54 protein-coding genes and 1 pseudogene (1 of these 55 only partly in view) are annotated in these 55,638 nt (G+C 66.4%); 21 read left to right on the top strand and 34 right to left on the bottom strand.

Annotated elements, in window-relative coordinates; translation table 11 throughout:
• Both AC5P5W_RS18290 and AC5P5W_RS18285 read left to right on the top strand, forming a co-directional pair.
• Positions 1–71, top strand: the 3' end of a protein-coding gene (locus tag AC5P5W_RS18290; protein ID WP_005411085.1) for a hypothetical protein. Its footprint begins 265 nt before the window's first position; only the last 71 of its 336 coding nucleotides appear in the window; the start codon falls outside the window, past its left edge; it ends in the stop codon at positions 69–71.
• A 67-nt stretch (positions 72–138) separates the two neighbouring features.
• A complete protein-coding gene (locus AC5P5W_RS18285; RefSeq protein WP_032961193.1) occupies positions 139–561 on the top strand; it encodes a low affinity iron permease family protein in 423 nt (140 codons plus the stop codon).
• 83 nt (positions 562–644) lie between these two features.
• Here the strand turns inward: AC5P5W_RS18285 and smeF are convergent, their stop codons facing one another.
• From smeF to smeD, 3 genes are all read right to left on the bottom strand, one after another.
• A complete protein-coding gene (gene smeF, locus AC5P5W_RS18280) occupies positions 645–2,045 on the bottom strand; it encodes a multidrug efflux RND transporter outer membrane subunit SmeF (RefSeq protein ID WP_197575382.1) in 1,401 nt (466 codons plus the stop codon).
• A 92-nt stretch (positions 2,046–2,137) separates the two neighbouring features.
• A complete protein-coding gene (smeE, locus tag AC5P5W_RS18275; protein ID WP_014648457.1) occupies positions 2,138–5,260 on the bottom strand; it encodes a multidrug efflux RND transporter permease subunit SmeE in 3,123 nt (1,040 codons plus the stop codon).
• Between the two features lie 12 nt (positions 5,261–5,272).
• A complete protein-coding gene (gene smeD, locus AC5P5W_RS18270) occupies positions 5,273–6,457 on the bottom strand; it encodes a multidrug efflux RND transporter periplasmic adaptor subunit SmeD (RefSeq protein ID WP_014648458.1) in 1,185 nt (394 codons plus the stop codon).
• A gap of 224 nt (positions 6,458–6,681) precedes the next feature.
• Here smeD and smeT point away from each other — a divergent pair, with 224 nt between their 5' ends.
• Entirely contained in the window at positions 6,682–7,341 is a 660-nt protein-coding gene (gene smeT, locus AC5P5W_RS18265) for an efflux transporter SmeDEF transcriptional repressor SmeT (RefSeq protein ID WP_032961200.1), read from the top strand.
• Between the two features lie 46 nt (positions 7,342–7,387).
• Positions 7,388–8,380: a Gfo/Idh/MocA family protein gene (locus AC5P5W_RS18260; RefSeq protein ID WP_014648460.1), complete on the top strand. Its 993-nt coding sequence runs from the start codon at positions 7,388–7,390 to the stop codon at positions 8,378–8,380.
• A gap of 96 nt (positions 8,381–8,476) precedes the next feature.
• On the opposite strand, the gene hslU is transcribed toward AC5P5W_RS18260, so the two are convergent.
• The 8 genes from hslU to AC5P5W_RS18220 form a co-directional block, all read right to left on the bottom strand.
• Positions 8,477–9,850, bottom strand: coding sequence for an ATP-dependent protease ATPase subunit HslU (gene hslU / locus AC5P5W_RS18255; protein ID WP_164077329.1), 1,374 nt, complete (start codon positions 9,848–9,850; stop codon positions 8,477–8,479).
• 103 nt (positions 9,851–9,953) lie between these two features.
• Positions 9,954–10,505, bottom strand: a complete 552-nt coding sequence (gene hslV / locus AC5P5W_RS18250) for an ATP-dependent protease subunit HslV (RefSeq protein ID WP_005411093.1) — start codon at positions 10,503–10,505, stop codon at positions 9,954–9,956.
• A gap of 85 nt (positions 10,506–10,590) precedes the next feature.
• On the bottom strand, positions 10,591–11,487 hold the full coding sequence (xerC, locus tag AC5P5W_RS18245; RefSeq protein WP_197575517.1) for a tyrosine recombinase XerC: 897 nt from the start codon (positions 11,485–11,487) through the stop codon (positions 10,591–10,593).
• 16 nt (positions 11,488–11,503) lie between these two features.
• Complete coding sequence (locus tag AC5P5W_RS18240; protein WP_014648463.1) at positions 11,504–12,178, bottom strand: DUF484 family protein; 675 nt, start codon at positions 12,176–12,178, stop codon at positions 11,504–11,506.
• Positions 12,175–13,026, bottom strand: a complete 852-nt coding sequence (gene dapF, locus AC5P5W_RS18235; protein ID WP_032961204.1) for a diaminopimelate epimerase — start codon at positions 13,024–13,026, stop codon at positions 12,175–12,177. Before dapF ends, AC5P5W_RS18240 begins: the two co-directional genes overlap by 4 nt.
• Entirely contained in the window at positions 13,019–13,291 is a 273-nt protein-coding gene (gene lptM / locus AC5P5W_RS18230; RefSeq protein ID WP_014648465.1) for an LPS translocon maturation chaperone LptM, read from the bottom strand. The genes dapF and lptM overlap by 8 nt, the downstream gene beginning before the upstream one ends.
• Before the next feature lie 82 nt (positions 13,292–13,373).
• Positions 13,374–13,802 carry a YbaN family protein gene (locus AC5P5W_RS18225; protein WP_014648466.1) on the bottom strand — a complete coding sequence of 143 codons (429 nt, stop codon included), beginning with the start codon at positions 13,800–13,802 and terminating at the stop codon, positions 13,374–13,376.
• Between the two features lie 54 nt (positions 13,803–13,856).
• A complete protein-coding gene (locus AC5P5W_RS18220; RefSeq protein WP_197575515.1) occupies positions 13,857–15,968 on the bottom strand; it encodes a S9 family peptidase in 2,112 nt (703 codons plus the stop codon).
• 143 nt (positions 15,969–16,111) lie between these two features.
• Between AC5P5W_RS18220 and AC5P5W_RS18215 the strand changes: the two genes are divergently transcribed.
• Positions 16,112–17,305 carry a pyridoxal phosphate-dependent aminotransferase gene (locus AC5P5W_RS18215; protein ID WP_197575513.1) on the top strand — a complete coding sequence of 398 codons (1,194 nt, stop codon included), beginning with the start codon at positions 16,112–16,114 and terminating at the stop codon, positions 17,303–17,305.
• 118 nt (positions 17,306–17,423) lie between these two features.
• Here AC5P5W_RS18215 and AC5P5W_RS18210 read toward each other — a convergent pair whose 3' ends face one another.
• Both AC5P5W_RS18210 and AC5P5W_RS18205 read right to left on the bottom strand, forming a co-directional pair.
• The gene (locus AC5P5W_RS18210) at positions 17,424–19,520 is read right to left on the bottom strand and encodes a prolyl oligopeptidase family serine peptidase (protein ID WP_197575535.1); all 2,097 of its coding nucleotides are present in this window, start codon (positions 19,518–19,520) and stop codon (positions 17,424–17,426) included.
• 69 nt (positions 19,521–19,589) lie between these two features.
• Positions 19,590–19,913 (bottom strand): hypothetical protein, encoded by a 324-nt coding sequence (locus AC5P5W_RS18205; protein WP_032961212.1) that lies wholly within the window; start codon positions 19,911–19,913, stop codon positions 19,590–19,592.
• A 128-nt stretch (positions 19,914–20,041) separates the two neighbouring features.
• On the opposite strand from AC5P5W_RS18205, the gene AC5P5W_RS18200 reads away from it, so the two are divergent.
• Positions 20,042–20,644 (top strand): lipocalin family protein, encoded by a 603-nt coding sequence (locus AC5P5W_RS18200; RefSeq protein WP_014648471.1) that lies wholly within the window; start codon positions 20,042–20,044, stop codon positions 20,642–20,644.
• A gap of 40 nt (positions 20,645–20,684) precedes the next feature.
• Here the strand turns inward: AC5P5W_RS18200 and AC5P5W_RS18195 are convergent, their stop codons facing one another.
• The 5 genes and pseudogenes from AC5P5W_RS18195 to AC5P5W_RS18175 form a co-directional block, all read right to left on the bottom strand.
• Positions 20,685–20,984: a HigA family addiction module antitoxin gene (locus AC5P5W_RS18195; RefSeq protein WP_197575533.1), complete on the bottom strand. Its 300-nt coding sequence runs from the start codon at positions 20,982–20,984 to the stop codon at positions 20,685–20,687.
• A gap of 10 nt (positions 20,985–20,994) precedes the next feature.
• Positions 20,995–21,272, bottom strand: a pseudogene (locus AC5P5W_RS18190) (type II toxin-antitoxin system RelE/ParE family toxin).
• Between the two features lie 199 nt (positions 21,273–21,471).
• Positions 21,472–22,161: a methionine ABC transporter permease gene (locus AC5P5W_RS18185; RefSeq protein ID WP_197575531.1), complete on the bottom strand. Its 690-nt coding sequence runs from the start codon at positions 22,159–22,161 to the stop codon at positions 21,472–21,474.
• The gene (locus AC5P5W_RS18180; RefSeq protein WP_197575530.1) at positions 22,158–23,165 is read right to left on the bottom strand and encodes an ATP-binding cassette domain-containing protein; all 1,008 of its coding nucleotides are present in this window, start codon (positions 23,163–23,165) and stop codon (positions 22,158–22,160) included. Before AC5P5W_RS18180 ends, AC5P5W_RS18185 begins: the two co-directional genes overlap by 4 nt.
• A gap of 162 nt (positions 23,166–23,327) precedes the next feature.
• A complete protein-coding gene (locus AC5P5W_RS18175) occupies positions 23,328–24,224 on the bottom strand; it encodes a DMT family transporter (protein ID WP_014648474.1) in 897 nt (298 codons plus the stop codon).
• 155 nt (positions 24,225–24,379) lie between these two features.
• Here AC5P5W_RS18175 and AC5P5W_RS18170 point away from each other — a divergent pair, with 155 nt between their 5' ends.
• From AC5P5W_RS18170 to AC5P5W_RS18160, 3 genes are all read left to right on the top strand, one after another.
• Positions 24,380–24,862 carry a YajQ family cyclic di-GMP-binding protein gene (locus tag AC5P5W_RS18170; RefSeq protein ID WP_006471121.1) on the top strand — a complete coding sequence of 161 codons (483 nt, stop codon included), beginning with the start codon at positions 24,380–24,382 and terminating at the stop codon, positions 24,860–24,862.
• 101 nt (positions 24,863–24,963) lie between these two features.
• Positions 24,964–25,530: a DUF1415 domain-containing protein gene (locus AC5P5W_RS18165; RefSeq protein ID WP_049406028.1), complete on the top strand. Its 567-nt coding sequence runs from the start codon at positions 24,964–24,966 to the stop codon at positions 25,528–25,530.
• The gene (locus AC5P5W_RS18160; protein WP_032961223.1) at positions 25,527–26,330 is read left to right on the top strand and encodes an SDR family oxidoreductase; all 804 of its coding nucleotides are present in this window, start codon (positions 25,527–25,529) and stop codon (positions 26,328–26,330) included. The genes AC5P5W_RS18165 and AC5P5W_RS18160 overlap by 4 nt, the downstream gene beginning before the upstream one ends.
• 71 nt (positions 26,331–26,401) lie before the next feature.
• Here the strand turns inward: AC5P5W_RS18160 and AC5P5W_RS18155 are convergent, their stop codons facing one another.
• Positions 26,402–28,432, bottom strand: a complete 2,031-nt coding sequence (locus AC5P5W_RS18155) for a M3 family metallopeptidase (RefSeq protein ID WP_126411377.1) — start codon at positions 28,430–28,432, stop codon at positions 26,402–26,404.
• A 170-nt stretch (positions 28,433–28,602) separates the two neighbouring features.
• Here AC5P5W_RS18155 and AC5P5W_RS18150 point away from each other — a divergent pair, with 170 nt between their 5' ends.
• Entirely contained in the window at positions 28,603–29,007 is a 405-nt protein-coding gene (locus AC5P5W_RS18150) for a hypothetical protein (RefSeq protein WP_014648478.1), read from the top strand.
• Between the two features lie 138 nt (positions 29,008–29,145).
• Here the strand turns inward: AC5P5W_RS18150 and AC5P5W_RS18145 are convergent, their stop codons facing one another.
• Positions 29,146–30,258 (bottom strand): PLP-dependent cysteine synthase family protein, encoded by a 1,113-nt coding sequence (locus AC5P5W_RS18145; protein WP_014038552.1) that lies wholly within the window; start codon positions 30,256–30,258, stop codon positions 29,146–29,148.
• Between the two features lie 125 nt (positions 30,259–30,383).
• Between AC5P5W_RS18145 and gloA the strand changes: the two genes are divergently transcribed.
• Together gloA and AC5P5W_RS18135 are read left to right on the top strand one after the other, a co-directional pair.
• Positions 30,384–30,899, top strand: coding sequence for a lactoylglutathione lyase (gloA, locus tag AC5P5W_RS18140; protein ID WP_014648479.1), 516 nt, complete (start codon positions 30,384–30,386; stop codon positions 30,897–30,899).
• A 90-nt stretch (positions 30,900–30,989) separates the two neighbouring features.
• Complete coding sequence (locus tag AC5P5W_RS18135) at positions 30,990–31,418, top strand: VOC family protein (RefSeq protein WP_032961230.1); 429 nt, start codon at positions 30,990–30,992, stop codon at positions 31,416–31,418.
• 67 nt (positions 31,419–31,485) lie between these two features.
• On the opposite strand, the gene AC5P5W_RS18130 is transcribed toward AC5P5W_RS18135, so the two are convergent.
• Both AC5P5W_RS18130 and glmS read right to left on the bottom strand, forming a co-directional pair.
• Entirely contained in the window at positions 31,486–31,917 is a 432-nt protein-coding gene (locus tag AC5P5W_RS18130) for a CBS domain-containing protein (protein WP_197575033.1), read from the bottom strand.
• Between the two features lie 446 nt (positions 31,918–32,363).
• Positions 32,364–34,202 (bottom strand): glutamine--fructose-6-phosphate transaminase (isomerizing), encoded by a 1,839-nt coding sequence (glmS, locus tag AC5P5W_RS18125; RefSeq protein ID WP_197575031.1) that lies wholly within the window; start codon positions 34,200–34,202, stop codon positions 32,364–32,366.
• Between the two features lie 203 nt (positions 34,203–34,405).
• On the opposite strand from glmS, the gene AC5P5W_RS18120 reads away from it, so the two are divergent.
• From AC5P5W_RS18120 to AC5P5W_RS18090, 7 genes are all read left to right on the top strand, one after another.
• Entirely contained in the window at positions 34,406–35,683 is a 1,278-nt protein-coding gene (locus AC5P5W_RS18120) for an efflux RND transporter periplasmic adaptor subunit (protein ID WP_014648483.1), read from the top strand.
• Positions 35,684–35,718: 35 nt separating this feature from the next.
• The gene (locus tag AC5P5W_RS18115; RefSeq protein WP_014648484.1) at positions 35,719–36,444 is read left to right on the top strand and encodes an ABC transporter ATP-binding protein; all 726 of its coding nucleotides are present in this window, start codon (positions 35,719–35,721) and stop codon (positions 36,442–36,444) included.
• 10 nt (positions 36,445–36,454) lie between these two features.
• On the top strand, positions 36,455–37,756 hold the full coding sequence (locus AC5P5W_RS18110) for an ABC transporter permease (protein ID WP_014648485.1): 1,302 nt from the start codon (positions 36,455–36,457) through the stop codon (positions 37,754–37,756).
• A 21-nt stretch (positions 37,757–37,777) separates the two neighbouring features.
• Positions 37,778–38,992, top strand: coding sequence for an ABC transporter permease (locus AC5P5W_RS18105; RefSeq protein ID WP_014648486.1), 1,215 nt, complete (start codon positions 37,778–37,780; stop codon positions 38,990–38,992).
• Between the two features lie 16 nt (positions 38,993–39,008).
• Positions 39,009–39,380 carry a PDZ domain-containing protein gene (locus tag AC5P5W_RS18100; RefSeq protein WP_014648487.1) on the top strand — a complete coding sequence of 124 codons (372 nt, stop codon included), beginning with the start codon at positions 39,009–39,011 and terminating at the stop codon, positions 39,378–39,380.
• A 121-nt stretch (positions 39,381–39,501) separates the two neighbouring features.
• Positions 39,502–40,848: a sigma 54-interacting transcriptional regulator gene (locus AC5P5W_RS18095; RefSeq protein WP_197575029.1), complete on the top strand. Its 1,347-nt coding sequence runs from the start codon at positions 39,502–39,504 to the stop codon at positions 40,846–40,848.
• Positions 40,845–42,197 carry a sensor histidine kinase gene (locus tag AC5P5W_RS18090; RefSeq protein WP_014648489.1) on the top strand — a complete coding sequence of 451 codons (1,353 nt, stop codon included), beginning with the start codon at positions 40,845–40,847 and terminating at the stop codon, positions 42,195–42,197. Before AC5P5W_RS18095 ends, AC5P5W_RS18090 begins: the two co-directional genes overlap by 4 nt.
• A 56-nt stretch (positions 42,198–42,253) precedes the next feature.
• Here the strand turns inward: AC5P5W_RS18090 and AC5P5W_RS18085 are convergent, their stop codons facing one another.
• Together AC5P5W_RS18085 and glmU are read right to left on the bottom strand one after the other, a co-directional pair.
• On the bottom strand, positions 42,254–42,787 hold the full coding sequence (locus AC5P5W_RS18085; RefSeq protein WP_197575027.1) for a GNAT family N-acetyltransferase: 534 nt from the start codon (positions 42,785–42,787) through the stop codon (positions 42,254–42,256).
• Positions 42,756–44,123 carry a bifunctional UDP-N-acetylglucosamine diphosphorylase/glucosamine-1-phosphate N-acetyltransferase GlmU gene (gene glmU / locus AC5P5W_RS18080; RefSeq protein ID WP_197575025.1) on the bottom strand — a complete coding sequence of 456 codons (1,368 nt, stop codon included), beginning with the start codon at positions 44,121–44,123 and terminating at the stop codon, positions 42,756–42,758. The genes AC5P5W_RS18085 and glmU overlap by 32 nt, the downstream gene beginning before the upstream one ends.
• Before the next feature lie 83 nt (positions 44,124–44,206).
• On the opposite strand from glmU, the gene AC5P5W_RS18075 reads away from it, so the two are divergent.
• Positions 44,207–44,590, top strand: coding sequence for a GtrA family protein (locus AC5P5W_RS18075; protein WP_197575023.1), 384 nt, complete (start codon positions 44,207–44,209; stop codon positions 44,588–44,590).
• Positions 44,591–44,617: 27 nt separating this feature from the next.
• Here the strand turns inward: AC5P5W_RS18075 and AC5P5W_RS18070 are convergent, their stop codons facing one another.
• The 10 genes from AC5P5W_RS18070 to AC5P5W_RS18025 form a co-directional block, all read right to left on the bottom strand.
• Positions 44,618–46,831: a hypothetical protein gene (locus AC5P5W_RS18070; RefSeq protein WP_197575021.1), complete on the bottom strand. Its 2,214-nt coding sequence runs from the start codon at positions 46,829–46,831 to the stop codon at positions 44,618–44,620.
• 72 nt (positions 46,832–46,903) lie between these two features.
• Positions 46,904–47,326 (bottom strand): F0F1 ATP synthase subunit epsilon, encoded by a 423-nt coding sequence (locus AC5P5W_RS18065; RefSeq protein WP_005419509.1) that lies wholly within the window; start codon positions 47,324–47,326, stop codon positions 46,904–46,906.
• A gap of 113 nt (positions 47,327–47,439) precedes the next feature.
• Complete coding sequence (gene atpD / locus AC5P5W_RS18060; protein ID WP_005419510.1) at positions 47,440–48,846, bottom strand: F0F1 ATP synthase subunit beta; 1,407 nt, start codon at positions 48,844–48,846, stop codon at positions 47,440–47,442.
• 37 nt (positions 48,847–48,883) lie between these two features.
• Positions 48,884–49,747 (bottom strand): F0F1 ATP synthase subunit gamma, encoded by an 864-nt coding sequence (gene atpG / locus AC5P5W_RS18055; protein ID WP_014648494.1) that lies wholly within the window; start codon positions 49,745–49,747, stop codon positions 48,884–48,886.
• Between the two features lie 97 nt (positions 49,748–49,844).
• Positions 49,845–51,392 (bottom strand): F0F1 ATP synthase subunit alpha, encoded by a 1,548-nt coding sequence (atpA, locus tag AC5P5W_RS18050; RefSeq protein WP_005419511.1) that lies wholly within the window; start codon positions 51,390–51,392, stop codon positions 49,845–49,847.
• A 44-nt stretch (positions 51,393–51,436) separates the two neighbouring features.
• On the bottom strand, positions 51,437–51,964 hold the full coding sequence (locus AC5P5W_RS18045) for a F0F1 ATP synthase subunit delta (protein WP_014648495.1): 528 nt from the start codon (positions 51,962–51,964) through the stop codon (positions 51,437–51,439).
• A gap of 2 nt (positions 51,965–51,966) precedes the next feature.
• Positions 51,967–52,437, bottom strand: coding sequence for a F0F1 ATP synthase subunit B (locus AC5P5W_RS18040; protein ID WP_005419512.1), 471 nt, complete (start codon positions 52,435–52,437; stop codon positions 51,967–51,969).
• 106 nt (positions 52,438–52,543) lie between these two features.
• Complete coding sequence (gene atpE / locus AC5P5W_RS18035) at positions 52,544–52,849, bottom strand: F0F1 ATP synthase subunit C (protein ID WP_005411133.1); 306 nt, start codon at positions 52,847–52,849, stop codon at positions 52,544–52,546.
• 73 nt (positions 52,850–52,922) lie between these two features.
• Positions 52,923–53,723 (bottom strand): F0F1 ATP synthase subunit A, encoded by an 801-nt coding sequence (atpB, locus tag AC5P5W_RS18030; protein WP_014038569.1) that lies wholly within the window; start codon positions 53,721–53,723, stop codon positions 52,923–52,925.
• 31 nt (positions 53,724–53,754) lie between these two features.
• Entirely contained in the window at positions 53,755–54,120 is a 366-nt protein-coding gene (locus AC5P5W_RS18025) for a hypothetical protein (protein ID WP_014648497.1), read from the bottom strand.
• 463 nt (positions 54,121–54,583) lie between these two features.
• On the opposite strand from AC5P5W_RS18025, the gene AC5P5W_RS18020 reads away from it, so the two are divergent.
• Entirely contained in the window at positions 54,584–55,402 is an 819-nt protein-coding gene (locus AC5P5W_RS18020) for a hypothetical protein (protein ID WP_046432636.1), read from the top strand.
• The last annotated feature ends 236 nt before the right edge of the window (positions 55,403–55,638 follow it).

Raw genomic sequence — 55,638 nt, 5'->3', positions numbered from 1 at the left:
GGCAGCACGTCTACCAGAGCAGCCCGGTGCGCAGCCTGCAGGCGCCACGACTGCAGCGCATGCGCGCCTGACCGCCGCTGCACAACCCCTGCACGGGCCACTGCCGATCATCCTCGTCACCTGAGTGGGACGACGACGATGAAAGCACGCAACCTGTTCAATACGATCGCCAAGAAGGCCGCGGCCGCCACCGGCTCGCCGTGGACCTTCCTGGCTGCAGTAGCGATCGTGGTGATCTGGGGCATCAGTGGCCCGGTGTTCGGTTTCAACGACACCTGGCAGCTGGTGATCAACACCGGCACCACCATCATCACCTTCCTGATGGTGTTCCTGATCCAGCACACGCAGAACGCGGATACTGCCGCGATGCAGATCAAGCTGGACGAGCTGATCCGGGCGACGGCCGAAGCCAACAACGAACTGTTGGATCTGGAAGAACTGGATGAAGCGCGCCTGGAAGAGATCCGCGCCGAGTACGAGCAGATGGCGCGCGAAGCCGGCGATGCGCTGGCGCGCGTTCGCGCCTGCCATGCGGCGCGGCGCGACGATGAAGCGGTATAGCAGGCCTCCGAATGACAATGCCGGCCAACGGCCGGCACTACCCTCGATCATCAAGGTAGAGCCGGCCGCTGGCCGGCTGTCCTTCAGCTGCGCTCGTGCCAGCCGCCGCCCAGCACCTTGTACAGGGTGATGCGGTTGGCCTGCTGCGCCAGCTGCGCCTGCAGCTGGGTCTGCTGCGCGTTGTAGGCGGTACGCCGCGCGTCAAGCAGGGTGACAAAGCTGTCCAGCCCCGCGTCGTAGCGTGCCTGCGACAGGCGATTAGCCTGTTCGGCCGCTTCCACCAGGCGCTGCTGTGAACTCACCTGCTCATCCAGGCTGACATTCAACGCCAGCGCATCGGCCGTTTCGCGGAATCCCACCTGGATCGACTTCTCGTACTGCGCCAGTGCGATATCACGATCCGCGTTGGCGATGGCCAGGTTGGCGCGCAGCTTGCCGCCCTGGAAGATCGGCAGGGTGATCTTCGGCAGGAAGCTCCACACACGGGTGCCGCTGTCGAACAGGTTGGACAGTTCGCTGGAGCCGCTGCCGATGCTGCCGGTCAGCGAGATGCTCGGGAAGAACGCTGCGCGTGCCGCACCGATGTTGGCATTGGCGGCCAGCAGCTGGTGTTCGGCGGCCATGATGTCCGGGCGCTGCAGCAGCACGTCGCTGGGCAGGCCGGCCGGCGGCGGGGCCAGCGCCAGCAGCTGCGGTTCGATGCTGTCCGGCAGCAGTGCCGGATCGAGCTGGCCACCGGCCAGCAGCGCCAGTGCGTTGCGGTCCTGGGCCAGCTGGCCGCGCAGGCGCGCGGCATCGGTGCGTGCGGTCTCGACCAGGGTACGGGTCTGGGTCAGCTCCAGCGCCGAACTGCCGCCGCGTTCGTGGCGGGCCTCGGCCAGGCGCAGCGAATCCTCGTAGGTCTTCAGCGTGGCATCGGCGATCTTCAGCCGCTGCGCATCAGCCCCATAGGTCAGCCACGCGGTGGCGGTCTCGGCCACCAGGCTCAGCTGCGCGTTGCGGCGGTTGGCAGCCACGGCGAAGTACTGCTGCAGCGCCGCCTCGCTGAGGTTGCGCACGCGACCGAACAGGTCCAGCTCGAACTCGGCCACACCCACGCCCGCGCTGAACTGCTCGGTGACACCGGCATCGGTACCACGGCGGTCCATCTGGCCGGTCACGGCCACGCCGGGCACGCGATCGGCGCGCTGCACGCGGTACTGGCCACGCGCGCGCTCGACATTGAGCACGGCCACGCGCAGGTCGCGGTTGTTCTGCAGCGACTGCTCGATCACCTGCTGCAGGCGCGCATCGGTGAAGAAATCGCGCCAGCCGACGGCGGCGACATCGGCCACCTCGCCCTGCGCGGCCTCGGCCGGCCACTGCGCAGGAATCGCCGGAGCGACGGCGGTGTTCTTCGGCGCCAGGGTGGAGCAGCCGGCCAGCGCGAGCGTGGCGGCAATGGAGAGGAACAGGGATGCACTTTTCATGGGGATCACTTCCATCGGTACTGCCGGATGGCAGGAGGCAGTGCCGGCCAGCGGCCGGCACTACCGTTTCGATAACGCCAGCCTGAGGCCGGCATGACCGTTTCAGGTCACGTCGTGGATCTGCGCTTGAACACGCGCTGCACCACCACGAAGAACAGCGGCACGAAGAACACGCCGAGCACGGTGCCGACGATCATGCCGCCGAGCACGCCGGTGCCGATCGCCTGCTTGGCGCCGGAGCCGGCACCGGTGGAGATCGCCAGCGGTACCACGCCCATGCCGAAGGCCAGCGAGGTCATCACGATCGGGCGCAGGCGGTCGCGGACGGCGTGCATGATCGACTCGATCAGGCTGGCGCCCTTTTCCAGGTTTTCCTTGGCGAACTCGACGATCAGGATCGCGTTCTTGCTGGTCAGGCCCACCGTGGTCAGCATCGCCACCTGGAAGTAGATGTCGCGCTCCAGGCCCTTGAAGGTGTTGGCCAGCACCGCGCCGAGGATACCCAGCGGGGCCGCCAGCAGCACCGCGGTCGGTACGCTCCAGCTTTCATACATCGCGGCCAGGCACAGGAACACGATCATCAGCGACAGCGTGTACAGCAGCGGCGTCTGCGAGCCGGCCTGGCGTTCCTGGTAGGACATCGCCGTCCATTCGATGCCGAAGCCCGCCGGCAGCTGCTTGGCCAGCTGTTCGATCTCGGCCATGGCATCACCGGAGGCGACACCCGGGGCCGGTTCGCCCTGGATTTCCATTGCCGACACACCGTTGTAGCGTTCCAGGCGCGGCGAACCGTAATCCCAGTGCTTGGTAGCGAAGGCGCTGAACGGCACCATCTCACCCTTGTCGTTCTTCACGGACCAGAGATCGAAGTCCTCCGGCACCATGCGGAACGCCTGGTCGGCCTGCACGAACACGCGCTTGACGCGGCCACGATCGACGAAGTCATCGATGTACGAGCTGCCCCACGCGGCTGCCAGCGTGCCGTTGATCTGATCGATCGACAGTCCCAGCGAGGTCGCCTTGGCCGCGTCGATGTCGATGCGGAACTGCGGCGTGTCTTCCTGGCCGTTCGGGCGTACGTTGGCCAGCTTCTTGCTGCCTGCGGCCAGGCCGAGCAGCTGGTTGCGCGCGGCCACCAGTGCCTCGTGGCCCTGGCCGCTGTTGTCCTTCAGGAAGAAGGTGTAGCCCGAGGCGGTCCCCAGCTCCGGAATGGCCGGCGGCGGGAAGGCGAAGATGAAGGCATCCTTGATCTGGCCCAGGGCCGCCATCGCACGTCCGGTGATCGGCATCACGCCATTGTCGGCGTCACGCTCGCTCCAATCCTTCAGCTTGACGAACGCCATGCCCGCGTTCTGGCCCATGCCGGCGAAGCTGAAGCCCTGCACGGAGAACACCGAGTCCACCGCATCCTTCTCGTTCTGCAGGAAGTGGTTTTCCAGTGCCGCGATCGATTCCAGCGTGCGTTCCTGGGTGGCACCGACCGGCGCCTGCACCAGCGCCATCAGCACACCCTGGTCTTCGTTGGGCAGGAACGAGCTGGGCAGGCGCACGAACAGCACGCCCATCAGCACGAACAAGGCCGCCACGATGCCCATGAAGCGCCACGGACGGTGGATGATGCCGCGCACGCCGCGCTGGTAGCTTTCGCTGGTGCGATCGAAGCCACGGTTGAAGCCATTGAAGAAGCGACCGGCCAGGCCACGGTGGGCAACGTGGTGCTCACCCTTCTTCAGCGGCTTGAGCATGGTCGCGCACAGTGCCGGGGTCAGCACGATCGCCACCAGCACCGACAACGCCATCGCAGAGACAATCGTGGCCGAGAACTGGCGATAGATCACGCCGGTGGAGCCGCTCATGAAGGCCATCGGCACGAACACCGCCGACAGCACCAGGCCGATACCCACCAGCGCACCGGTGATCTGGCCCATCGACTTGCGGGTCGCTTCGAGCGGCGACAGCCCTTCCTCGGACATGATGCGCTCGACGTTCTCCACCACCACGATGGCATCGTCCACCAGCAGGCCGATCGCCAGCACCATCGCGAACATGGTCAGCATGTTCACCGAGAAGCCCAGCATCGCCAGCACGCCGAAGGTACCCAGCAGCACCACCGGCACGGCGATGGTCGGGATCAGGGTGGCGCGGAAGTTCTGCAGGAACAGGTACATCACCACGAACACCAGCACGATCGCTTCGATCAGGGTCTGCACCACGCCCTTGATCGACACGCGCACGAACGGGGTGGTGTCGTACGGGATCTCGGCCTTCAGGCCGGCCGGGAAGAAGCCCTTCATGTCTTCCAGCGCGGCATCCACACCGGCCGCGGTATCCAGCGCGTTGGCGCCGGTGGCCAGGGTGACCGCCAGGCCACTGGCCGGCTGGCCGTTGTAGCGGGTGACGAAGTCGTAGGACTCGGCACCCAGCTCGACGCGGGCGACATCACCCAGGCGCAGCTCGGCACCGTCCTGCGCACCGCGCACGATGATGTTTCGGAACTGTTCCGGGGTCTGCAGGCGCGACTGCGCGTTGATGGTGGCGTTGAGCTGCTGGCCCTTCACCGACGGCGCACCGCCGAGCTGGCCGATCGCCACCTGGGCGTTCTGCGCCTTGATCGCGGCGGTCACTTCCGGCACCGACAGGCCATAGGTATGCAGCTTGTTCGGGTCCAGCCAGATGCGCATGGCGTACTTGCCACCGAACACCTGGATGTTGCCCACGCCCGGCACGCGGCTCAGGCGGTCGACGACATTGGAACCGACGTAGTCGGCGATGTCGTTGGCGTCCATGCTGCCGTTCTCGGACACGAACGCGATGACGTTCAGGAAGCCCGAGCTGGACTTGGCCACGTTGATGCCCTGCCGCTGCACTTCCTGCGGCAGCAGCGGCATGGCCAGCTGCAGCTTGTTCTGCACCTGCACCTGGGCGATATCCGGGTTGGTGCCGCTCTCGAAGGTCAGGGTGATGGTGGCCTGGCCGTTGGACGAGCTGTTGGAGGAGAAGTAGATCAGGCCATCAAGGCCCTTCATGTTCTGCTCGATGATCTGCGTCACCGAGTCCTCGACCACCTTGGCCGATGCACCCGGGTAGGTGGCACTGATTTCCACCGCCGGCGGTGCGACGTTGGGGTACATCGAGACCGGCAGCTTGAACAGCGCCAGGCCGCCGGCGAGCATGATGATGATGGCGATCACCCACGCAAAGATGGGTCGATCGATGAAAAAGCGTGCCATGGGGTTCTCCGCTTACTTCGCGTCGCCGGCCGGGGCGGCAGGCTGGGCGGCTGCCGCCGGCTTGGCCGGTGCGTCGCCCTTCTCGGTGGCCTTGACCGGCATGCCGGGGCCGATCTTCTGCAGGCCTTCGACGATGACCTTGTCACCGGCCTTCAGGCCGTCCTCGACCAGCCACTTGTCGCCGACCGTGCGGCTGACCTTGACCGGGCGCACTTCGACCTTGTTGTCCTTGCCGACCACCATCGCGGTGGTGTCGCCCTTCGGATCGCGCGCGATGCCCTGCATCGGCACCAGCACCGCGTCGCTGCGCACGCCGCCGCCGATCACCGCACGCACGTACATGCCCGGCATCAGCAGGCCGTCCGGGTTGTCCACCTTCACGCGCAGGCCGAAGCTGCCGGTGGTCGGATCGACGCTGACTTCGGAGAACTCCAGCGTGCCCTTGTGCTCGAAGGTGCTGCCGTCTTCCATCAGGATGCTGACCGGCAGGGTCTGGTTGTCCTGCAGGCGGCCGGCGGCCAGTTCGCGGCGCAGCTGCAGCAGCTCGGCCGAGGACTGGGTCAGGTCGACATAGATCGGGTCCAGCTGCTGCACGGTGGCCAGTGCGTTGGCCTGGCCGGCGCTGACCAGCGCACCCTGGGTGACGCTGGACTTGCCGATGCGGCCGCTGATCGGCGCGGTGATGCGGGCGTAGCCCAGGGTGACGTTGGCCGCATCCAGCGAGGCCTTGGCGGCACCGACGTCGGCCTCGGCCTGCTTCTGCGCGGCGACGGCGTTCTCCAGGTCCTGCTGGCTGACCGCATCGACCTTGGCCAGCTCGGTGATGCGCTTGGCACTCAGGCGCGCGGCATTGGCGGTGGCTTCGGCGCGGGCCAGCTGGGCGCGGGCGTTGTTGGCCTGGGCCCGGTAGCTGGCATCGTCGAGCTGGTACAGCGGCTCGCCGGCCTTGACCATGCCGCCCTCGGTAAACAGGCGCTTGGCCACGATGCCATTGACCTGCGGGCGCACTTCGGCGACCAGGAAGGCATTGGTACGGCCCGGCAGTTCGCGGGTCAGGCCCACGGTCTCGGACTTCAGCGTGACCACGGTGACGTCACCCGGGCCCTGCTCGGGGGCCTGGGGTTGGCCGCCGCAGGCAGCCACGGTCGCGGCGATTGCCAGCGACAGTGCAAAGGGTCGGATTCGGCTCAGCAACATGACGGAAAGGCTCTTGGAGGAAGGAATCTCAGAGGGAGCTGATATCGATGGACGTTCCCCTTCCGGTGAAAGCCCGCAGATCGCGCCCACCCGGGTGGAGTGGGCGCCGGACCGGCCTGCCACGCACACGACGGGAATGATGGGTGCGAAATATACATACATGCTTGTTTGTTTGTAAACCGGTACAATTCAGCCACGTTTCACCCGCACTCGTACCCACACCCATGGCCCGCAAGACCAAAGAGGACACCCAGGCAACCCGGGAAGGCATCCTTGACGCCGCCGAAGCCTGCTTCCATGAACACGGCGTGGCCCGTACCACGCTGGAGATGATCGGTGCCCGCGCCGGCTACACCCGTGGCGCGGTCTACTGGCACTTCAAGAACAAGAGCGAGGTGCTGGCCGCCATCGTCGAGCGCGTGCACCTGCCCTTCATGCAGGAACTGGAGCGCACCTCCACCGACCAGCGCGACACCCCGGTGCACGACCTGCGCGCGGTGATGATCCACTCGTTCATCGAGCTGTCCGAGGACGAGCGCCTGCGCAAGACCATGGAGATCATGCTGCGCAGCGATGCGTCGGCGGACACCAGGGTGCTGACCGAAATGCAGCAGGCCGGATTCCGCGATGCGCTGGACCGGATGGAGCGTGCCCTGCGCCGCGCCCGCGATCTGGGCCAGCTGCGCGAAGGCGCCGACCCGAAAATCGCCGCGCGCATGCTGCACGCCACCGTGCTGGGCGTGCTGCACGGCGCGATGGTCGAACCGGAACTGATGGACCTCAAGCGCGACGGCATGCTCGCGCTGGACATGACCCTGGCCGCCTACGTGAAGGATGGTGTGTTCGTTCCCGGCACCGTCCCCGAGCCGCTGCCCGAGGCGTGAACGAGGCTGCTCCCATCACTGCGGCACCCCCTGCAAGGGCAGATCGATGATCCTGGACAACGTGGTGTGGGGCTTCATCGGGTGTGGCAGCGTCACCGAGAAGAAGAGCGGGCCAGCCCTGGCCAACACGCCGGGCTCACGGGTAGTGGCGGTCATGCGCCGCAATGCCGCATTGGCCGAAGACTATGCACGCCGCCACGCGATTCCGCGCTGGTACGCGGACGCCGATGCACTCATCGCCGATCCGGAGGTGAACGCGGTCTACGTTGCAACACCGCCCTCCACGCACATGCACTACGCATTGCAGGCGATTGCTGCGGGCAAGCCGGTCTACATCGAAAAGCCGATGGCCATGGACCACGACGAGTGCCAGCGCATCATCGCGGCCAGCGCCCGCAGCGGCGTGCCCGTGTTCGTGGCCTACTACCGCCGTGCCCTGCCCCGCTTCGCACAGGTGAAGCAGCTGCTGGACGACGGCGCGATCGGCACAGTGCGCGCCGTGCGCGCCACCCTGCACCGGCCGCATTCAGTGGATGCCGCATCGCCTGACTTCTGGCGGACCAACCCCGCGATCGCCGGCGGCGGGCTGTTCGTCGACCTGGGCTCGCATACCCTGGACCTGCTCGACCATCTGCTGGGGCCGCTGAGCGATGTGCGTGGCCTGGCCAGCTCGTTGACCGGCGCCTACGCCGCCGAGGACAGCGTCTCGATGTGCTTCCGCACCGGGACGGGGACACACGGCATCGCGCAATGGAGCTTCTGCGCGTTCCGCCGCCAGGATCAGATCGAGATCACCGGCGACCGTGGCCAGCTGCGCTTTGCCACCTTCGAGGACGTTCCGGTGGAGCTGGAAACCGAAGCGGGCGTGCAGGCCTTCGACATCCCGAACCCGTCGTCGATCCAGCAGCCGTTGATCGCCTCCCTCGTGGACGAACTGCGCGGCAACGGGCACTCGCCCTCGAACGGCATCAGCGCCGCCCGCACCAGTGCAGTGATCGACCAGGTGCTGCGGGACTACCGCACCCGGCAATCGCACTGACCGCACAGGAAAAAGGCCGCCTTGCGGCGGCCTTTTCTGTTGCAGTGGGCGGGGTCAGCGCCCTCGCCACGGCGAGGGATCCGACCCCACCGGGCATTACAGGATGTAGCGGCTCAGGTCCGGGTCCTGCACCAGCTCACCCAGGTGCTTGTCAACGTAGGCGCTGTCGATGGCCAGGGTTTCGCCGTCGCGGTCCGGTGCCTCGTAGCTGAGCGAATCCAGCAGGCGCTCCAGCACCGTATGCAGGCGACGCGCGCCGATGTTTTCCTGGCGTTCGTTCACCTGGAAAGCGATCTCGGCCAGACGATCAATGGCATCGGCAGTGAAGCTGACCTTGACGCCTTCGGTGGCCAGCAGTGCTTCGTACTGCTTGGTCAGCGCGGCCTTCGGTTCGGTCAGGATGCGCACGAAATCGTTCTTGCTCAGCGCACCCAGCTCCACGCGGATCGGGAAGCGGCCCTGCAACTCCGGAATCAGGTCGCTGGGCTTGGCCAGGTGGAACGCGCCCGACGCGATGAACAGGATGTGGTCGGTCTTGATCGTGCCGTACTTGGTGGACACGTTGGAGCCTTCCACCAGCGGCAGCAGGTCGCGCTGCACGCCTTCGCGCGACACGTCACCACCACCCACGTTGTCGCCACGCTTGGCGACCTTGTCGATCTCGTCGATGAAGACGATGCCGTGCTGCTCGCAGGCCTCGATCGCGGCGGTGCGGATGTCGTCCTCGTTGACCAGCTTGCCCGCTTCTTCCTCGATCAGCAGCGGGCGCGCGGCCTTGATGGTCAGCGTGCGCTTGTGCGCCTTGGCGCCGCCGCCGAGGTTGGCGAACATCGACTTCAGCTGCTGGCCCATTTCCTCCATGCCCGGCGGGGTCATGATGTCCATGCTGACGTTTGCGGCCAGGTCGAGTTCGATCTCGCGCTCGTCCAGCTCACCGTTGCGCAGCATCTTGCGGAACTTGATGCGGGTCTCGTTGTCCTGCGCCGACGGCTCGTTGCGGGCGACTTCCGGATCGAAACCAATGCCACCGCTGCGGCGCGGCAGCAGCGCATCCAGGATGCGGTCTTCGGCACGCTCTTCGGCCTGGGTGCGTACGCGCACCTTGGCCTGTTCGCGATAGAGCTTGACCGCGGTATCGGCCAGGTCGCGGATGATCTGCTCGACGTCCTTGCCGACGTAGCCGACTTCGGTGAAGCGGGTGGCTTCGACCTTCACGAACGGTGCGTTGGCCAGCGTGGCCAGGCGGCGCGCGATCTCGGTCTTGCCGACGCCGGTCGGGCCGATCATCAGGATGTTCTTCGGCATCACTTCATTGCGCAGCTCGGGCATCAGCTGCATGCGGCGCCAGCGGTTGCGCAGGGCGATGGCCACGGCGCGCTTGGCGTCGTGCTGGCCGACGATGTGCCGGTCCAGTTCCTGCACGATCTCGCGCGGGGTCATGGTGGCGGAGGAAACTTCGATCTTCGACATGGATGTGCTCACGGATTCTTTGTCGGTAGTGCCGGCCGCTGGCCGGCAACCAGGCACGCGTGCGGGGGATCATGAGGTTGCCGGCCAGCGCCCGACGCTACCCTCACAGCTCCTCGACCACCACGTTGCGGTTGGTGTAGATGCAGATGTCGCCGGCGATGCCGATCGCTTCGCTGGCGATGGTGCGCGCATCCAGTTCGGTGTGCGCCATCAAGGCGCGTGCGGCCGACAGTGCATACGAGCCACCCGAGCCGATGGCGATGATGCCGTCCTCCGGCTCGATCACATCGCCGGTGCCGCTGATGATCAGCGAGGTTTCCTTGTCGGCCACCGCCAACAGGGCTTCCAGCTTGCCGAGGCGGCGCTCGGTGCGCCAATCCTTGGCCAGTTCGACCGCAGCACGCTGCAGCTGGCCATGCTTTTCCAGCTTGGCCTCGAACAGCTCGAACAGGGTGAAGGCATCGGCGGCGGCACCGGCGAAGCCGGCCAGCACCTGGCCATCACGACCAAGGCGGCGCACCTTGCGCGCGTTGCCCTTCATCACGGTGTGGCCCAGCGTGACCTGGCCGTCGCCGGCAATGGCCACGTGCTCGCCGCGACGGACGCAGACGATGGTGGTGGCGTGGAAAACGTTGGGGTTCTGACTGGGGTCCATGATGCCTCCGGGGTGACAGAACCAGAGGTGGGGACTGCGCTGCGCCCTTCAAGCCACCCGCGACCGGCTGCCGCAGGGGCAACGTTCAGCTTTCTCCGCTGCCCTCGTTGCTGCGTCGACGCTTCGCGCGCGGATGCGCGGCGTCGTAGACCTTGGCCAGGTGCTGGAAATCGAGGTGGGTATAGATCTGCGTGGTGGCGATGTCGGCGTGGCCCAGCAGCTCCTGCACACCGCGCAGGTCGCCGGACGATTCCAGGATGTGGCTGGCGAAACTGTGCCGCAGCATGTGCGGGTGCACGTGCTTGAACAGGCCCTGGCGCTGCGCCAGCTGGCGGATGCGGATCTGCACCGCGCGCTGGCTGATCGGCCCGTTGCGGCCGGGGAACACCGGCGAGGCCGGACCTCCCCCACTTTCCGTGCGCCACGCCTGCAGGGCTTCGCGCGCGGGCCGGCCGAACGGCACCCGGCGCTGGCGGTTGCCCTTGCCCAGCACGTTCACCAACCCGCTGTCGAAATCCAGATCGCGCCAGGTCAGCGCGCAGACTTCGCTCAGGCGCAGGCCAGAGGAATAGAACAGTTCCAGCAGCGCGCGGTCACGGCGGCCGAGCTCACCCTCCGGCTCCAGATCGACCAGCTGCACCGCCTCATCGGCGTCGAGGACCTGTGGCAAGCGGCGCGGTGCGCGCGGTGCCTTCAGCGTTGCTGCCGGGCTGACCTCGATGCGCCCGTGCTTGAGCAGCCAGGCATAGAAGCTTCGGCAGGCCGACAGGCGCCGCTGCAGGCTCTTGGCCGACAGGCCACGCCGGTGCTCATCGGCAACGAACTGGCGCACCGCCTCGGCATCCAGTGCCTCCACCGCCACGCCACGCGGCTCGGCCCAGGCCGACAGCGCGTCCAGGTCGCGGCGGTAGGCGTCGAGCGTATGCGCCGACATCCGCCGCTCCACCTGCAGGTGCTGCAGGAAGGCCTGTACCGCGCTCATCGTCGTCGCAACCTGCTCAGCCCGGGAAGCGCTTCAGGCCAGTGACCAGCGCGTCACCCATCATGCGCAGGAACAACGTCCCCATGCCCGGGTAGAAGCGGTTCGGGTCGTGGCTGCCGACCGCGATCAGGCCCACGCCCGGTAGCGGCAGCAGCGCGGTGGTCTGCACTTCCTCGCTGCGCACGCCGTACAGCACGGCATTCTTTTCCGGCTGCAGGCGGCCGCAGATCGGCTCGCCATCGTTCAGGCAATCGCGGAACGGGCCCAGCTGCGGATCATCCGCGGCAATCACCTGCAGCCAGTCGGCCTGTTCCAGCCCGGCCACTGGCGTGTGCACCACCAGCCGCACCAGGTCGCCGGCGAAGTCTTCCTGCAGCGAGGCGGCCATCGCGCGCAGGGTGTCAGCCGCGTTGTCCTGCTTCATCAGCGCCAGGGTCAGCTGGTGCGTGCGCACCGCCAGGCGCTCATTGACCTGGGCGGTCGCGCCCAGATCGGCCAACCGTCGTGCCAGCTCGCGGTTCTTCTCGCGCAGCACTTCCAGCTGGTAGCTGGCCAGCGACGCGGTCGGGCCGTCGTCACGCGGCACCACCAGGGTCAGGGCCAGGTCCGGGAACTGCTTGAGGAAGCCGGGATGACGCCGCAACCAGGCAGCGACTTCATGGGCCCCGAGCTTGTCGACGGTTTCGGTCATGCGATCCACTCCCCTTCGAAGACGAATGCGGTCGGGCCCGCCATCACCACCGGCTGGCCATCGCCCGGCCACTGGATGCGCAGGTCGCCACCGGGCAGGCTGATGCGGGCATCGCGCTGCAGGCGACCGCGCTGCATCAGGGTCACCGCGGCGGCACAGGCACCACTGCCGCAGGCCAGGGTCTCGCCGACACCGCGCTCGAACACGCGCAGGCGGGCGTGGGCCGGGCTCATCACCTGGGCGAAGCCCACGTTCACCGAGCGCGGGAACGACGCATGCTGCTGCAGCAGCGCACCGACGCGCTCGACCGGTGCAGCATCGACCAGGCCCACTTCGATCACCGCATGCGGGTTGCCCATCGACACCGCGGCGAAGCGTACGCTCTCGCCCTGCAGCGGCAGCAGGTATTCCTCGCGCGCGTGCGCAAAGCCCATCAGCGGCACGTTGGCCGGCTCGAAGGCGGGCACGCCCATCGTCACCGCAAACTGCCCTTCGCCCAGCACCTTCACTTCATGGCTGGCCAGCGGGCTGTCGATGACGAATGCATCGCCCTGCGCACTGCCCTCGCGCACCAGCCAGGCGGCGATGCAGCGCGCGCCGTTGCCGCACTGCTCGGAATTGGAGCCGTCGGCATTCCAGATGCGGTACGAGGCCACCGAACCGTCCGCACGCGGTGCCTCGATGGTCAGGATCTGGTCGCAGCCAACGCCGGTGTGGCGGTCGGCCAGGCGCGCGGCCAGCTCGGGCGTGGGCGGTGCGGTGCCGTCACGCAGGTCGATCACTACGAAATCATTGCCCGCGCCATGCATCTTGCTGAAACGCAGGGCCCTGGAACCGGCCTTACTCATTCCCGCTGCCCGCCTTCTTCGCGGGCGTTGGCGCCGGCTGGGTGGCCGGTGCGGCCGGCTCCACGGTCGTGGCCGGGGTGCCGCTGCCCTGGGTCTGCGGCGCGGTCGCCTCGGTGGCGGGCTCGGCAGCGGGTTCGACGGTTTCTTCCACCGGCACCGGCTTCTGCGGCAGTACCAGCGGTCCCTTGTTGCCGCAGGCGGCGAGGAGCAGCAGCGAGGCCGCTGCCAGCGGAATCAGGATGGCGTTTCGATGGGGGATCTTCATGCCCCGAGTATAGCCATTGGCGGCTGAGCGGTTGGTGCAGGGAATCGGGTTGCCGGCCAGCGGCCGGCACTACCGCCGGCGCTCAATCCGCGGGCGGTGGTGGCAGCGGCCGCGTCCACAGCCAGATTGCGACCACGGTCATGCTGCCGATCGAGAACCACTTCACCCAGGCGATCGGCACGCACCACAGCATGATGCCGGCGCATACCGCCATGGTGATCGTGGCCATCCACTTGCCGTAGCGGCTGACCGCCCCGTGTGCCTGCCAGTTGGCGATGGCCGGGCCGAAACGCGGATGCTGCAGCAGCCAAGTATGCAGGCGCTCCGAACCGCGCGAGGCGGCCCAGGCCGAGATCAGGATGAATACGGTGGTCGGCAGCCCCGGAACGAAGATGCCGACGATGCCGGTGCCCAGGCTGACGTACGCCAGCAGCCACCATGCCCAGCGGAAACGCACCACGCGCGGCGGCGTGGCGCTATCGCGGGGTGCAGATGGCTCGGGCTGGCTCATGGCCGCAAGGATACCGGTTCAGGGTGCCAGGCAGCGCCCGGCGCCCCTTCGCCGTTACGGCTGGGCGATGCCCAGCTGCTGCAGCACGAACGCGTACGACTCGGACAGTTCGCGGTAGCGCTGGAAGCGCCCCGACTTGCCGCCGTGGCCAGCTTCCATGTTGGTGCGGAACAGGATCGGGTAGTGGCCGGTGTTGTCATCACGCAGCTTGGCCACCCATTTGGCGGGCTCCCAGTACTGCACCTGCGAATCCCACAGGCCGGTACCCACGTACAGCGCCGGGTACGCCTGCTGCTTCACGTTGTCATAGGGCGAGTAGGACAGCATGTAGTCGTAATACGGCTTCTGCTCCGGGTTGCCCCACTCGTCGTATTCGTTGGTGGTCAACGGAATGGTCGGGTCGAGCATGGTGGTGACCACGTCGACGAACGGCACCTGCGCCACCATCACCCGGTAATCCTGCGGCGCCTGGTTGGCCACCGCGCCCATCAGCAGGCCGCCGGCGCTGCCACCGGACGCGGCCACGCGATCCTTCGCCGCCCAGCCCTGTGCTACCAGGCCACGGGTGACGTCGATGAAGTCGTTGAAGGTGTTCTGCTTGTGCAGCAGCTTGCCGTTCTCGTACCAGTCGCGCCCCATCTCCTGGCCGCCACGGATGTGGGCGATGGCATACACCACGCCACGATCAAGCAGGCTGACTGCGGTCTGGTTGAAGTACGGATCCATCGACATGCCGTAGCTGCCGTAGGCGTACTGGAACAGCGCGCCCTTGCCGTCCTTCTGGTAGCCCTTGCGGTAGACCAGCGACACCGGCACCTTCACGCCATCGCGCGCGGTGATCCAGACGCGGTCGGTTTCATACTTCGACGCGTCATAGCCGATCACCGGCTGCACCTTCAGCTGGCGACGCTCGCCGGTGGCGGTGTTCAGCTCGAACACGGTGGTCGGGGTGGTCATCGAGGTGTAGACGTAGCGCAGCCACGGCGTATCGGCCTCGGTGTTATCGCCCAGGCCCATCGAATAGGCCGGCTCGTCGGCCTTCACGTAATCGCTGCGCCCGTCCTTGAACAGCAGGCGGATGCGCTCCAGGCCCTCGGACCGCTCGGCGATGGCAGTGTACGTGTCGAACAGTTCGAAGCCTTCGATGAACACCGCATCGTCATGCGCGATCCAGTCTTTCCATTGCGCGCGCGAGGTGGCATCGGTCGGTGCGGTGACCAGCTTGAAATTCTTGGCACCATCATTGGTGCGGATCACCCAGCGGCCGTCATGGTGGTCGGCGTCGTACTCGACATCGCGCTGGCGCGGGGCCAGCACGGTGAAGGTGGTCGGGTCGCTGGCCGGCGCGTAGCGCTCTTCCGAGGACACGGTGCTGTGCACGCCGATGGTGATGAAGCGATCGTCGCGGGTGCGGCCGATGCCCATGTAGAAACTGTCGTCCTTCTCTTCGTAGACGACGGTGTCGGCGCTGGCCGGGGTGCCCAGCACGTGCTTCTTCACGCGCACGGTCAGCAGCGTTTCCGGATCGTTCTCGACATACAGCACGGTGCGGTTGTCGTCGGCCCAGACCAGGTCGCCGGAGCTGCCGGTGATCACATCGGGCAGCACCGTGCCGGTGGCCAGGTCCTTGAAGCGGATCGTGTACTGGCGGCGGCCGACGTCATCGTCGGCCCAGGCCAGCAGCTGGTTGTCCTGGCTGACTTCCATCGAACCGACGCTGAAGTAGCCCTTGCCGGCGGCCATCGCGTTGACGTCCAGCAGGACTTCCTCGGCCGCCTCCATGCTGCCCTTGCGGCGCGCGTGGATGGGGTAATCCTGGCCGGTCTCGAAGCGGCTGTAGTACCAGTAGCCGCGCTCGCGCGCCGGCACGCTGGAATCGTCCTGCTTGATGCGGCCGACGATCTCCTTGTACAGGGTGTCTTCCAGTGGCTTCAGCGGTGCCAGCAGCTGGTCGGCGTAGGCATTCTCGGCCTGCAGGTAGGCCAGCATGTCCTTGTTCTCGCGCTTGTCGTCGCGCAGCCAGTAATAGTCATCGTTGCGGGTCGCGCCGAACGGCGCCTTGACCACGTGCGGATGCTTGGCGGCATCCGGCGGAACGGGCGGCGTGGCGGCGGTAGCAGTCGTGGTCATCAGGCTGGCGAGCAACAGGCAGAGAGTGGACTTCATGAGATAAGGCTCCTGGCGCATCAATGCAATGGTCTTCGACGGGGTCAGATCCCTTTTCCCGAAAAGGGATCTGACCCCAATCGCGGCAATGCGGCAACCCTGCGGAACGTCATGGGTTGCGCCGGCCGGCGTACCATGGGCACATGAGCACCCCGCCCCACACGCCGGGCTACAGCCGGCGCAGCCATGAAATCGCTCCGTTCCACGTGATGTCCCTGCTGGCCCGCGCGCAGGCGCTGGAACAGGCAGGCCACGATGTGATCCACCTGGAAATCGGCGAACCGGACTTCACTACCGCCGAACCCGTCGTGCGTGCCGGCCAGGCCGCACTGGCCGCCGGCCACACCCGCTACACCGCCGCGCGCGGCCTGCCGGCGCTGCGCCAGGCGATCAGCGGTTTCTACCGCAGCCACTATGGGCTGGATGTCGATCCCGGACGCATCCTGGTCACCCCGGGTGGGTCCGGTGCGCTGCTGCTGGCCAGCAGCCTGCTGGTCGATCCCGGCCGCCACTGGCTGCTGGCCGACCCCGGCTACCCCTGCAACCGCCACTTCCTGCGCCTCGTCGAGGGCGGCGCGCAGCTGGTGCCGGTCGGCCCGGACACCGCCTACCAGCTGACCCCTTTGCTGGTGGAACAGCACTGGAATGACGACAGCGTCGGCGCGCTGGTCGCCTCACCGGCCAATCCGACCGGCACCGTGCTGTCCGCCGACGAACTGGCGGCACTGTCGCAGGCCCTGCACGCGCGGGGCGGCCACCTGGTGGTGGACGAGATCTACCACGGCCTGACCTACGGCCTGGATGCGCCCAGCGTGCTGCAGGTGGACGACAGCGCGTTCGTGCTGAACAGTTTTTCCAAGTACTTCGGCATGACCGGCTGGCGGCTGGGCTGGCTGGTGGCACCGCCTGCAGCGGTACCGGACCTGGAAAAGCTGGCGCAGAACCTGTACATCAGCGCCTCCAGCATCGCCCAGCACGCCGCGCTCGCCTGCTTCAGCGAGGAATCAATGGCGATCTTCGAACAGCGCCGCGAAGCGTTCCGCCAACGCCGCGACTTCCTGCTGCCCGCGTTGCGTGAGCTCGGCTTCCGCATTGAAGTCGAGCCGCAGGGCGCGTTCTACCTGTACGCCGATGTCAGCGCGTTCACCGACGACGCGCAGGCGTTCTGCGCGCACTTCCTGGAAACCGAGCACGTGGCATTCACCCCGGGCCTGGATTTCGGCTTCCATCGCGCCAACCAGCATGTGCGGCTGGCGTATACCCAGCAGGTACCGCGTTTGCAGGAGGCGGTGGCGCGGATCGCACGCGGGTTGAAGCGTTGGCAGGGATCACGTTGAGGGTTGTGCCGGCCGCTGGCCGGCAACCCGGGAATGCCTGAATGATGCGGTTGCCGGCCAGCGGCCGGCACTACCGGTAAAGAAAAACGCCGCCCTGGGGCGGCGTTTTCCGTTCTGCTTACTTGCCGCCCAACCGCTCCCACAGGAAGCTGTAGGCCAGCGCGGACATATGCGCGGCCTGTGCGTTGTTGGCTGCGCCGCCGTGGCCCCCTTCGATGTTCTCGTAGTAGGTCACGTCCTTGCCGGCGTCGATCATCTTCGCCGCCATCTTGCGGGCGTGGCCCGGGTGCACGCGGTCATCGCGGGTGGAGGTCGTGAACAGCACCGGCGGGTAGTTCTTCTTCGCGTTGAACAGGTGATACGGCGAGAAGGTCTTGATGAATTCCCAGTCGCTGGTGTCCGGGTTGCCGTACTCGGCCATCCACGAGGCGCCGGCCAACAGGTGGCTGTAGCGCTTCATGTCCAGCAGCGGCACCTGCACCACCACCGCACCGAACAGCTCCGGGTACTGGGTCAGCATGTTGCCGGTCAGCAGGCCACCGTTGCTGCCGCCCTGCACGCCCAGGTGCTTGGCGCTGGTGATCTTGCGCTTGACCAGGTCCCGCGCCACCGCGGCCATGTCTTCATAGGCCTTGTGACGGTTCTGCTTCAGCGCCGCCTGGTGCCAGCGCGGGCCGTACTCGCCGCCGCCGCGGATGTTGGCGACCACGTACACGCCGCCCTTCTCCAGCCAGGCGCGGCCCATGCCACCGGAATAGCTCGGGGTCAGCGAGATCTCGAAACCACCGTAGCCATACAGCAGGGTCGGGTTGGAGCCATCGAGCTTCATCGCCCTGTCGTGCACCACGAAATACGGCACGCGGGTGCCGTCCTTGCTGGTGGCGAAGTGCTGCTCGATCACCTTGCCCTTGGCATCGAAGAAGGCCGGCATGGTCTTCAGCGTTTCCGGTGCCTGGCCGATCTCGGCCAGGGCCAGCGTGGTCGGCGTCAGGTAATCGGTGGCGGTCAGCCACACCGCGTCGCTGTCATTGCTGTCCACCGCAGCCACGGCCAGCGTGCCGAAGGCCGGGGCGCCGACGAAGCGACTGGTCTGCCAGCCGTCGGCGCCCGGGGTCAGCACCGACAGGCGGTTCTTGACGTCGTCCAGCACGTTCAGCACCAGGTGGCTCTTGGTCCAGCTGGCACTGGCCAGCGAGGTGGTCGCGGTCGGGGTGAACAGCACGTCGAAGTCGCGCTTGCCGGCCAGGAAGTCGTCCAGCTTCGTCGCCAGCAGCGAACCGGACGCGTAGGTCTTGCCGCCCACGGTCCACGGATCGCGCAGTTCCAGGGTCAGCCACTGCTTGTGCAACCCCTTCTCGGCCGAGTTCGGCGCGTCGATCTTGGTCAGCGTGCCGTCGTCGCCACGCAGGTAGAGCTCGTTGTTGTAGAACGCCAGGGTGCGGCTGACCAGGTTGCGTTCGAAGCCCGGGGTGTCATCGTGCATCGCCGCGATGTACATGTCCTCCGGCTTGCCTTCGTACACCACGGTGGCCGAGGACATCGGCGTGCCGCGCTTCCACAGCTTGGCCACGCGCGGGTAGCCGGAGGTGGTCATCGAGCCGGCACCGAAGTCGGTGTAGACGAACACGGTGTCGCGATCGACCCAGTTGAGGCCGCCCTTCGACTCCGGACGGAAGAAGCCGTCCTTGATCCAGGTCTTGTTGGCCAGGTCGAACTCACGGGTGACGTCGGCGTCGGCGCCGCCGCGCGACAGCGCGATCAGGCAGCGGCTGTAATCCGGGCGCAGGCAGTCGGCGCCGTGCCAGACCCAGTTCTCGCCCTCGGCCTTGTTCAGTGCATCCAGGTCGAGCACGGTCTCCCACTGCGGCGAGGCCTTGCGGTACTCGGCCAGGGTGGTGCGGCGCCACAGGCCGCGCTCGTGCTGCTGGTCCTTCCAGAAGTTGTAGTAGTAGTCACCGATCTTCTGCACGCCGGGAATCTTGGCGTCGGAGTCGAGCACCTCGCGGATGCTGGTCTCCATCTGCTTGAAGGCCGGGGTCTGCGCCAGGCGCGCCTCGGACCTGGCATTCTGTTCCTTGACCCAGGACAGTGGCTTGTCGCCGGTGACGTCCTCCAGCCAGGCGTAGTGATCGGTGTCTTCAGCGGCCACGGCGGTCCCCACCGAGGCAGCGGTCATCATGCCGGCCAGCAGGCAGGCGGAAGCGAGTCGTGACATTGCAGCTCCAGGCAGTCATAAGCCGGGGAACGCTAGCACGGAATGTCGCGGCCTCCCCCGTGTCGAAGGTCAGGCCGTGGCCGCCGGACCGCGCCGGCCGCGTGCGGCGGAAGCCGGCCGACGGCGCGCCTGTCCACCGGTACGCCGCGCCCGCCATCGCCATGACGGGTGCGGCAGCGGAAAGCGCAGCAGCGCCCACCAGGCGGCGAGCGGCATGCCCACCAGCCACATCGGCAGCCAGCCCAGCCACGCGCTGCTGCCGCGTGCCGCCGGCCAGACCAGGATCAGCGCCAGCCCGGCCAGCGCCAGTTGCCGCACGCCGCGCAGCAGGCGTGGGTCGGCGCGTTCGATGACGCGTTCAGTTGCAGGGCGACGGACGGAACGAGCGTTCATGGGGGCTTCTCCGGTAGACAATGCAACACAGCTTGGGCAAGCCCCTTCTCACAGGATGCGACACCATTGACGGATCGCGTGCACACAGTCGACCATGCGCGTGCAAGCCCACTGGAGCCCGCTCCCGCATGACTTCGATCCGCCCGTTCTGCGCCGTGCTGCTGGCTCTGTCCCTGGCAGGTCCTGCCATGGCCGCCAGTGAGCCGCCGTCGCCCCGCGCCAGCGCCACCGACGCGGCCGACCCGGGGGCGCCGATCGACCTGAAGCGCTTCATGGGCACCTGGTATGTGATCGGCCGCGTGCCGAACTTCATCGAACGCGGGCATGTCGCCAGCGTCAACGAGTACGAGCTGCGCGACGAGCACAAGGTCGCCATCACCTACCGCTACCGTGATGGCTTCGGCGAACCACTGCAGGAAATTCGCGCACGTGCCAGCGTCGATCCGGACAGCGGCAACCATGGCTGGCGAACCTGGTTCTATCGCGTGGTGCCGACCCATTCGCGGGTACTGGAAGTGGCCCCGGACTATTCATGGGCACTGATCGGTTATCCGGGCCGCGAAATGGCCTGGATCTTCGCGCGCAAGCCGGACATGGACAAAGCCCTGTACAAGGAGCTGGCCGAGCGCCTGCGCGACGAGTACGGCGTGAACACCGACAAGCTCAAGCGCGTGCCTCAGCATCCGGAACAGGTCGGCAAGCTGGGCTACGAAGTACCGAACGCGCGTTGACCGGATCGTGGGCGCGGATCCGGGGCCGCGCGTCCAGGGTTCATGCCTCCCGAGGCTGCACGCGGCGTTCGATCTCGCTGCGTGTTGGCAATGTCTTGAGATCGTAGGCCGCCTGCATCGCAAGCCAGGAAGCGGCATCCCCGCCGAAATGCCGTGCCAACCGCGCTGCCGTGTCCGCCGAAATGCTGCGCTGACCGTGGACGATGGCGTGCAGCCGCGTTGCGGGAACATCCAGCGCCTTCGCCAGCGCATTCACGCTCAGCGACAGGGGCAGCAGAAACTCTTCGCGCAGGATCTCGCCAGGATGGATGGCGCGCATGCCGTTGTGGGGACGCTTCATGGCGGGCACCTCAGTGATAGTCAACAATTTCCACGGCATCGGCGCCGCCGTCGGTCCAGGTGAAACAGAGCCGCCACTGATCGTTGATACGGAGGCTGTATTGTCCTCTCCGATCACCTGACAGCGCCTCAAGACGATTCCCGGGCGGGCTGCGCAGGAAGGCCAGCGTCTGTGCCGAATCGAGCAGCTGGAGTTTACGTTCAGCAGCGCGTCGTATCGGGCGCCAAGCGCGAGGGCAGGCTCCTTCAAACAGGGCCGGGTCTGCTTGCAGCGGAATGAACGGATCATTCCGCCAAACGTATTACGCCTTACGGAACACACCAAGGAACGCGACGTGCTGCCAGTCCCAGTCTGGCGATACCGATCCCTGATGGACGTGGCAGCTTCCAGAGCCTGGCGCCATGACAGGCACCCTGTCGACACTCTGCAAGCTGCCGGCCAGCGGCCGGCACTACGCGAACGATGCCGGGCGCCGCCCGGCACTCTGTTATCTGCGGCTGTAATGCGCGACCAGGCGGTCGCCGAGCATCTGCAGCAGCTGCACCAGGACCAGCAACAGGACCACGGTGACCAGCGCCACGTCGGTGTGCGAACGCTGGTAACCATCGCGGAACGCCAGGTCGCCGAGGCCACCGGAACCGATCGCACCGCCCATCGCGGTGAAGCCGATCAGGGCCACGGTGGTGACCGTCGCCCCGGCGATCAGCCCCGGTCGTGCTTCCGGCAGCAGCACCCGGGTGACCAGCTGCCAGGTGGTGGCGCCCATCGCCTGGGTCGCCTCGATCACGCCACGATCCACTTCGCGCAGCGCGGTCTCGACAAGGCGCGCGTAGAACGGCGCCGCGCCGATCACCAGCGGCACGATCGCGCCGCGCACGCCCAGCGAGGTACCCATCAGGAACAGCGTGACCGGGATCAGCACGATCATCAGGATGATGAAAGGCACCGAGCGCAGCAGGTTCACCACCAGAGCCAGCACGCCATAGGCAAACGGCCGGCGCTTCATCTGCGGCGCCCCGAACAGGTACAGCAGCACACCCAGCGGCAGGCCGATGGCCAGGGTCAGCGGCAGCGAACCGAGCAGCATCAGCAGGGTGTCGAAGGTGGCCTGGCCGATGTCGGCCCACTTGCCCGCATCCAGGTGACGGAAGAAACCGCCGGCAGTGGCGATGATCATCGACGCAGCTCCTCGACATGCACGCCGGCAGCCACGAAGGCCGCCTGCGCGGCGGACTGGTCACCGCCCACCAGGGCGACCACCAGCTGGCCATAGGGGGTGTCCTTGATCCGGTCGATACGGCCGGACAGGATGTTGTAGTCGACCCCGGTCTGGCGCGCGACGCTGCCCAGCAGGGGTTCGTAGGTGTCGCCGCCGAGGAAGGTCAGGCGCACGATGCGCCCGCCCACCACGTCGAAATCGCGGTGCAACGCCCCTTCGTCCACGTGCTCCGATTCGCTGACGAACCGACGCGTGGTCGGGTGCTGCGGATGCAGGAACACCCGGGTAACCGGGCCGGTCTCGACCATCTGGCCAGCATCGAGCACGGCCACGCGGTCGCAGACACGGCGGATCACGTCCATCTCGTGGGTGATCAGCACGATGGTCAGGCCCAGCTCGCGGTTGATCTTCGACAACAGCGACAGCACCGAGGCGGTGGTCTGCGGATCCAGCGCGCTGGTGGCCTCATCGCACAGCAGGATCTGCGGGCGGGTCGCCAGCGCACGGGCGATGCCGACACGCTGCTTCTGGCCGCCGGACAGCTGCGCCGGATACTTCTGCGCGTGCGCTTCCAGGCCCACGGTCTGCAGCAGCTCGGCCACGCGCGCGTCGATCTCCGCCTGCGGCGTGCCGGCCAGCTCCAGCGGGAAGGCGACATTGCCAGCCACCGTGCGCGACGACAGCAGGTTGAAGTGCTGGAAGATCATGCCGATGCGCCGGCGCAGCGTGCGCAGGCCGTTCGCGTCCAGTGCGGTGACATCCTCGCCACCGATCAGCAGCCGGCCACCGCTGGGTTCTTCCAGGCGGTTGATCATGCGGATCAGGGTCGACTTGCCCGCGCCGGAATGGCCGATGATGCCGAATACCTCACCGGCCTCGATGGTCAGGTCCAGCGGTTGCAGCGCGCTGACTTCGCGGCCGGCAACGGCATAGGATTTGTGCAGGCGCTGGAACTCGATCACGGGCGTGGCTCACCGGCTGGGTGACGGAAGGGGGCGTGCAGCCTACCAGCGCAGGCGGTCGCGCGCCCGCGCCATGGGCCAGAATGTTATTCCTTTTGGTTCTAAGCCGCCCGCGCCGACGTGTTGGCAGGGGCTCTGACCCCATTCCCAGGCCCAACCGGCTCAGGGATGGTCCAGCGGCTTAGGTGGCTGCACCCGGTTCAGGCGCTCACGATGCAGCAGGTACAGCCCCGAAGCCACGATGATCGCGGCGCCCACCCAGGTATAGCCATCAGGCAGCTGGCCCCAGAAGGCCAGGTCCCAACCGATCACCCAGACCAGGCCACTGTATTCCAAGGGCGCGATCATCGAGGCCTCGCCCAGCTGGAACGCCTTGGTCAGGGCGATCTGGCCCAGCGCCCCGGCCAGGCCCATGCCGGCGATCAGCGGCGCATGCGCCAGCTGCAGCGGCACCCAGCCGGGAAGGGACAGCAGGCCGGCACCGATGGCCATGATCACCAGGAACCAGACCACCATCGACTGCGAGGTATCGGTGCGGGTCAGCAGGCTGACCGTGATCGCCGCCACGGCATAGGCGGTGGCCGCAGCCAGCACCATCAGGCCGGGCACCGAGATGAAACCGTCCACGCCCGGCCGCAGCACCACCAGCACGCCGACCAGGCCGATGCCGATGGCGACCCAGCGCCGTGGCCCGACCCGCTCGCCCAGCAGCGGTACCGACAAGGCGGCGATCAGCAGCGGGGCGACGAAATAGATCGTGTAGGCGGTGGACAGCGGCAGGTCGCGCAGGGCGAACACGAAGCAGCCGATCATCGCCATGCCCAGCGCGCCACGCAGCAGGTGCAGGCCCCAGCGACGCGGCACCAGCGAGCGCGGGCCGGCGCTGGCCAACACCCAGACCAGCACGAACGGCAACGAGGCCGCGCCGCGCAGGAAGGTCACTTCCAGGGTCGGATAGCTGGCCGACAGCTGCTTCATGCCAGCGTCCATCAGCGAGAAACAGGCGACCGCAGCGACCATCCAGGCCACCGCACGCGAAGGGGAGCGTTGCACGTTCATGGCCCATTATCGCCCGGTCGTCGCTTTCTGTAGAGCCGAGCCCACGCTCGGCTGCCCTTCACAAAGCCGCCGAGCGTGGGCTCGGCTCTACAGGGGACGGGCATGCGGGCCCTCGCGATAGAATGATCGCCACTGAAACCTGCGGAGCACCGCCCATGCCTTCCTTCGACGTCGTGTCCGAAGTCGACACCCACGAGCTGACCAACGCCATCGACCAGGCCAACCGCGAACTGGCCACCCGCTTCGACTTCAAGGGCGTGGACGCAAAGTTCGAGCGCGACGGCGATGTCATCAACCAGACCGCGCCGACCGAATTCCAGCTCAAGCAGATGAACGACATCCTGCGTGCTCGCCTGGCCGCACGCGGCATCGACGTGCTCAGCCTGGAGTTCGGCGACATCGAGACCAACCTGGCCCAGGCCCGGCAGAAGATCACCGTCAAGCAGGGCATCGAGCAGAAGATCGCCAAGAAGATCGCGGCGGCGCTGAAGGATGCCAAGCTGAAGGTGGAAAGCCAGATCAACGGCGACAAGCTGCGCGTGCAGGGCAAGAAGCGCGACGACCTGCAGGACGCCATCGCCGTGCTCAAGGCCGGCAAGTTCGAGCTGCCGCTGCAGTTCAACAACTTCCGCGACTGAGGCATCCGCCGGGCATGCCCCGGCGCTGCCAGCGGCAGGCACGACGGCGCGTTGCCAGCGACGCGCCTACAATGGCGGCCCCGCCAGCCGACGTGCCCGCCATGACCGATTCCCCCCTGCCCACCGATGACCCGATCGCTGCCACCCGCCTGTGGCTGGAGCGCATCGTCATCGGTCTGAATCTGTGCCCGTTCGCCAAGGCGGTGTATGTGAAGGACCAGGTCCGCATCGTGCTCAGTGATGCGACCACGCCGGAAGCGCTGGTTGAGCAGCTGGCCGAGGAACTGGTGCTGTTGCGCGATACGCCGGCCGAGCAGATCGATACCACGCTGATCGTGCATCCGCAGGTGCTGACCGACTTCCTCGACTACAACGATTTCCTCGACAACGCCGACGCCGCGATCGAGGCACTGGACCTGCAGGGCATCCTGCAGGTGGCCAGCTTCCACCCGGACTACCAGTTCGACGGCGTGGCAGCGGACGACGCCAGCAACTACACCAATCGCGCGCCCTTCCCCACCCTGCACCTGCTGCGCGAAGACAGCGTGGCGCGCGCAGTGGATGTCTATCCGGACCCGGACGTGATCGTCGAGCGCAACATCCAGACCCTGGACCGCATCGGCGTGGACGGCTGGCATCGCCGCCTGCGTGGCGAAGACCTGACGTGAGCACGGTGCCGCCGATTGCCGCATGGCCGGCCGCGCCGCTGTCGGGCAAGGTGGTGCTGGTCACCGGCGGCGCCAACGGCATCGGCCGTGGCATCGCACAGGCCGTGCTCGGTGCCGGCGGACGCGTGCTGATCGGCGACCTGGACGTGGAGGCCGGCGAGGCGTGCCTGGCGGAATGGCAGCGTAGTGGCGAGGCCGCATTCCAGCGCCTGGACATCACCGACGAAGCCAGCGTGCGCGACTTCATCGCCGTGGCCCTGCGGCGTTTCAGCCGTATCGACGGGCTGGTCAACAACGCGGGCATCGCCGGACCGCATGGCACGCAGCTGCAGGACATGGACTGGGACGAGTGGCAGCGCCGCCTGTCCTCGCTGCACGGTGCCTTCCTGTGCAGCAAGCACGCACTACCGGCGCTGACGGCCAGCGCCGCCGGCGCAATCATCAACATCGCCTCGACCCGCGCCTGGCAATCCGAAGCGCACAGCGAGGCCTATGCTGCGGCCAAAGGCGGGCTGGTGGCGTTCACCCATGCGCTGGCGATCAGTGCCGGCCCAACGGTGCGGGTCAACAGCATCAGTCCGGGCTGGATCGGCACCACGGCCTGGCAGGCCCCCTCGCGGCGACACGCACCGGAGTACTCCGCCATCGACCAGGCACAGCACCCGGTCGGCCGGGTCGGCCGCCCCGAGGACATCGGCGCGCTGGCGGTGTACCTGCTGTCGTCGCTGTCCGGCTTCAGCACCGGCCAGGACTTCATCGTCGACGGCGGCATGACCCGGAAGATGATCTACGCCGAATAGAAAAAGGGGACGGAGGGGATTAAGTCGTTTGTGCACAAACGACTTAATCCCCTCCGTCCCCTTTTTTTCGCTTACGCCATGCCCGAGTGCCGCAGCAGCGCGTCGATCTGCGGCGCGCGGCCGCGGAAGGCCTTGAAGTTCTCCGCCGCCGGGCGGCTGCCACCACGCGACAGGATCTCATCGCGGAAGCGTGCACCGGTTTCAGCCAGTGCCTGCGGCGCTTCCTCGAACGCGGCGTAGGCATCGGCGCTGAGCACTTCGGCCCACTTGTAGCTGTAGTAACCCGCGGCGTAACCACCGGCGAAGATGTGGCTGAACTGGTGCGGGAAGCGGTTCCAGACCGGCGGGTGGTTCACGGCCACTTCCGCGCGCACTCGGTCCAGCAGTGCCAGCACGCTGTCCTGCGCCGGTTCGAACTGGCTGTGCAGCAGCATGTCGAACAGGCCGAACTCCAGCTGGCGCACCGTGGCCATGCCGCTATGGAAATTGCGCGCCGCCAGCATGCGCTCGTACAGCGCGCGCGGCAGCGGCTCGCCACTGTCCACGTGCGCGGTCATGCCCTGCAGGTGGTCCCATTCCCAGCAGAAGTTCTCCATGAACTGGCTGGGCAGCTCCACCGCGTCCCATTCCACGCCGTTGATGCCGGCCACGCCCAGTTCGCCGATGCGGGTCAGCAGCTGGTGCAGCCCGTGGCCCATCTCATGGAACAGCGTGGTCACTTCATTGTGGCTGAAGGTCGCCGGCCTGCCGTTGGCGCCCCGGCCAAAGTTGCACACCAGGTAGACCAGTGGCGTCTGCACGCTGCCGTCGCCACGCACGCGACGGTTGCGGCAATCGTCCATCCACGCACCGCCGCGCTTGCCCTCGCGTGCGTACAGGTCCAGGTAGAACTGGCCGACCAGCGCGCCCTGCGCATCGACCAGGCGGAAGAAGCGCACGTCTTCGTGCCACACCGGTGCGCTGTCTTCCTGCACATGCAGGCCATACAGCTGCTCGATCACCGAGAACAGGCCGCCCAGTACCTTCGGTTCGGTGAAATACTGCTTCACTTCCTGCTCGGAATAGCTGTAACGCGCCTGCTTCAGGCGGTCGGCGGCGAACGCCAGGTCCCAGGCCTGCAGGTCATCGATGCCCAGCTGCTCGCGTGCGAACTGCTCCAGCTCGGCGCGGTCCTTGGCCGCGAACGGCTTGGCTCGCGCGGCAAGGTCACGCAGGAAACCCAGCACTTCGGCCGGATCCTGCGCCATCTTGGTCGCCACCGAGTAATGGCCGTACGAATCGAAGCCGAGCAACGCGGCCAGTTCGGCGCGCAGGGCAAGGATACGGTCGATGTTGCCACTGTTGTCCAGCGCGTCATCGCCGAACTCCGATGCACGCTGCGCGCTGGCACGGTACAGGATCTCGCGCAGGTCGCGGTCTTCACCCCAGGTCTGCACCGGCAGGTAGCACGGCATCTGCAGGGTCAGTTTCCAGCCGGTCCTGCCGTCCTTCTCTGCCGCAGCGCGCGCGGCAGCCTTCACGTCTTCCGGCAGGCCCAGCAGTCGCGCTTCGTCCTCGATGTACAGCGACCATGCATCGGTGGCGTCGAGCACGTTCTGCGAGAACTTCGCCGACAGCGCCGACAGTTCCTCCTTGATCGCCGCAAAGCGCTGCTGCGCCTCAGGTGCCAGCTCGGCACCGCCCAGGCGGAAGTCACGCAGCGTGTTGTCCAGCACCTTGCGCTGGGCTTCATTGAAATGCGCCGCCTCCGGGCTGGCGGCCAGTGCCTGGTACTGGCGATACAGCGCCAGGTTCTGGCCCAGCGCGCTGGCGAAACGGGTCACCCGCGGCAGGTTGCCGTTGTAGGCCTCACGCAGTTCCGGGGTGTTGACCACCCCCTGCAGGTGGCCGACCAGGCCCCAGGCACGCCACAGGCGCTCGGTGGCGTCATCCAGCGGGGTGACGAAGGTGTCCCAACGCACCGGCTGCACCCGCTCGGCTGCGCTGACGGCAGCTTCGGCCTCGGCCAGCAGCACATCCAGCGCCGGCGCGACGTGCTCGGGGCGGATCGCGTCAAAGCGCGGCAGTCCGGAAAAGTCGAGCAGGGGGTTGGCAACGGTCACGGCAGATCTCCAGGGAACGGGCCCGGCGGGCGGGCAGCTTCCCAGATATGGCGCTGACAGGCGCGGCTGACAAGGGGGCATGCGCCGGCGTTCACGTCGGCCTGACGGCCGCGCACCGAAGCTCTGGCTGCGGGGGAGTCCGCAGCGGTACTTACCGAACGAGGCCCTACATGGAAGGTCTGGCTGCAGTGGCATCCATCTCACCGGCGCGCTCGCTGGCGCTGTCCGCCAGCCCGGCAGAACTGGCCTGGATCGCCGCGCTGTGCGATGCCGGCGACGACGCCCCCCGCCATTTGGAGCAGCTGCAGGCGGTATTGCAGCAGGGCGGCACGTTCAACGATGCCCAGGAGTGGTACCCGTTCGAGGTGATCGAGCGCGGCGCCAGCCAGTTGCAGCTGGGCCACGAGCGCGAGTTCGTGATCTGCGTGCTGCTGTGGCTGCAGGCATTGGCCCAGGGACGCGCCAGCATCCTGGACCCCAGCCTGCACCTGGATGACCGAGCGATGGACATCGAGGCGTTGCCTGATGCGCTGCGCGATGCGGTGCTGGATGCGTTCACCGCAGCGGGGTATTGAGACGCCCCGGCGACCGGGTGGAGTCGACTGTGGGTCGACTTTCGCGCGCAGCGCGGGATTCCGGCGACCTGAACGTGGAGCGGTCGACCAACAGTAGACGCTACCCAGCCGATGCGCAGCCGGCCGTGCGTTGCCGCGTTACAACGCTTCCAGGCTGCACCACGGCAGTTCGGGCAACCCCTGCCCGGCCACCGCCGCCGCCAGCTGCGCATCGGCGCCGTCGACATCGATCCCCTGTCGCCCATACCACGCCGGGTCGTAATAGCTCTGCGCATAGCGCTCGCCACTGTCGCACAGGATGCTGACGATGCTGCCCTGGTGGCCCGCCTCACGCATCCATTGCGCGGCCTGCAGCACGCCGATGAAGTTGGTGCCGGTGGAGCCACCGACACGGCGGCCGAGCTGGCGGCTGACATGGCGCATCGCGGCCAGGCTCAGCGCATCGGGCACCTTCACCATCGCATCGACACTGGTCGGGATGAAACTCGGCTCCACCCGTGGCCGGCCGATGCCTTCCACGCGCGAGCCACCGCTACAGGTCAGTCCACGCCAGTCCTGTTCACCGGCCACGGCAGCCTTGTAGCCGTCGAAGAACACCGACACTTCCGGGTCCGCGCACAGGATGCGGGTGTCATGCCGGCGGTAGCTGACATAACGGCCCAGCGTGGCGGCGGTACCGCCGGTACCCGGGCTGCACACGATCCATTCCGGAACCGGGCTGGGCTCTTCGGCCATCTGCTTGAAGATGGATTCAGCGATGTTGTTGTTGGCACGCCAGTCGGTCGCCCGCTCGGCATAGGTGAACTGGTCCATGAAGTGGCCGCCGGTTTCGCGGGCCAGCTTTTCCGAATCACAGTTGAGGTCGCAGGCGCGCTCGACCAGGTGGCAGCGGCCCCCGTGGAACTCGATCGCCGCGATCTTTTCCGGCGAGGTGGTGGCCGGGATCACCGCAATGAACGGCAGGCCCAGCAGGCGCGCGAAATAGGCTTCGGACACGGCGGTCGAGCCACTGGAGGCCTCGATCACTGGCCGGCCCTCGCGCAACCAACCGTTGGCCAGCGCGTACAGGAACAGCGAGCGCGCCAGCCGGTGCTTGAGGCTGCCGGTGGGATGGCTCGACTCGTCCTTCAGGTACAGGTCGATGCCCTCGAACCCGGGCAGCGCCAGCGGGATCAGATGGGTATCGGCGGAACGGTTGAAATCGGCTTCGATCTTGCGGATGGCGGCGGCCACCCATTCACGCTGCGACATGGCGGGCAATCGTTATCAGGACGGAACGGTGCGATCCGGCCATTGTACGTCGCGGTGCCGTCAGGTGCGGGCCGGTAGAATGGCGCCATCCGGCCGGCAACGGCCCCGTCTGAAGGACCTCCCCCATGACCATTCCCGCCCTGCGCGATGTCCCCGGCGTCGCCGCCCAGGCCCCGGCCGAAACCAGCGGCTTCGTGTTCAACCACACCATGCTGCGGGTGAAGGACATCACCGCCTCGCTGGACTTCTACACCCGCGTGCTGGGTTACCAGCTGATCGACAAGCGCGACTTCCCGGACGCCCAGTTCAGCCTGTACTTCCTGGCCTACGTGCCGGCCGGCGCAGTGGTGCCAGAAGACGACAGCCAGCGCCGCCTGTGGATGGCCGGCCTGCCGGGCGTGCTGGAACTGACCCATAACCACGGTACCGAAACCCAGGCCGGTGCGGTGTACCACGACGGTAACAGCGACCCGCGCGGCTTCGGCCACATCTGCGTGTCGGTGCCGGACATCGAGGCCGCCTGCCAGCGCTTCGAGGACCTCGGCGTGACCTTCCAGAAACGCCTGACCGACGGCCGCATGAAGAATCTGGCCTTCATCAAGGACCCGGACGGCTACTGGGTCGAAATCATCGCCAACTGACAAAAAGGGGACGGAGGGGATTAAGTCATTTCTGGCACTATTGGCCGGAAGCGACTTAATCCCCTCCGTCCCCTTTTTTGCGAGGTTCGTATGGAAACGATGGAACTGCACCGCGGCCGACTGATCGACCATCTGCAGCTGGTGGTGCGTGACCTGGCCGCCAGCCGCCGCTTCTACCAGGCGGTGTTCGACACCATCGGCATCCCGATCGCCGGCGAAGGCGATGATTACTTCTGGGCCGATGAGCTGTTCATTTCCAGCGCCAGCAGCGAGGCCGCCGCCGGCCAGCTGACCGGCCGGCACCATCTGGCCTTCCAGGCCCGCGACAGCGCCACCGTCGATGCCTTCCATACCGCCGCGATCGCCGCCGGCGGCACCGATAACGGCGCGCCGGGCGAACGCCCCTACCACCCGGGCTACTACGGCGCCTTCGTGCTCGACCCGGACGGCAACAACATCGAAGTGGTCTATCACGGTCCTGCGAACTACAGCGCCGACTCGGTGAAGGTCACGTTCTGATATCACCGAAGCCGTGAACGAAGAAGCCGGGCAATGCCCGGCTTCCCTGCTTCCAGCGCTGCAGCCCTCAGTGGGCGGCCATGTAGATGTCCTGAAGCACGGCCTTTTCCAGTTCCAGCTCGCCCAGCAGGTTCTTCACGATATCGCCCAGACTGAGGATGCCGACCAGCTGGTTGCCGTCGATCACCATCAGATGACGGCGCCGCGAGTACGTCATCAACGACATGGCCTGCTTCAGCGTCGCGTCCGGCGCAATGCCTTCCAGGCCGGTGGACGGCAGGCTGGAGATCACCCGGCGGCCGGCCTGCGGGCCGTCGTCGGCCAGGGTACGCACGATGTCCTTCTCGGAAATGATGCCGACCGGGGCATCGTCCTTCATCACCACCAGCGCAGCGATCCTGTTCGCGCTCATCTTGTGGGCGGCGGCACCGATGGTGTCCTCGGCGTCGATGGTGATGACAGCTTCTTTCTTGGATTGCAGAAGTTCGCGGACGTTCATTCTTGTTTCCTGATGCAGGTCACTGAAGTCAAAAAAGTGTGCTCTTCCGATACGCCCCCTCCCCGGGAACAGACCTTTCAGCGCACGTCTGGCGCACCCGCCCGCCGCATGGAATGGATCGGCAGGCGATGTGCTGCAACGCGAACGAGGTGGGCTCAACCGCTCAACCCGGACCTCGGTCAAATCGATTCTACGACTGCGACCATCGGTCACTACCGGCATCGATAGGACAGTTCGTCGTGGGAACCAATCGACGATCCAGAGAATGGCACCGCGGCTGAAACCGCCGCTGAATACAGCCAATGCCACGCATTAAAGAATGATTGCCTGCTGCCGACGGCGGACAGAACACCCGGCGGCTGTCCCACTTGGCATGGCCAACCACGCAAACGAAAGGGGCCACGCGGGCCCCTTTTCGCATGCAGCATTCAACGGACCCGGGAGTGTTACTCCACCGTCACGCTCTTGGCCAGGTTGCGCGGCTTGTCCACGTCGGTGCCGCGTGCCAGCGCGGTGTGGTAGGCCAGCAGCTGCACCGGAATGGTGTGCACGATCGGGCTGAGCACGCCGGCATGGCGCGGCGTGCGGATCACGTGCACGCCTTCGGACTCATTGAAGTTGCTGTCCTGGTCGGCGAACACGAACAGCTCGCCACCACGGGCGCGCACTTCCTGCATGTTCGACTTCACCTTCTCCAGCAGGCTGTCATTGGGGGCGATCACCACCACCGGCATGTCCTCGTCCACCAGCGCCAGCGGGCCATGCTTCAGCTCGCCCGCCGGGTAGGCCTCGGCGTGGATGTAGGAAATCTCCTTGAGCTTGAGCGAGCCTTCCAGCGCGATCGGGTAATGCAGGCCACGGCCCAGGAACAGCGCATTGGACTTGCGCGCGAAGCGTTCGGCCCACGCCGCGATCTGCGGTTCCAGATTCAGCGCGTGCTGCACGCTGCCCGGCAGGAAGCGCAGCTGTTCCAGGTAATCCGCTTCCTGCGCCGCGTCGATGCGGCCATGCAGCTTGCCCAGCACCACGGTCAACTGGAACAGCGCGGCCAGCTGGGTGGTGAAGGCCTTGGTCGAAGCTACGCCGATCTCCGCGCCCGCGCGGGTGTAGCAGACCAGCTCGCTGGCGCGCGGAATCGCGCTTTCCGGCACGTTGCAGATCGACAGCGTGTGCTTGTGGCCAAGCGCCTTGGCGTACTTCAGCGCCTCCATCGTATCCAGCGTTTCGCCGGACTGGGAGATGGTGACGATCAGGTGCTTCGGGTTGGCATACGCGGCGCGGTAGCGGTACTCGCTGGCAATCTCCACGCTGCACGGCAGGCCGGCGATGGCTTCGATCCAGTAGCGCGCGGTCAGGCCGGCGTAGTAGCTGGTGCCGCAGGCAATGATCTGCACGCCCTCGATGCCCGACAGCACCGCTTCGGCGTTCTTGCCGAACAGCCCGGCCGGGAAACCACCGGCGTCGATCGCCGCCTCGATGGTGTCGCCCAGCGCGCGCGGCTGCTCGTGGATTTCCTTCTGCATGAAGTGGCGGTACGGGCCAAGCTCCAGCGATGCCAGCGACACGTCGGACAGGTGCACATCGCGCTCGACCGGCCGGTCATGCTCATCGAAGATGCGCACGCCATCGCGACGGATCTCGGCGGTGTCGCCCTCTTCCAGGAAGATCACCTTGCGGGTGGCCGAGATCACCGCCGAGACGTCGGAGGCGACGAAGTTCTCGCCCTCGCCCAGGCCCACCAGCAGCGGGCAGCCCATGCGCGCGCAGACGAAGCGCTCCGGCTCGGCGCGGCTGACCACGGCCAGCGCGTAGGCGCCGGTCAGCTCCTTCACCGTGTGCTGCAGCGCCACCAGCAGGTCATCGCCGCCCTTCAGGTGATGATGGATCAGGTGCGCGATGACTTCGGTGTCGGTCTGCGACTCGAAGGTGTAGCCCAGCGCGCGCAGCTTCTCGCGCTGCTCTTCGTGGTTCTCGATGATGCCGTTGTGCACCAGCGCCACGCCGTGGCTGATGTGCGGATGCGCGTTGGCCTCGGTGACGCCGCCGTGGGTGGCCCAGCGGGTGTGGCCGATACCCAGCACCGCATTGAACCCTTCGGCCTCGGCCGCCGTGGCCATTTCCGACACGCGACCGGTGCGGCGGACACGACGTACTTCGGGGCGCTCGGCGTGATCGATCACCGCGATGCCCGAGGAGTCGTAACCACGGTACTCAAGCCGCTTCAGGCCTTCGATCAGCACCGGCACCACGTCGCGATCGGCGATTGCACCCACGATTCCACACATGTCACGCGTTTCCTTGAAGACGATCGGCGCATTCTAGCCCGCGTGTCCGGCTTCCCCCTCCTGTCCGCTTAATGAAAGTGTCCGGAAAGGTGTCCGCGGACACCCGGACACTCCAGCGGCCCGCCCAACCTGTTGAACTGAAAGGAAATAAAGTTGGCACGCTACGTGCTTGGTACTGGCTACCACCGTCAGGCACGCACCCGATGATCCGCGACACTTCCGCACAGGACCAGATCGTTTCCTCCGCCCCGGCCGGCGCCACCCGCGCCAACTGGCAGCGCTACCGCTGGCCGGCGCTGGGCGCCATCGTGCTGCTGGCCGGCATCGGCTGGGCCGTGCATGCCTGGTCCAATGCCAGCCGCTCCTTCGACAGCAGCCGGGTGCGCATCGCCGAAGTGAAGCGCGGCGACCTGGTCCGCGACATCGCCGCCGACGGCCGGGTGATCGCCGCCAACAGCCCGATCCTGTACGCCATCTCGGCCGGCACCGTGGACCTGAAAGTGGTCGCCGGTGACGTGGTGAAGAAGGGCCAGGAACTGGCGGTCATCGACAGCCCGGAACTGCGCAGCAAGCTGGCCCAGGAACAGGCCACCCTGGCCGGCCTGGAAGCCGAGGCCAGCCGTGCCGCGCTGGACGCCACCCTGGCCCGCGCCAAGTCGCGCAAGGAAACCGACCAGGCCACCATCGAGCGCCAGGCCGCCGACCGCGACCTGCAGCGCTTCCAGCGCGGCTACGACGGCGGTGCGGTGCCACAGATCGACCTGGCCAAGGCCAAGGACTCGCTGAAGAAGGCCGACATCACCCTGGCCAACGCCACCACCGATGCGCGCCTGCAGAGCCAGGGCGCCGACCTGGATGCCCGCAACAAGCGCCTGCTGGCCGACCGCCAGAAGGCCGTGGTGGCCGAAGTGCAGCGCCAGGTCGACGCACTGACCCTGCGCGCACCGTTTGACGGCCAGGTCGGCCAGGTGCAGGCGGTCCAGTCCACCAACCTGGCTGCCAACGCGCCGGTGCTGGGCGTGGTCGACCTGTCCAAGTTCGAGGTCGAGATCAAGGTGCCGGAGAGCTTCGCCCGCGACCTGGCGATCGGCATGCCGGCGCAGCTGACCGGTGGCAATGGCAAGCCGTTCCCGGGCGAGATCAGCGCGGTGTCGCCGGAAGTGGTCAACGGCGAGGTCAACGCCCGCGTGCGCTTCGCCAGCGCGCAGCCGGAAGGCCTGCGCCAGAGCCAGCGGATGTCGGTGCGCGTGCTGCTCGATACCCGCAAGGACGTGCTGAAGGTCGAGCGCGGCCCGTTCGTCGAACAGGGCAATGGCGTGGCCTACGTGATGGATGGCCGCACCGCGGTGCGGCGTCCGGTGGAACTGGGCGTCAGCAGCCTGGGCGAAGTGGAAATCAAGTCGGGTGTGCAGCCGGGCGACCGCATCGTGGTCTCCGGCAGCGACCTGTTCAAGGACGCCGAACGCGTCTCCGTCAACTGATACCCGATACCTGAATCCTGGAGAGAGGACACCCCATGTACATGCTCGAAATGCGTTCGGTCGCCAAGGTCTTCCGCACCGAACAGGTGGAAACCCACGCGTTGCGCTCGCTGGAACTGCAGGTCAAGGAAGGCGAGTTCGTCGCGGTCACCGGCCCGTCCGGCTCCGGCAAGACCACCTTCCTCAACATCGCCGGCCTGCTGGAAACCTTCACCAGCGGCACCTACCTGCTTGACGGCCAGGACGTGAGCACGCTTGGCGATGACGCCCGCAGCCGCCTGCGCAACCAGAAGATCGGCTTCATCTTCCAGGGCTTCAACCTGATTCCCGACCTGAACCTGTTCGACAACGTCGACGTGCCGCTGCGCTACCGGAAGATGAGTGCCAACGAGCGCCGCGAACGCATCGAGAAGGCGCTCACCCAAGTCGGCCTGGGCTCACGCATGAAGCACTACCCGAACGAACTGTCCGGCGGCCAGCAGCAGCGTGCGGCGATCGCGCGTGCGCTGGCCGGCAGCCCGCGCCTGCTGCTGGCCGACGAACCGACCGGCAACCTGGATACGCAGATGGCCCGCGGCGTGATGGAACTGCTGGAGGAGATCAATGCCGCCGGCACCACCATCGTGATGGTCACCCACGACCCGGAACTGGCCGCGCGCGCGCAGCGCAACGTGCACATCGTCGATGGCCAGGTGACCGACCTGGTGCGCGAACCGGTGCTGGCTACCCCGCCGCGCCACATCGTTGCCGTCAACGAGTGAGGGCACTCCCATGTTCGCCTACTACACCCGATTGGCGGTACGCAGCTTCCGCCGCAACAAGATCCTGACCGCACTGATGGTGGTCGCCATCGCGCTCGGCATCGGTGCCTCGATGACCACGCTGACGGTGTTCCACGTGCTGTCCGGCGACCCGATTCCCGGCAAGAGCGACCAGCTGTTCTACGTGCAGGTCGATCCGCGCCCGCGCGGCGGCTATACCCCGGGTGAGGAGCCTGAGGAACAGATGACACGGCGCGACGCCGAGACCCTGCTGCGCGAGAAGCGCGGCATCCGCCAGGCGATGATGAGCGCGGGCGGCGGCACAGTGGAACCGGAGCTCAGCACGCTCAAGCCGTTCTCGGTGGATACGCGCTGGACGTCGGCCGATTTCTTCCCGATGTTCGACGTGCCGATGCAGTACGGGCGTGCCTGGAACAGCAGCGATGATGACAATCGCAGCCGGGTGGTGGTGCTGTCGAAAGCGATCAACGACAAGCTGTTCCAGGGTGCCGACAGCACCGGTCGCGAGATCCGCCTGAGTGGCCATTCACTGCGGGTGATCGGCGTGATGAAGAAGTGGAATCCCGAACCCCACTTCTTCGATCTGACCACCGGCAACTACGGCAAGGATGAAGACCTGCTGGTGCCGTTTTCCACTGCGATGGACCTGGAGTTCGGCAGCAACGGCAACATGAACTGCTTCGGCGAGAATCCGGATGGCAGCAGCAACTCGATCAACGCGCCCTGCAGCTGGATCCAGTACTGGGTGGAGCTGGATCCGGCCAAGGTCGAGGACTACCGCAGCTACCTGGCCAACTACTCGGACCAGCAGCGCGCAGCGGGCCGTTTCGAGCGCCCCACCAACGTGCGCCTGCGCCCGGTGATGGAGTGGTTGACGTTCAAGAATGCCGTGCCCAGCGACGTGCGCCTGCAGATGTGGCTGGCATTGGGCTTTCTCGGCGTCTGCCTGGTCAACACGGTGGGCCTGCTGCTGGCGAAGTTCCTGCGCCGCAGCGGCGAGATCGGCGTGCGCCGCGCCCTCGGTGCCAGCCGTGGGCAGATCTTCCTGCAATGCCTGGTTGAAGCCGGTGCGATCGGCGTTGCCGGCGGCGTGCTCGGCATCGGCCTGGCCCTGCTCGGCCTGTATGCGGTGCGCCAGCAACCCGTGGACTACGCGAGCCTGGCCCACCTGGACGGCAGCATGCTGCTGCTGGCCATTGGCCTGACCCTGTTCGCCAGCCTCGCCGCTGGTTTCCTGCCCGCCTGGCGCGCGATGCAGGTTACCCCGGCCATCCAGCTCAAGTCGCAGTAAGCACGAGTACGAGGACCTCCCATGGATATCCGCCCCATCCTCAGCACCCTGCGCCGGCACAAGACAGCCGCCGCCCTGATCGTGCTGGAAGTCGCCCTGACCTGCGCCATCGTCTGCAATGCCCTGTTCCTGGTCACCCAGCGCGTTGAACGGATCAGCCAGACCAGCGGCCTGGCCGAGAACGAGCTGGTGTTCGTCCGGGTCAGCGGCATCGGCAAGCAGACCAATGGCCAGGCCCGCACCCAGGAGGACCTGTCCGCCCTGCGCGCCGTTCCCGGGGTCACCGCAGCCGCGAAGGTCAACCAGCTGCCGTTCCGCCCGAACTCCTCCAATACCAGCGTTTCGCTGAAGCAGGAACAGGAACGTCCGACCGCCTTCGTCACCATGTACATGTTCGGCGAAGGTGGACTGTCCACGCTTGGACTGCAGCTGACCGCCGGCCGCGACTTCCAGCCCAGTGAATACAGCAACGTCGAGGATGCACAGAAGAACGCCTCCACCAATACCGCCTCCTCGGTGATCATCAGCCGCACGCTCGCCGACAGGCTGTACCCCGGCGAGAACGCACTGGGCAAGACGTTCTACATGGGCAAGCAGCCACTGCACGTGGTGGGTATTGTCGCGTCATTGGCCACGCCCACCGATTACAACAACAACACCACGCTGTCGATGGTGCTGCCTGTGCGGACCGATTTCACCCAGGGCCCGTACGTCCTGCGCACCGCTCCGGAACGGCGCGAGGAAGTACTCAAGGGCGCGATCGCCGCGCTTGAACGCAACGACCCCAACCGGCTGGTGCGCGAGAAGCTGACCTATGAGGCGCAGCGCAATGACTACTTCAAGAACGACAGGGCCATGGTCGGGCTGCTGATCACGGTGTGCATCTCGCTGCTGGTGGTCACCGCACTGGGCATCATCGGCCTGGCCAGCTTCTGGGTGCAGCAGCGCAGCAAGCAGATTGGTATCCGTCGCGCGCTCGGCGCGACGCGTGGGCAGATCCTGCGCTACTTCCAGACCGAGAACTTCCTGCTGGCCACGCTGGGCATCGTGCTGGGCATGCTGGCCGCCTATGCGATCAACCTGGCACTGATGAACATGTACGAGCTGCCGCGCATGCCGCTGCACTACCTGCCGCTGGGCGCACTGCTGCTGTGGGTGCTTGGCCAGATCGCGGTGTTCGGGCCGGCCCGGCGCGCGGCAGCGGTACCGCCTGCGGTTGCCACGCGGGGCGCATGAGATGCGTATCCGCTGGATGCTGATGATGATGCTCCTGCCACTGCCGGCACTGGCCGGCGGTGGCAGCTCGCAGACACTGGAGTGGCGCCAGGACGATGCGCGCCTGGCATTGCGTTCGAGCGAAGGCCAGGTGCGCGTGGAAGCCGCCGGCCCGGAAGCCCGCTTCGGCGTGCGCAGCGGCGATCGCATCCTGCGGGTGGATGACACCACCGTACGCAGGATCGAGCATCTTGCCGAGGCCCTGCGGCGTTCAAGCGCCGCCAGGGCCTATCTCCTGCTGCAGCGCGACAGGCAGGAACTGACGGTCGCGGTGGACGCCGCTGCCTGGCGCAGGGCGCTGGTCGCTCCGCCTCCGCCAGCACCGCCACCGCCGCCGCCCCGACGCTGAGCCCGCCGCCCCGACGGCTACGGGTTTGGCTATGCTTGATGGGTGGCGCCGGGCTCTCCCGGCGTATGGACACGAACACGGCTCCATCGGCGCCGCCCATCCCTTTCTGCAGAACCGCTTGATGCCTTCGATCCTGATCATCGACGACAACGCCAGTGTGGGCACTGCACTGGACGTGCTGTTCTCCCTGCACGACATCGACACCCTGCAGGCGCAGAGCCCGGCCGAGGGGCTGGCCCTGCTCGAGTCGCAGCCGGTCGACCTGGTGATCCAGGACATGAACTTCAGCGAGGACACCACCTCCGGCGAGGAGGGCGAAGCGCTGTTCGCACAGATCCGCGCACGCCACCCGGACCTGCCGGTGATCCTGCTGACGGCCTGGACCCACCTGAGCAGCGCGGTGGACCTGGTCAAGGCCGGCGCCGCCGACTACCTGGCCAAGCCCTGGGACGACCGCAAGCTGCTGACCACGGTCAACAACCTGCTGGAGCTGTCCGAGGCGCGGCGCGAACTGGACCGCCGCCGCAGCCGCGAGCTGCGCCAGCGCAATGCGCTGGAAGAAAAGTACGACCTGTGCAGTGCGGTCTTCGCCGATCCGGCCAGCGAGCGCGTCATCGCCCTGGCCTGCCAGGTCGCGCGCTCCGAGCTGCCGGTGCTGATCACCGGTCCCAATGGTGCCGGCAAGGAGAAGATCGCGCAGATCATCCAGGCCAATTCACTGGTGGCCAAGGGCCCGTTCATCACGGTCAACTGCGGCGCGTTGCCGTCGGAGCTGATCGAGGCCGAACTGTTCGGTGCCGAGGCCGGCGCCTACACCGGCGCCAACAAGGCACGCGAGGGCAAGTTCGAAGCCGCCGACGGAGGCACGCTGTTCCTGGATGAGATCGGCAACCTGTCGCTGGGCGGGCAGATGAAGCTGTTGCGCGTGCTGGAAACCGGCCGCTTCGAGCGCCTGGGTTCCAATCGCGAACGCCAGGTCAAAGTCCGCGTGGTCAGCGCGACCAATGCCGACCTGCCGGCGATGATCCGCGACGGCACGTTCCGCGAAGATCTCTATTACCGCCTCAATACAGTGGAACTGGTACTACCGCCGTTGGCCGAGCGCGCGGGCGACATCGTTCCACTGGCCGAGCGTTTCCTGACGGCCGGCAAGCCGCTGTCCAGTGCCGCCAGTGCCGCCCTGCAACGGCACCCGTGGCCGGGCAACGTGCGCGAACTGCGCAACGTGATCCAGCGTGCCGAACTGCTGGCGACCGGCAACCGCATCGAGGTGGCCGACCTGAACCTGCCGCGCACCGCACCGGCGCCACGCCCCGCACCGAGCGCTGGCAACGATCCCGACCGCGAGCGCATCGAGGACGTGCTGGCACGCAACCACGGCGTCATCGCCCAGGCGGCTGCCGAACTCGGCCTGAGCCGCCAGGCCCTGTACCGGCGCATGGACCGCCACGGCATCCCACGCGAATGAAACGGCGCTCGTTCACCTTCCGCCTGTTCCTGCGCCTGCTGCCGGTGCTGGCGCTGGCCGCTGCGCTGCCGTGGCTGCTGGCGTACTGGATGAACCATGGCTGGGTGGTGACCACGGCGTCGGCCGTGATCCTGCTGGCGTTGATGTGGTGGACCCTGCGCCGTGCCACCGCACCGGTGCGCTCGCTGATGCGTGCACTGTCCGGCACCACCAGCAGCTACCGCGACGGCGAGTACAACTTCGGCGTGTACTGGCCGGGCAACGACGAACTGGGCGACCTGGTGCAGGCGCACCGCGAGCTGGGCGATGTGCTGCGCGAACAGCGGCAGGGCCTGGTGCAGCGCGAACTGCTGCTGGACACCATGGTGCAGAACACGCCGGTGGCCATGCTTCTGATTGCCTCCGGCGGCGATGGCATCGCCCGCGTGGTGTTCTCCAACCTGGCTGCGCGCAAGCTGCTGCATGGCGGCTGGAAGCTGGAAGGCCAGCGTCTGGAAGAGGTGCTGGAACAGGTGCCGGTAGAGCTGCGCGATGCCATCGCCCGTGGCGGCGACAGCCTGTTCGCGGTGCATGCCGAGGGCGAGGACGGCGACGAGGATGACGAGCAGGTCTACCACCTGTCGCGCCGCGCCTTCCAGCTCAACGGCCGTCCGCACGACCTGCTGCTGGTACGCCTGCTCACCGCCGAACTGCGCCGCCAGGAAGTGCAGACGTGGAAGAAGGTGATCCGGGTGATCAGCCACGAGCTCAACAACTCACTGGCACCGATCGCCTCGCTGGCCCACTCCGGTGGCGTGCTGGTGCAGCGCGAACGCTTCGACCGGTTGCCGGAGATCTTCACCACCATCGAGGACCGCGCACGCCACCTGGAAGGCTTCATCCGTGGCTATGCACGCTTCGCAAAGCTGCCGCAGCCGCAACTGCAGACCGTGCACTGGGCGCCGTTCCTGTCCAGCCTGCGCCAGCAGATCCCGTTCACCATGGAACGCGAGCCGGACGAGGACCTGAGCAGCCGCATCGACATCGCGCAGTTCGGGCAGGCGCTGTTGAACCTTCTGAAGAACGCGCATGAAGCCTGCGCCGAGGCCGATCCGCCCAACGATGACGTACAGGTGCAACTCACGCGGCTGCCGCAATGGCTGCGCCTGGACGTACTGGATCGCGGCAAGGGCATGAACGAGCAGGTGCTGCAGAACGCCTTGATGCCGTTCTATTCGACCAAGCGCAACGGCACCGGCCTGGGGTTGGCACTGACGCGCGAGATCGTGGAAGCGCACGGTGGCCGCGTGTCGCTGCAGAACCGCGGCGATGGCGGGTTGTGCGTGTCGATCCTGTTGCCGGTGGGTTGAGCGGGCCGATCGGGTAGATCCACGCCATGCGTGGATGTGCCGACCAGGGCCGGCACCTACCAGGTCCGCCGCATCGCCACCCGCAGGTGCATCGGAAACCCGAGCGCAGCCTCTTCGGCCATGACGGCGCGCAGGCCGTCGTTCCACTCAGCCTCAGGCACTACGTCGAACCCTTCGCTGGCATAGAAGGCTGCATTCCATGGCACATCGCTCAAGGTGGTCAGCACCGCTGCAGCAAAGCCGGTGGCCCTGGCCTGCGCCAAGGCGTACCGCAGCAATGCGCGGCCATGGCCACGACGCGCGTGCGCGGGGTCCACATCCATCTGCAGGACATGGAACTCGCCACACAGCTCGCCGCCCAGCAGGTAGCCGGCAATGTCGCCGACGGGGCCATCCACAACCCACAGCTGGCCCCGCTGAAGGCCGTCCTGCAGCGTCGGCAGATCCAGGCCGTGGCCGGCAAATACCGGATGGGCTTCGTGATCCTTCAGCAGTTCGCCGGCACGCTGTTCAATTGCCGGCAGCACGCCGAGCTCGTCGGCATGCGGAATACGTGGCTCAGGACTTCTTGACCGGGCGCTTCCAGCCATCGATGGTTTCCTGTCGTGCGCGGGCCAGTGTCAGCTTGCCGTCCGGGGCGGTGCGGGTGATGACCGAACCGGCAGCGATGGTCGCGCCCTCGCCGATCGTCAGCGGCGCCACCAGCGAACTGTTGGAACCGATGAACGCGTTGTCGCCGATGGTGGTGGTCGACTTGTTCACGCCGTCGTAGTTGCAGGTGATGGTGCCGGCACCGATGTTCACCTTGCTGCCGATCACCGCATCACCCAGATAGGTGAGGTGGTTGGCCTTGCTGCCGACGCCGAGGGTGACCTTCTTGGTTTCGACGAAGTTGCCGACGTGCACGCCATCGGCCAGCACGGTACCTGGGCGGAGGCGCGCGAACGGACCGACCAGCGCCGCGCCTTCGGTGACCACACCCTCCAGATCACAGTGCGCGCGTACTTCGGTACCGGGGCCGAGAGTAACGTCCTTCAGGCGGTTGAACGGACCGATGGTAACGCCGTCGCCGAGCACGATGTCGCCTTCGAGAACGACATCGACATCGATCAGCACGTCACTGCCCACGGTGACGGTGCCACGGATGTCGAGTCGTGCCGGGTCGCGCACGCGTGCACCCTGTGCGCACAGCGCACGCACGGCGCGATGCTGCCAGGCACGCTCCAGCTGCGACAGCTGCCAGGGATCGTTTGCCCCCTCGGCTTCCTGCGCGTCGGCCACCAGCGCCATTTCGGCCGGGGTGTACTCATGCGCGGCAAACGCGAACACATCGGTCAGGTAGTACTCGCCCTGTGCATTGCGGTTGGACAGCTGCGACAGCCAGCGGCGCAGCGCGGTCGACTCCGCGGCGATGATGCCGGTGTTGATCGTGCGCACGCGCAGCTGGTCGTCGGTCGCGTCCTTCTGCTCGACGATCGCTCCCACCTTGCCTTCGGCATCGCGCAGCACGCGGCCGTAACCGGTCGGGTCATCAACCTCGGCGACCAGCACCGCCAACCGCCCTGGCTGCGCCAGCAGATCGCGCAGGGTCTGCGCGCGGATCAGCGGTACATCGCCGTACAGCACCAGCACCTGCACGGCATCCGGCACCTGCGGCATCGCCTGCGCCACCGCGTGGCCCGTACCCAGCTGCTGCGCCTGTTCAGCCCACTGCAGGTCGGGCTGGTCGGCGAACTGTTGCCGCACCGCCTCACCGCCATGGCCGTAGACCACATGGATGGCCGCCGGTTGCAGTTCGCGGGCCGCATCGATCACGTGCGCCAGCATCGGTTGGCCGGCGATCGGCTGCAGCACCTTCGGCAGCACCGACCTCATGCGCTTGCCGGCGCCGGCGGCGAGGATGATGACGTGCAGGGCTTGGGTCATGGGAACGGCAGTCCGTGGTTCGTTGCCGACGATTCTAGAGCGTACGCCGTTAACATGGGCATCCCTCCTCCTTCACCATGCCGATGAGCCTTGTCCGCCAGGGAAGCGCCTACCTCGTGATCGGGCTCGTGCAGCTGCTGATCGATTGGCTGGTGTTCGTGGTCGCCACCGCGCTTGGCATGCCGGTCGCACCGGCCAACGTCGCCGGGCGCCTGGCCGGCATGCTGCTGGGCTTCTGGCTCAACGGCCGCTACACCTTTGCCGAGGCCGGCACCCACAAGCTGGGCTGGAGGCGTTTCGCACGCTTTTTCGCGCTGTGGCTGCTGCTGACCGCGGCAAGCACGTTGCTGGTGAGCCTGGTCGACCACGCGCTGGGCCTGCAGTACACCTGGCTGGCCAAGCCACTGGTGGAAGGCGGGCTGGCGTGCGTGTCGTTCCTGTTGATGCGCCACGTGGTGTACCGCTGATCGCGGTCAGCGGTCAGCGGTCAGCGATCAGCGATCACCGTCACTGCGCAGGCGCGCTCCCAGTCCCTCACGCCACAGCTGCAGCGCGCTGTAGCGCAACCGCACCTGATGCTGCCCGGCCGGCACGCACAACGCATGGAAGAGGCCATTGCCGCGCAGCAGCGGCAGTACCTGGCCATCCTCGAGCTGCGCCTGCCAGCCACGACCGGTGGTTTCGTTGATCACCACCCATGCTGCATGGTCGGCCACCACCGTCAGCTCGATGCGTCCAGGCTGGTAGTGCAGCACCTGTACCGTGGCCTCGCCGGCATCCTGTTCCGCACAGTGGCTGCTGGCGGCTGCCGGCAGCCATAGCTGCCGGTTGAAATCGGTCTGGTTGAACAGCGGCGCAGGCGGTAGACGTTCCTCATGGCGGCGCACCTGCCGCGGATTCAGCACCCGTGGCAGCACGCTGTCACGCCGCGCAAGTTCCACCTGGTCGCCCTGCGCGCTGGAGCCCGGGAACGGCTCCTGGGCCAGCAGCCAACGCACGCCCAGCAGGTCGTACAGGGGAGCAGCGGTGTCTGGCATCCAGGCGGTGGGGACCTTCTGCTGGAAGGTATCCACCGGCTCGCCCGGCATCCCGGTCATCTGCAGATAGTCGCTTGCCAGCAGCGGGTTGTAGCCGTTTGCCAGCGCAATGGCATGCACCGCCGCGCCGTTGGTGAGTCCGCCGATGCCGAAGACCACCGCGCGCTCGGGTATGCCGATATGCCGCTCTGCCGCCAGCAGCGCATAGGCGCGCTGCGCAGGACCCGCACGATCGGCGGTGAGCACCGACTTTGTGCCGCTGCCCGCGTTGAACCTGGTGCCGACGTTGAACAGCAGCAGGTCCAACAGCACCAGCGCCAGCACCCAGCGCGCAGGTGACTGGTGGCGGCGCAGCACCCACACCGCGGCTACGCCCAGCGCGGCGCTGACCGCAAGCCAGGCGAAAGCGAGCGGATGACCATGATCGATCGCCAGCCACGCAGCGCACGCGCCCAGCACTGCGACGACCGCCACGGACACCCGATGCAATCGCAATGGCTGCCGCTGCAGGGCAACCTGCAGGGCACTGGCACCCAGCCACGCCGCCGCAGGCACGGTAAGGAACAGCGCATCGGACGGGCGCCGGAACAGGTCCAGCCCCGGAAGCCAGCCGAACAACCAGGGGAACAGCGGCGTGGCGCCACCCACCGCGACCATGATCGCCAGCGTCAGCGCACACAGCGCGACGCGCGTCGCCGCCGGCTTGCGCCGCAGCACCTCACCGCCCCAGAGCAGCCACAGCGCCAGCGGCACTGCCCCCACATAGAGGTAATCGGCGCTGATATCACCGAAGGCCCAGCTGTCGCCGCGCCCCTGCGAGAAAACGTTGCCCGACAGCAGTGTCACCAGTGTCTGCCAGTGGATGGCACCCGGCAGCGCGGCTTCCAGCGTCAGCCCATTGCGATTGGTCTGGTCCAGCCAGGCCAGCGTGGACAGCCACTGCGGCGCACTGACACCACCGGCGAGAATGGCCACCACGCCCAGCTGCCACAGCAGGCGCATGCGCTGCCCCTGTGCCAGCACGACAGCAGCCACGGCGTAGATCACGCACGCGAGGATGATGAAATAGGTGACCTGGGTCAGTTGAAGCGCACACATCCCGCCGGCCACACCGGCCAGCAGGATGTCGCGCATCCGTCCCCGCCGGCGGACCTGCTCCAGGCCCAGCCACAGCCAGGGCAGCAGGCAGTAGCTGATGATCATCGGCGTGTGCTGCAGGCGCGACGCGGCCACGCCACCAAACATCAGCGTGAGTGCGAACAGCAGCTGCGCCGGCGGCGGCATGCCCTGCACGCGGCTCAACCGCAGTGCACCCAGGCCGCCTGCCAGCACATGCAGCAGCACCACCACCGTGAACAGGTGCAGGGAGCCCGGCGCCAGCAGCATCGGCAGCAGCATCGTCGGCTGCAGCGTCATCATCTGCGGATCGGCCACCTGCGGGTAGCCACCGTAGAGATACGGATTCCACCAGGGGGCCTGCAGGTGACGCAACTGCTCGGCACTGAAACTGACCGCCGGGAAGAACTGCTGCACGGCATCAAAGGGAATGGTCTTGATGCCAGTGAGCCATGGCAGGCACAGAACGATCCACGCAATCAGGAACACGCCTGCCGGTGTGCGCCACGGCCGCTGCCAGCTGCCGCCTTCAATCGCTGTCGAGTGGTGCTGCATTCCCTGCTCCTGTGGCGAACAAACAAAAACGCCGGCAGCTAGCCGGCGCTTGTGCTTGATGACGCGCGAACCTCAGTGCTTGAGATTCTTGCGCAGGCGCTCCAGCGCCTGCAGCTGGACGACGGCTTCGGCCAGCTTCTGCTGGGCTTCAGCCACTTCCATCGCTTCGCCGCGGTTGGCCAGGATGCGCTCGGCTTCTTCCTTGGCCTTGCGGACCGAGGCTTCGTCGATGTCCTGCGCGCGGATCGCGGTGTCGGCCAGCACGGTCACCACCTGCGGCTGCACTTCCAGGATGCCGCCGGAAATGGCGAAATCCAGCTGCTCGCCGTTCGGCGTGGTCACCACCACCTTGCCCGGCTTCAGGCGGGTGATCAGCGGCGCGTGCTTGGGCGCGATGCCCAGTTCGCCCAGCTCACCGGTGGCCACGACCAGGGTCGCTTCGCCACGGAAGATTTCCTGCTCGGCGCTGACGATGTCGCAACGGATCGTGCTCATGCAAATCTCTTCGCTGTTCGCGGCGGCGCAATGCCGCCGTGGGGGTCCACCGGCGCGGGCGGTTGCCCGGCGCCGGCGTCAGGTCGGGCAGGATCGCTCCCGCCCGTCCCGGATCAGGCCTTCTCGGCCATCTTCTTGGCCTTCTCGACCGCTTCTTCGATGCCGCCGACCATGTAGAACGCCTGCTCCGGCAGGTGGTCGTACTCGCCATCGACGATGGCCTTGAAGCCACGGATGGTGTCCTTCAGCGGCACGTACTTGCCCGGCGAACCGGTGAACACTTCGGCCACGTGGAACGGCTGGCTGAAGAAGCGCTCGATCTTGCGGGCGCGCGACACGGCCTGCTTGTCTTCTTCGGACAGTTCGTCCATGCCCAGGATGGCGATGATGTCCTTCAGTTCCTTGTACTTCTGCAGGGTCTGCTGGACGCGCTGGGCGGTGTCGTAGTGCTCGTGGCCGATGACCAGCGGATCCATCTGGCGGCTGGTGGAGTCCAGCGGATCGACGGCCGGGTAGATACCCAGCGAGGCGATCGAACGCGACAGGGTCACGGTCGAGTCCAGGTGGGCGAAGGTGGTCGCCGGCGACGGGTCGGTCAGGTCGTCCGCGGGAACGTAGACGGCCTGGATCGAGGTGATCGAACCGTTCTTGGTCGAGGTGATGCGCTCCTGCAGGACGCCCATTTCCTCGGCCAGGGTCGGCTGGTAACCCACGGCGGACGGCATGCGGCCCAGCAGTGCCGACACTTCGGTACCGGCCAGGGTGTAACGGTAGATGTTGTCGACGAACAGCAGGACGTCCTTACCCTTGCCGTTTTCGTCCTTCTCGTCGCGGAAGTACTCGGCCATGGTCAGGCCGGTCAAGGCGACGCGCAGACGGTTGCCCGGCGGCTCGTTCATCTGGCCGTACACCATCGCCACCTTGTCCAGGACGTTGGAGTCCTTCATTTCGTGGTAGAAGTCGTTGCCCTCACGGGTACGCTCACCCACGCCGGCGAACACGGACAGACCGCTGTGCGCCTTGGCGATGTTGTTGATCAGTTCCATCATGTTGACGGTCTTGCCGACGCCGGCGCCGCCGAACAGGCCGACCTTGCCGCCCTTGGCGAACGGGCACATCAGGTCGATGACCTTGATGCCGGTTTCCAGCAGCTCGGTGGCCGGGGACTGGTCTTCATACGACGGCGCAGCGCGGTGGATTTCCCAGTTGTCGCTGGCAGCGACCGGGCCGGCTTCGTCGATCGGACGGCCAAGCACGTCCATGATGCGGCCCAGGGTGCCGGCGCCGACCGGCACCGAGATGCCACGGCCGGTGTTGACGGCAACCAGGTTGCGCTTCAGGCCGTCGGTGGAACCGAGGGCGATGGTACGCACCACGCCGTCGCCCAGCTGCTGCTGGACTTCGAGGGTGATCTCGGTGTTTTCCACCTTCAGTGCGTCGTACACCTTCGGCACCGATTCACGCGGGAATTCGACGTCGACGACCGCGCCGATGATCTGAACGATCTTGCCCTGACTCATTGCTGCATCCTCTAATGTGTGCTTTGAACGAACGCGGTCAGACTGCTGCCGCGCCGCCGACGATTTCGGAGATTTCCTGGGTGATCGCTGCCTGGCGCGCCTTGTTGTAGACGAGCTGCAGGGTGCCGATCAGCTTGTTGGCGTTGTCGCTCGCCGCCTTCATCGCAACCATGCGTGCCGCATGCTCGGAGGCGACGTTTTCCAGCAGTGCCTGGTACACCAGCGACTCGATGTAACGCGTCATCACGTGCTCGAGCACGGTCGCGGCATCGGGTTCGTACAGGTAATCCCAGTCGTGGTGAGCGACCTGCTTCTCAGCCGGCGGCAGCGGCAGCAGCTGATCGAAGCTGGCCTTCTGCACCATGGTGTTCACGAAGCGGTTGTAGACCAGGTACACGCGGTCGATCCTGCCTTCGGTGAAGGCGTCGAGCATGACCTTGATCACACCGATCAGCGATTCCAGCTTCGGCACGTCGCCGATGTGGGTCACGCTGCCGACCATGTTGACCTTCACGCGGCGGAAGAAGGTCGAAGCCTTCTGGCCGATGGTCACCAGGTCCACTTCGGCACCCTTGTCCTGCCATGCCTTGGCTTCGCCCAGCATCTTGCGGAACAGGTTGTTGTTCAGGCCGCCGGCCAGACCGCGATCGGAGGAGATCACGATGAAACCGACCCGCTTGACCTGCTCGCGCTCGACCAGGAACGGATGCTGGTAGTCGGTGCTGGCCTGGGCCAGATGACCGATCACCTGCTTCATCGCCTGCGCGTACGGACGCGAGGTCTTCATCCGATCCTGCGCCTTGCGGATCTTGGAGGCCGAGACCATTTCCAGGGCGCGCGTCACCTTGCGGGTGTTCTGCACGCTCTTGATCTTGGTTTTGATTTCGCGTCCGCTTGCCATCTCTTGTTTCCCGTGGCGCGGGGCTGATGCCCCGCGTTGTTCAACCGTTTGTCATCTGGTCCAGCGGAGCCAGCGGCTCCGCTCTACAGGACCGCGATTACCAGCTGCCGGTGGTCTTGAACTCGGCGATGCCCTTCTTGAAGGCACCTTCGATGTCGTTGTCCCAACCGCCGGTGGCGTTGACCTTGCTGATCAGCTCGCCCTGGGTGTTGGCGAAGTGGGCGTGCAGGCCTTCTTCGAACGCCAGCAGCTTGTTGACCGGCACGTCGTCGAGGTAACCCTCGTTGACGGCGTAGATCGACAGCGCCTGGTTGGCGATCGACATCGGCGCGTACTGCTTCTGCTTCATCAGCTCGGTGACGCGCTGGCCACGCTCCAGCTGCTTGCGGGTCGCTTCGTCCAGGTCCGAGGCGAACTGCGCGAACGCAGCCAGCTCACGGTACTGGGCCAGCGAGATGCGGATGCCGCCCGACAGCTTCTTGATGATCTTGGTCTGGGCCGAGCCACCGACGCGCGACACCGAGATACCGGCGTTCACGGCCGGGCGGATGCCGGCGTTGAACAGGTCGGTTTCCAGGAAGATCTGGCCGTCGGTGATCGAGATCACGTTGGTCGGAACGAAGGCGGACACGTCGCCGGCCTGGGTCTCGATGATCGGCAGCGCGGTCAGCGAACCGGTCTTGCCGGTGACCTTGCCTTCGGTGAACTTCTCGACGTATTCCTCGGACACGCGGGCAGCGCGCTCGAGCAGACGGGAGTGCAGGTAGAACACGTCACCCGGGTAGGCTTCACGGCCCGGCGGACGCTTCAGCAGCAGCGAGATCTGGCGGTAGGCAACGGCCTGCTTGGACAGATCGTCGTACACGATCAGCGCGTCTTCGCCGCGGTCCATGAAGTACTCACCCATGGTGCAGCCCGAGTAGGCGCTGATGTACTGCATGGCAGCCGATTCGGAAGCGGTCGCGGCCACCACGATGGTGTGGGCCAGCGCGCCGTTCTCTTCCAGCTTGCGCACGATGTTGGCGATGGTCGACGCCTTCTGGCCGATCGCAACGTACACGCACTTGATGCCGGTGCCCTTCTGGTTGATCACCGCATCGATCGCCATGGCGGTCTTGCCGGTCTGGCGGTCACCGATGATCAGCTCGCGCTGGCCACGGCCGATCGGGATCATCGAGTCGACCGACTTGTAACCGGTCTGCACCGGCTGGTCGACCGACTTGCGCCAGATCACGCCCGGCGCAACACGCTCCACCGGAGCGGTCAGGTCGGTGCCCAGCGGGCCCTTGCCGTCGATCGGCTCGCCCAGCGCGTTCACGACGCGGCCCAGCAGTTCCGGGCCGACCGGCACTTCCAGGATGCGGCCGGTGGTCTTGGCGACGTCGCCTTCGCGCAGGTGCTCGTAGTCACCCAGGACCACGGCGCCGACCGAGTCGCGCTCCAGGTTCAGGGCCAGGGCGAAGGTGTTGTTCGGCAGTTCGATCATTTCGCCCTGCATCACGTCGGCCAGACCGAAGATGCGCACGATGCCGTCGGACACGCTGGTCACGGTGCCTTCGTTGCGCGATTCCGCGGCCAGCTTGACCTTCTCGATGCGGTTCTTGATCAGTTCGCTGATTTCGGAGGGGTTGAGCGTGGTTGCCATCGTCAAGTCCTAGTGCCGGCAGCGGGGCCGGACGTTAAATGAATTCAGTTAGCGAGCGCGGTCTGCAGACGGGCCAGCTTGCCCTTCAGCGAACCATCGATGACCACGTCGCCGGCGTCGATCACGGCGCCGCCGATCAGCGAAGCATCGACCGCGGTGGTCACGTCGACCTCGCGGTTGAAGCGCTTGCGCAGCGCAGCCTTGATCGCGTCCAGCTCGCCGGCCGACAGCTCGGAAGCCGAGGTCACCGTGGCCTTGACCACGTGCTCGGCTTCGGCGCGCAGGGCGTCGAACATGCCGGAGATTTCCGGCAGCAGCGGCAGACGATGCGATTCGGCCAGGATGGCCAGGAAGCGCGAGTAGGTCTCGCCGTGCGACACCGGCGCCAGCAGGGCGACGGCGTCGTCACGACCCAGCTCCGGGTTGGCGAGCAGGGCCGCCACGCGCGGGTCGGCGGCGACGTGGGCGGAGAACGCCAGGGCGTCCGACCACGGCGCGAACGCACCTTCGTCGCGCGCGGTCGCGAACGCGGCGCGGGCGTACGGGCGGGCAAGCGTGAGGGCCTGACTCATCCTTAGATCTCCGAGGCCAGCTCGTCGAGCAGCGCCTTGTGGGCGTTGGCGTCGATTTCGCGCTTGAGCAGCTTTTCGGCACCGGTCACGGCCAGCGCGGACACCTGCTTGCGCAGATCTTCACGGGCACGGTTGGCGGCGGCGTCGATTTCAGCCTGGGCCAGTTCCTTCTGACGGGTGGCTTCGGTGATCGCTTCGTTACGGGCTGCATCAACGATCTGGTTGGCACGCGCGTGGGCCTGATCGATGATCTCGTTGGCCTTGGTGCGGGCTTCCTTCAGCGCTTCGTTGACCTTCTCCTGCGCCTGGGCCAGATCTTTCTGGCTGCGGTCGGCAGCAGCGAGGCCTTCAGCAATCTTCTGCTGGCGCTCTTCGATCGCGTTCATCAGCGGCGGCCAGATCTTGGTCGCGATGATCCAGATCAGACCAGCGAAGGCCAGCGCCTGCGCAAGAAGGGTGAAATTGATATTCATGGTTAGCTCGATCGCTGGTTTCGGGGTGGACGTGCCGCCGAAGCGGCACATCCGGCCTTCATCCGAAACCGGGTGCATCAGCACCCGGTCGTCTCAAACCGCTGTATCAGCCGGCCAGAGCCTTGGTGACGGCGCCAGCAAAGGCAGCCGACAGCGGGTTGGCGAAGGCCAGCAGCAGGCCAACGGCGACCGAGATGATGAACGCGGCGTCGATCAGGCCGGCGGTGATGAACATGCGGACCTGCAGGACCGGGATCAGTTCCGGCTGGCGCGCGGCCGACTCCAGGAACTTACCAGCCATGATGGCCAGACCCAGACCGGCGCCCAGCGCGGCCAGGCCGATCATGATGCCGACGGCAAGGGCGGTGGAGCTCTGAATCTGCGCGAAGTTGGTCAGGACGGCGAAGTACATGGTTATCTCCAGGAACTTAAGTTGCTAAGGGTGATGAAACGGATGAAGGTTGAAACGCGTTGAAGCTTGAAACTCAGTGAGCGTCTTCCGACAGGCTCAGGTACACGATCGACAGCATCATGAAGATGAAGGCCTGCAGCGGGATCACCAGCAGGTGGAACAGCATCCAGCCGAGGCCGAACACACCACCCGCGATGGCGCCGAAGAAACCGGCACCACCCAGCACCCAGATCAGCAGGAACACGATTTCGCCGCCGAACATGTTGCCGAACAGTCGCATCGCCAGCGAGATCGGCTTGCTCAGCCACTCGACGATGTTGAGGATCAGGTTGAACGGCATCATCCACTTGCCGAACGGCGCCGTCAGGAATTCCTTGACGAAGCCGACCAGGCCCTTGGACTTGAGCGCGAAGAACAGCATCAGGAAGAACACGCTGATGGCCATGCCGAGGGTGGCATTGACGTCAGCGGTCGGCACCGGCTTCCAGTAGTGCACGCCCACCCATTCCAGCGGCTTGGCGATGAAATCGGCCGGAATCATCTTCAGCAGATTCATCAACAGGATCCAGAAGAAGATCGTGATGGCGATCGGCGTGACCAGCTTGCTCTTGCCGTGGTAGGTGTCCTTGGCCTGGCGGTCGACGAACTCCAGGCAGATCTCGACGAAGGCCTGCCACTTGCCCGGCACGCCGGCGGTGGCCTTGCGGGTTCCCAGCCAGAACGCGACAACGATCACCAGGCCCATCAGGACGGCGGTGAGGAAGGTATCGACGTGGATATGCCAGAACATACCCTCACCCTTGCCGACCGGTGCGGTCAGGTTGTGCAGGTGATGCTGGATGTAGCTGGTAGGGGTTAGAGCCTCGCCCGCCATGTGTCCGGAACCTTCAGTTAATTGAATTCTGTCAACGCCTGGCCATGGCCAGGACCTGGAACATCAAGCCGACGGCGATACCGGCCAACAGCGCCAATGCAGGCAGCTTGAAGACCAGGAACCCCACCAGCAGGACGCCGAAAACCACGACCCACTTGGCCACGATCGCAATGATCAGGCGAGCCATCGCCGATCCTGCGGCCACCGCACCACCGCCCAGAGCCATCCGTGCCGCAACCCAGCCGCCGGCCGAAATGGCCACACCGGACGCCAGCGCGCCGAGGGCATACTTCGGGCCTACCAGCAGGAAGGCCAGGGCCAGGACAGCCACCGCGGCCAGCGGGTAGACCGCGGCGCGCAGCATCAGTCGCCGACCCGCATCAACGGAGTTCAGCACAGGACGTCCCGCGTGGTTGCAAGTGGAGGGCTGAGGCGGCTACAGCAGGGGGGCCTCATCGAGCCGCCAAATTATAGCAATGGGACAATTTGCGAGACAACCGCTGCCTGTTCATCCCTGGAAGCCGCAAGTTGCGGTAACGGTTACATTTTTGCGTGCCACCCGGGGGGACAATGACGTCCGCGTGATGCTGCACTGCAGTATTGAACTTTGGTCGCAGGCGCGGAACTTTCGCTGGATGCGCCGGTCCGATCTTTCGACCTGCCTGCAGCAACCTCGTCGACGCTCCGCCCCGCAGGTCCCACGATGGCCCCGAAGCCCGGCTCCGGGGCCATCTTTCTTTTTGCGTCGTCGCGACAGGGCTGAACCGTGCACACTCCGTGGACCATACGTTCACGGATGGTGGACGGCGGCGTCCGGCACAGTGGTCTTCATTCTGATGAACCACTGCAAGGACTCTTCGATGCGCCCCGTACCCACCCTGCTCGCCCTTTCCCTGCTCGCTGCCGGCGCCTCGTTCGCCAATGCCGCCCACGCCGCCGAAGGCGACGACCGCTTCGCCATCCGTCTGGGTGCGATGAACATCGATTCGGACAACACGCTGCGTGGCAGCACCACCGTGGCCGGCCAGGACATCTCCCTGGACCAGGACTTCAAGCTGGGTGGCAAGGAATGGGAGCCGCGCATCGACGGCATGTTCCGCATCAGCAACCGTCAGCGCCTGCTTTTCAACTACTTCAAGTACGACAAGGACCGTCGCGAGACGCTTGACCAGGGCATTTCCTTCGGCGGTGAGAGCGTGCCGGCCGGCAGCTTCGTGAAGGGCGAGCTGAAGTACCAGGTGGCCAGCCTGGTCTATGACTACTCGGTCGTCGATACCGACACCTTCGACCTGGGCCTGCAGATCGGTGGCGAGTACGCCAAGGTCAGCACCAAGGGCTACGCGGACCTGGGCACGGTGTATGAAGGCCAGTTCCTCAACGAGAAGGCCGATGGCGTGGCACCGGTGGTGGGTGCGCGCATGACCTTCACTCCGTCCGAGCGCTGGATGATCACGCTGCAGGGCCAGTACCTGAACACGCGCTGGGGCAGTTTCGATGACTACAAGGGCGACCTGAGCCGCGCCAATGCGATCGTCGATTACCGCTTCACCAAGAACTTCGGTGTGTTCGCCGGCTACGACTGGTTCAAGCTGGACGTGGACAAGAAGGGCAGCGACGGCACGGTCGGCCTGAAGCAGGAATTCAAGGGCCCGGTGGCCGGTATCAGCTTCGTGTTCTGATCCCCTGCCCCTTCCACGGCATCTTCTCTCCTGGCGCGGCCTCCGGAACATCGGGGCCGCGTTTTTTCTTTGCATCGTCGAGCAGAAAAGCAGGCTGGTCGAGCGCTGGGGGAAGAGGGGCTTGCGTGCGAATGTCCCCCGGCGCCGGCCTACGGCCGTCACCTCCTCCTTTACTTCGCACACAAGCCCCTCTTCCCCCGCGTGTCAGGCATCCAGGCGGGCCAGGCTGTGGCTCT

It is taken from the genome of Stenotrophomonas sp. YJH_SMC_123 (assembly GCF_059368215.1).
This window is presented reverse-complemented; position numbering and strand designations above follow the sequence as displayed.

Bases quoted from the DNA above. Each gene is read 5' to 3' on its own strand.
- AC5P5W_RS18165 (WP_049406028.1), top strand. From the start codon at position 24,964: ATGACCGATTCCCCCCTGCCCACCGATGACCCGATCGCTGCCACCCGC.
- AC5P5W_RS18130 (WP_197575033.1), bottom strand. From the start codon at position 31,917: ATGAACGTCCGCGAACTTCTGCAATCCAAGAAAGAAGCTGTCATCACC.
- AC5P5W_RS18085 (WP_197575027.1), bottom strand. From the start codon at position 42,787: ATGGCTGGAAGCGCCCGGTCAAGAAGTCCTGAGCCACGTATTCCGCAT.
- glmS (WP_197575031.1), bottom strand. From the start codon at position 34,202: ATGTGTGGAATCGTGGGTGCAATCGCCGATCGCGACGTGGTGCCGGTG.
- AC5P5W_RS18100 (WP_014648487.1), top strand. From the start codon at position 39,009: ATGCTGATGATGATGCTCCTGCCACTGCCGGCACTGGCCGGCGGTGGC.
- hslV (WP_005411093.1), bottom strand. From the start codon at position 10,505: ATGGACCCCAGTCAGAACCCCAACGTTTTCCACGCCACCACCATCGTC.
- AC5P5W_RS18115 (WP_014648484.1), top strand. From the start codon at position 35,719: ATGTACATGCTCGAAATGCGTTCGGTCGCCAAGGTCTTCCGCACCGAA.
- smeD (WP_014648458.1), bottom strand. From the start codon at position 6,457: ATGTTGCTGAGCCGAATCCGACCCTTTGCACTGTCGCTGGCAATCGCC.
- AC5P5W_RS18285 (WP_032961193.1), top strand. From the start codon at position 139: ATGAAAGCACGCAACCTGTTCAATACGATCGCCAAGAAGGCCGCGGCC.
- AC5P5W_RS18220 (WP_197575515.1), bottom strand. From the start codon at position 15,968: ATGAAGTCCACTCTCTGCCTGTTGCTCGCCAGCCTGATGACCACGACT.
- glmU (WP_197575025.1), bottom strand. From the start codon at position 44,123: ATGACCCAAGCCCTGCACGTCATCATCCTCGCCGCCGGCGCCGGCAAG.
- smeE (WP_014648457.1), bottom strand. From the start codon at position 5,260: ATGGCACGCTTTTTCATCGATCGACCCATCTTTGCGTGGGTGATCGCC.
- AC5P5W_RS18040 (WP_005419512.1), bottom strand. From the start codon at position 52,437: ATGAATATCAATTTCACCCTTCTTGCGCAGGCGCTGGCCTTCGCTGGT.
- AC5P5W_RS18260 (WP_014648460.1), top strand. From the start codon at position 7,388: ATGATCCTGGACAACGTGGTGTGGGGCTTCATCGGGTGTGGCAGCGTC.
- atpB (WP_014038569.1), bottom strand. From the start codon at position 53,723: ATGGCGGGCGAGGCTCTAACCCCTACCAGCTACATCCAGCATCACCTG.
- smeF (WP_197575382.1), bottom strand. From the start codon at position 2,045: ATGGAAGTGATCCCCATGAAAAGTGCATCCCTGTTCCTCTCCATTGCC.
- AC5P5W_RS18065 (WP_005419509.1), bottom strand. From the start codon at position 47,326: ATGAGCACGATCCGTTGCGACATCGTCAGCGCCGAGCAGGAAATCTTC.
- AC5P5W_RS18225 (WP_014648466.1), bottom strand. From the start codon at position 13,802: ATGAGCCAGCCCGAGCCATCTGCACCCCGCGATAGCGCCACGCCGCCG.
- AC5P5W_RS18205 (WP_032961212.1), bottom strand. From the start codon at position 19,913: ATGAACGCTCGTTCCGTCCGTCGCCCTGCAACTGAACGCGTCATCGAA.
- atpG (WP_014648494.1), bottom strand. From the start codon at position 49,747: ATGGCAAGCGGACGCGAAATCAAAACCAAGATCAAGAGCGTGCAGAAC.
- AC5P5W_RS18195 (WP_197575533.1), bottom strand. From the start codon at position 20,984: ATGAAGCGTCCCCACAACGGCATGCGCGCCATCCATCCTGGCGAGATC.
- AC5P5W_RS18045 (WP_014648495.1), bottom strand. From the start codon at position 51,964: ATGAGTCAGGCCCTCACGCTTGCCCGCCCGTACGCCCGCGCCGCGTTC.
- smeT (WP_032961200.1), top strand. From the start codon at position 6,682: ATGGCCCGCAAGACCAAAGAGGACACCCAGGCAACCCGGGAAGGCATC.
- gloA (WP_014648479.1), top strand. From the start codon at position 30,384: ATGACCATTCCCGCCCTGCGCGATGTCCCCGGCGTCGCCGCCCAGGCC.
- xerC (WP_197575517.1), bottom strand. From the start codon at position 11,487: ATGAGCGCGGTACAGGCCTTCCTGCAGCACCTGCAGGTGGAGCGGCGG.
- AC5P5W_RS18120 (WP_014648483.1), top strand. From the start codon at position 34,406: ATGATCCGCGACACTTCCGCACAGGACCAGATCGTTTCCTCCGCCCCG.
- AC5P5W_RS18215 (WP_197575513.1), top strand. From the start codon at position 16,112: ATGAGCACCCCGCCCCACACGCCGGGCTACAGCCGGCGCAGCCATGAA.
- AC5P5W_RS18110 (WP_014648485.1), top strand. From the start codon at position 36,455: ATGTTCGCCTACTACACCCGATTGGCGGTACGCAGCTTCCGCCGCAAC.
- hslU (WP_164077329.1), bottom strand. From the start codon at position 9,850: ATGTCGAAGATCGAAGTTTCCTCCGCCACCATGACCCCGCGCGAGATC.
- AC5P5W_RS18135 (WP_032961230.1), top strand. From the start codon at position 30,990: ATGGAAACGATGGAACTGCACCGCGGCCGACTGATCGACCATCTGCAG.
- atpA (WP_005419511.1), bottom strand. From the start codon at position 51,392: ATGGCAACCACGCTCAACCCCTCCGAAATCAGCGAACTGATCAAGAAC.
- atpE (WP_005411133.1), bottom strand. From the start codon at position 52,849: ATGTACTTCGCCGTCCTGACCAACTTCGCGCAGATTCAGAGCTCCACC.
- AC5P5W_RS18210 (WP_197575535.1), bottom strand. From the start codon at position 19,520: ATGTCACGACTCGCTTCCGCCTGCCTGCTGGCCGGCATGATGACCGCT.
- AC5P5W_RS18075 (WP_197575023.1), top strand. From the start codon at position 44,207: ATGAGCCTTGTCCGCCAGGGAAGCGCCTACCTCGTGATCGGGCTCGTG.
- dapF (WP_032961204.1), bottom strand. From the start codon at position 13,026: ATGAGTAAGGCCGGTTCCAGGGCCCTGCGTTTCAGCAAGATGCATGGC.
- AC5P5W_RS18105 (WP_014648486.1), top strand. From the start codon at position 37,778: ATGGATATCCGCCCCATCCTCAGCACCCTGCGCCGGCACAAGACAGCC.
- AC5P5W_RS18020 (WP_046432636.1), top strand. From the start codon at position 54,584: ATGCGCCCCGTACCCACCCTGCTCGCCCTTTCCCTGCTCGCTGCCGGC.
- AC5P5W_RS18095 (WP_197575029.1), top strand. From the start codon at position 39,502: ATGCCTTCGATCCTGATCATCGACGACAACGCCAGTGTGGGCACTGCA.
- AC5P5W_RS18185 (WP_197575531.1), bottom strand. From the start codon at position 22,161: ATGATCATCGCCACTGCCGGCGGTTTCTTCCGTCACCTGGATGCGGGC.
- AC5P5W_RS18090 (WP_014648489.1), top strand. From the start codon at position 40,845: ATGAAACGGCGCTCGTTCACCTTCCGCCTGTTCCTGCGCCTGCTGCCG.
- atpD (WP_005419510.1), bottom strand. From the start codon at position 48,846: ATGAGTCAGGGCAAGATCGTTCAGATCATCGGCGCGGTCGTCGACGTC.
- AC5P5W_RS18175 (WP_014648474.1), bottom strand. From the start codon at position 24,224: ATGAACGTGCAACGCTCCCCTTCGCGTGCGGTGGCCTGGATGGTCGCT.
- AC5P5W_RS18145 (WP_014038552.1), bottom strand. From the start codon at position 30,258: ATGTCGCAGCGTGAATGGGTGGCCGCCGCCATCCGCAAGATCGAAGCC.
- AC5P5W_RS18200 (WP_014648471.1), top strand. From the start codon at position 20,042: ATGACTTCGATCCGCCCGTTCTGCGCCGTGCTGCTGGCTCTGTCCCTG.
- AC5P5W_RS18150 (WP_014648478.1), top strand. From the start codon at position 28,603: ATGGAAGGTCTGGCTGCAGTGGCATCCATCTCACCGGCGCGCTCGCTG.
- AC5P5W_RS18240 (WP_014648463.1), bottom strand. From the start codon at position 12,178: ATGACCGAAACCGTCGACAAGCTCGGGGCCCATGAAGTCGCTGCCTGG.
- AC5P5W_RS18070 (WP_197575021.1), bottom strand. From the start codon at position 46,831: ATGCAGCACCACTCGACAGCGATTGAAGGCGGCAGCTGGCAGCGGCCG.
- lptM (WP_014648465.1), bottom strand. From the start codon at position 13,291: ATGAAGATCCCCCATCGAAACGCCATCCTGATTCCGCTGGCAGCGGCC.
- AC5P5W_RS18170 (WP_006471121.1), top strand. From the start codon at position 24,380: ATGCCTTCCTTCGACGTCGTGTCCGAAGTCGACACCCACGAGCTGACC.